General features: G+C 37.8%; 34 protein-coding genes. 2 read left to right on the top strand and 32 right to left on the bottom strand.

All coding sequences use genetic code 11. The annotated features are described in order from the left end of the window. From BLO53_RS16145 to BLO53_RS16165, 5 genes are all read right to left on the bottom strand, one after another. A partial coding sequence (locus BLO53_RS16145; protein ID WP_442857218.1) for an IS91 family transposase occupies positions 1–1,045 on the bottom strand: 1,045 nt, incomplete at its 3' end. Positions 1,046–1,164: 119 nt separating this feature from the next. Beyond that, the gene (locus tag BLO53_RS16150) at positions 1,165–1,617 is read right to left on the bottom strand and encodes a hypothetical protein (protein WP_092063936.1); all 453 of its coding nucleotides are present in this window, start codon (positions 1,615–1,617) and stop codon (positions 1,165–1,167) included. Then, positions 1,598–2,362 (bottom strand): sigma factor, encoded by a 765-nt coding sequence (locus BLO53_RS16155; RefSeq protein WP_035789078.1) that lies wholly within the window; start codon positions 2,360–2,362, stop codon positions 1,598–1,600. The genes BLO53_RS16150 and BLO53_RS16155 overlap by 20 nt, the downstream gene beginning before the upstream one ends. An 8-nt stretch (positions 2,363–2,370) precedes the next feature. After that, positions 2,371–3,243: a hypothetical protein gene (locus tag BLO53_RS16160; RefSeq protein WP_092063939.1), complete on the bottom strand. Its 873-nt coding sequence runs from the start codon at positions 3,241–3,243 to the stop codon at positions 2,371–2,373. Further along, positions 3,240–5,492 (bottom strand): transporter substrate-binding domain-containing protein, encoded by a 2,253-nt coding sequence (locus BLO53_RS16165; RefSeq protein WP_176757330.1) that lies wholly within the window; start codon positions 5,490–5,492, stop codon positions 3,240–3,242. Before BLO53_RS16165 ends, BLO53_RS16160 begins: the two co-directional genes overlap by 4 nt. A gap of 207 nt (positions 5,493–5,699) precedes the next feature. On the opposite strand from BLO53_RS16165, the gene BLO53_RS16170 reads away from it, so the two are divergent. Further along, the gene (locus BLO53_RS16170) at positions 5,700–9,950 is read left to right on the top strand and encodes a 2-hydroxyacyl-CoA dehydratase (protein ID WP_092063944.1); all 4,251 of its coding nucleotides are present in this window, start codon (positions 5,700–5,702) and stop codon (positions 9,948–9,950) included. 65 nt (positions 9,951–10,015) lie between these two features. Here the strand turns inward: BLO53_RS16170 and BLO53_RS16175 are convergent, their stop codons facing one another. The 23 genes from BLO53_RS16175 to BLO53_RS16285 form a co-directional block, all read right to left on the bottom strand. Continuing rightward, entirely contained in the window at positions 10,016–10,597 is a 582-nt protein-coding gene (locus tag BLO53_RS16175) for a DUF6033 family protein (protein ID WP_092063947.1), read from the bottom strand. Positions 10,598–10,821: 224 nt separating this feature from the next. After that, positions 10,822–11,454 carry a cytidylate kinase-like family protein gene (locus BLO53_RS16180; protein ID WP_026487815.1) on the bottom strand — a complete coding sequence of 211 codons (633 nt, stop codon included), beginning with the start codon at positions 11,452–11,454 and terminating at the stop codon, positions 10,822–10,824. A gap of 54 nt (positions 11,455–11,508) precedes the next feature. Continuing rightward, positions 11,509–12,438, bottom strand: a complete 930-nt coding sequence (locus BLO53_RS16185) for an RluA family pseudouridine synthase (protein WP_026487816.1) — start codon at positions 12,436–12,438, stop codon at positions 11,509–11,511. Beyond that, positions 12,438–12,977 carry a signal peptidase II gene (gene lspA / locus BLO53_RS16190; RefSeq protein ID WP_092063950.1) on the bottom strand — a complete coding sequence of 180 codons (540 nt, stop codon included), beginning with the start codon at positions 12,975–12,977 and terminating at the stop codon, positions 12,438–12,440. The genes BLO53_RS16185 and lspA overlap by 1 nt, the downstream gene beginning before the upstream one ends. A 15-nt stretch (positions 12,978–12,992) precedes the next feature. Then, complete coding sequence (gene aroB, locus BLO53_RS16195) at positions 12,993–14,096, bottom strand: 3-dehydroquinate synthase (RefSeq protein ID WP_092063953.1); 1,104 nt, start codon at positions 14,094–14,096, stop codon at positions 12,993–12,995. A gap of 94 nt (positions 14,097–14,190) precedes the next feature. Continuing rightward, a complete protein-coding gene (locus BLO53_RS16200) occupies positions 14,191–14,724 on the bottom strand; it encodes a cell division protein SepF (protein WP_092063955.1) in 534 nt (177 codons plus the stop codon). Positions 14,725–14,820: 96 nt separating this feature from the next. After that, positions 14,821–16,413, bottom strand: a complete 1,593-nt coding sequence (locus BLO53_RS16205) for an HlyD family efflux transporter periplasmic adaptor subunit (RefSeq protein ID WP_242875396.1) — start codon at positions 16,411–16,413, stop codon at positions 14,821–14,823. 89 nt (positions 16,414–16,502) lie between these two features. Further along, the gene (locus BLO53_RS16210; protein ID WP_026487820.1) at positions 16,503–16,922 is read right to left on the bottom strand and encodes a hypothetical protein; all 420 of its coding nucleotides are present in this window, start codon (positions 16,920–16,922) and stop codon (positions 16,503–16,505) included. A 71-nt stretch (positions 16,923–16,993) separates the two neighbouring features. Next, positions 16,994–17,959: a D-alanyl-D-alanine carboxypeptidase family protein gene (locus BLO53_RS16215; protein WP_242875397.1), complete on the bottom strand. Its 966-nt coding sequence runs from the start codon at positions 17,957–17,959 to the stop codon at positions 16,994–16,996. Beyond that, complete coding sequence (gene mgsA / locus BLO53_RS16220) at positions 17,943–18,338, bottom strand: methylglyoxal synthase (protein ID WP_026487822.1); 396 nt, start codon at positions 18,336–18,338, stop codon at positions 17,943–17,945. Before mgsA ends, BLO53_RS16215 begins: the two co-directional genes overlap by 17 nt. A 3-nt stretch (positions 18,339–18,341) precedes the next feature. Beyond that, positions 18,342–19,466 carry an FtsW/RodA/SpoVE family cell cycle protein gene (locus BLO53_RS16225; protein WP_092063961.1) on the bottom strand — a complete coding sequence of 375 codons (1,125 nt, stop codon included), beginning with the start codon at positions 19,464–19,466 and terminating at the stop codon, positions 18,342–18,344. A gap of 20 nt (positions 19,467–19,486) precedes the next feature. Then, positions 19,487–22,378 carry a penicillin-binding transpeptidase domain-containing protein gene (locus BLO53_RS16230; protein WP_242875398.1) on the bottom strand — a complete coding sequence of 964 codons (2,892 nt, stop codon included), beginning with the start codon at positions 22,376–22,378 and terminating at the stop codon, positions 19,487–19,489. Then, positions 22,341–22,865 carry a rod shape-determining protein MreD gene (mreD, locus tag BLO53_RS16235; protein ID WP_092063964.1) on the bottom strand — a complete coding sequence of 175 codons (525 nt, stop codon included), beginning with the start codon at positions 22,863–22,865 and terminating at the stop codon, positions 22,341–22,343. Before mreD ends, BLO53_RS16230 begins: the two co-directional genes overlap by 38 nt. 11 nt (positions 22,866–22,876) lie before the next feature. Further along, positions 22,877–23,746, bottom strand: coding sequence for a rod shape-determining protein MreC (gene mreC, locus BLO53_RS16240; protein WP_092063967.1), 870 nt, complete (start codon positions 23,744–23,746; stop codon positions 22,877–22,879). Beyond that, positions 23,746–24,750, bottom strand: coding sequence for a rod shape-determining protein (locus BLO53_RS16245; RefSeq protein ID WP_026487827.1), 1,005 nt, complete (start codon positions 24,748–24,750; stop codon positions 23,746–23,748). Before BLO53_RS16245 ends, mreC begins: the two co-directional genes overlap by 1 nt. A 10-nt stretch (positions 24,751–24,760) precedes the next feature. Next, positions 24,761–25,474, bottom strand: a complete 714-nt coding sequence (gene radC / locus BLO53_RS16250) for a RadC family protein (RefSeq protein WP_092063969.1) — start codon at positions 25,472–25,474, stop codon at positions 24,761–24,763. A gap of 70 nt (positions 25,475–25,544) precedes the next feature. Then, positions 25,545–26,840 carry a methionine gamma-lyase family protein gene (locus tag BLO53_RS16255; protein WP_092063972.1) on the bottom strand — a complete coding sequence of 432 codons (1,296 nt, stop codon included), beginning with the start codon at positions 26,838–26,840 and terminating at the stop codon, positions 25,545–25,547. Continuing rightward, positions 26,821–27,759: a tRNA (adenosine(37)-N6)-dimethylallyltransferase MiaA gene (miaA, locus tag BLO53_RS16260; RefSeq protein WP_092063975.1), complete on the bottom strand. Its 939-nt coding sequence runs from the start codon at positions 27,757–27,759 to the stop codon at positions 26,821–26,823. Before miaA ends, BLO53_RS16255 begins: the two co-directional genes overlap by 20 nt. 1 nt (position 27,760) lies before the next feature. Continuing rightward, the gene (gene mutL / locus BLO53_RS16265) at positions 27,761–29,725 is read right to left on the bottom strand and encodes a DNA mismatch repair endonuclease MutL (protein ID WP_092063978.1); all 1,965 of its coding nucleotides are present in this window, start codon (positions 29,723–29,725) and stop codon (positions 27,761–27,763) included. Then, positions 29,726–32,368, bottom strand: a complete 2,643-nt coding sequence (gene mutS / locus BLO53_RS16270; protein ID WP_092064005.1) for a DNA mismatch repair protein MutS — start codon at positions 32,366–32,368, stop codon at positions 29,726–29,728. It lies immediately after the preceding gene. A gap of 87 nt (positions 32,369–32,455) precedes the next feature. Next, positions 32,456–33,910 carry a tRNA (N6-isopentenyl adenosine(37)-C2)-methylthiotransferase MiaB gene (miaB, locus tag BLO53_RS16275; protein ID WP_092063981.1) on the bottom strand — a complete coding sequence of 485 codons (1,455 nt, stop codon included), beginning with the start codon at positions 33,908–33,910 and terminating at the stop codon, positions 32,456–32,458. Between the two features lie 33 nt (positions 33,911–33,943). Then, positions 33,944–35,188 (bottom strand): peptidase T, encoded by a 1,245-nt coding sequence (gene pepT, locus BLO53_RS16280; protein WP_092063983.1) that lies wholly within the window; start codon positions 35,186–35,188, stop codon positions 33,944–33,946. Further along, a complete protein-coding gene (locus BLO53_RS16285; protein ID WP_092063985.1) occupies positions 35,175–37,136 on the bottom strand; it encodes an alpha-amylase family glycosyl hydrolase in 1,962 nt (653 codons plus the stop codon). Before BLO53_RS16285 ends, pepT begins: the two co-directional genes overlap by 14 nt. A 120-nt stretch (positions 37,137–37,256) precedes the next feature. Here BLO53_RS16285 and BLO53_RS16290 point away from each other — a divergent pair, with 120 nt between their 5' ends. Further along, positions 37,257–37,622, top strand: coding sequence for a DUF1292 domain-containing protein (locus BLO53_RS16290; protein WP_092063987.1), 366 nt, complete (start codon positions 37,257–37,259; stop codon positions 37,620–37,622). Here BLO53_RS16290 and BLO53_RS16295 read toward each other — a convergent pair. The 4 genes from BLO53_RS16295 to BLO53_RS16310 all read right to left on the bottom strand — a co-directional run bounded on the left by BLO53_RS16295 (position 37,553) and on the right by BLO53_RS16310 (position 44,302). Next, the gene (locus tag BLO53_RS16295) at positions 37,553–39,463 is read right to left on the bottom strand and encodes an ATP-dependent helicase (protein ID WP_092063989.1); all 1,911 of its coding nucleotides are present in this window, start codon (positions 39,461–39,463) and stop codon (positions 37,553–37,555) included. The two genes, BLO53_RS16290 and BLO53_RS16295, sit on opposite strands and share 70 nt — an antisense overlap. Next, entirely contained in the window at positions 39,453–40,937 is a 1,485-nt protein-coding gene (gene gltX, locus BLO53_RS16300) for a glutamate--tRNA ligase (protein ID WP_092063992.1), read from the bottom strand. Before gltX ends, BLO53_RS16295 begins: the two co-directional genes overlap by 11 nt. Positions 40,938–41,045: 108 nt before the next feature. Next, complete coding sequence (locus BLO53_RS16305) at positions 41,046–41,483, bottom strand: dUTP diphosphatase (RefSeq protein WP_092063995.1); 438 nt, start codon at positions 41,481–41,483, stop codon at positions 41,046–41,048. A gap of 143 nt (positions 41,484–41,626) precedes the next feature. Beyond that, a complete protein-coding gene (locus BLO53_RS16310; protein WP_092063999.1) occupies positions 41,627–44,302 on the bottom strand; it encodes a heavy metal translocating P-type ATPase in 2,676 nt (891 codons plus the stop codon). Positions 44,303–44,507: the final 205 nt, after the last annotated feature.

Raw genomic sequence — 44,507 nt, forward strand, 5'->3', positions numbered from 1 at the left:
CATATCCAAATGCTGATAGTATACCTGAGCGCCATTTTAAGAATGACTGTAGAAATGGCTTTTTTGAAGGATGAACAAGACGATATAACTTTTTGTCAGATTCTCTGTGTCGACCATATACGCCGTAATAGCGTATCATCTTGAAGTCTTTTTCTGGGATGTGCTGTATGAGACGCTTGATGAATTCAATGGCTGGTATGGTCTCAGTTACAAGAACTTCATCTTCATGGCGATTGTAGTGGAAAATGATAGTATCCTTTTCTTTATCATAGGAATCTATTCTTGAAAGCCCTATTACAGGGCGACCAAGGTAACGGCCTATATACTTGGCTACAGTATTCTTATCAGCAAGTGTTGGCTTTGCATAGATGTAGAAGCCATCCTTCTGATTTTTGTAAGAGAGAGCTTTTTCTCTTTTGAACTGAGCTTTCTTTTGAGGATCAGTAATGCGCTTTTCTATAAGGCTTAGAAGAGCTGTTTGGAAAGCATGACGCATGTATTTGAAACTGAAGAAGTTGACCTTGCGCCAGAAACCAGTATCGCCAACTCCTCCTTCGGAGATGAGACAGTGTATATGAGGATTCCACTCAAGTGGTCTGCCAAATGTATGCAGCACAAGGATATAACCGGGAGTGAAGTTTTGGGATTTGTTCATCTTGTAAAACATTTGGTGAATCACACTACTTGCAGCGTCAAATAGGCAATTAAGAAGGTCTCTGTCTTCAAGAAAATAGTGGCGAAGTTCCTTAGAAATGGTGAACACACAGTGGCGATGCTGGCAGTTTATCAGTTTGAATGACATGGCCTGGGCACGTTTCTGGGAATATAAAGCGCCACAAGTAGGGCAGAATCTTGAATGACAGCGGAAAGGAACGAACTTGAGAGTACCACATTCAGCACAACCATACATGGCGCCACCATAAGACGGATCGCCACAATTGATCATTTTATCAATGTTTTCCATCTCGGTCTTTCTGGGATGGAGTGTATATTGAATTTCTTCATAGTGATCACGGAATAATTCCTGCAAAGCATTTCGTTTCATATGATTTATTATGAAGAATTTGAGGCAAAAAACAACCCCACCCCTCATGAGTGAGGGGCAGGGGAGTTGAGGTGCCGCAGGCACTTTTTTATTGTAAAAAAATGCATCTTCTATCTTCTTCAGACAGAAAATGCAAAAAGTGCAAGCTTTGAAACTATAAGCTCTCTTATTATGATTCCTTTAGAAAGTTTTTCTTCGGGACTCATCTTTGTAAGCTGCTCTACTGTGTAGACCTTTTCCTTAAAGCCCCTGGATTGGTCTACATTGTTTTTGTATTCAGAAACTCTTATCCTGCTCCTTAGCTGTTTGAATACTCTGTAATCAAAACTATCCTTGTTTAAGTAAAAGAAATGACTCTCTAAAGTAGTATCAAGATCAACATCATCCTTTAAATATTTAGAAATAATTGTCTTAAATTTAAAAGGAACCATCTCATTATTCAAAAGCTCGTTATAATTATAGCGTGCTCCAAAATAATATCTCTCTATATCCTGCATATAGTACTTAAAGTCATTTTCATTGACAATATTGTTCAATTCTTTTTGCTCCAGATCAGTTCTTTTTTTCTCCACTATCAAGGTCTTCGATATTATCTCCGCTAAATTTTATAGCGCTTCTGATTTTATCTTCATCCCATCCAGTCTCATCCATGAGTTCCTTGACAGTTACTTTCCTTCGGAGATCCTCAGCAAGTTCGCTTGCCTTGTCAGCTACTTCCTGAACAAGTTTTAAAACCTTCTGCTCTCCTGCATCTTCCGCAAGATTATTCTCAACTGCTGCTTCCATCGCATCAAGCATAAGCTTGTATAAAAAGCTTTCAACTTCCTCTGGCTCGCCAACTGCATCAAGCATAGTTACGCCTCTTGTCAGAGCAAAGTTACCTTCACCAATTAGATCTTCAAGATAAACTCCCTGCTCGGTGTACATTTTTGCCACATCTACTACCAAAGGGAGATAGCACTCAATAAGCTTTCTCTGAGCATCTTTATCTCCTGAAATTGCTGACATACTGATAGCTGTTTTCTCTCCATCTGTATATGCTGGAAGGTCCTTAAGGCTATCTAGATAGCTATTTAGATAATTATTTTCCTCATCAGTTAGATTAAATTCATCTGTATCTACAGCCTCACCAATGCCGATCTTGTGGCTTTTTAAATATTCAAAAACCATCTCCATCTGCTTGTCATCGAGCTCAAGCTCTGAAAAAGCTGATTCAACCTGTTCTTTTGATATTACATTTTTATTTTCTCTTGCAGTTCTTGTTACAAGCTTTAATATTTCTGCAAACTCTTTTTCTTTATTGTCAATGTTACCCATAACACTCCTTATTTAACATGCTGATGTGTAAATAGATGCTCCTGGCAATACTCATAATTACCATTACATTTAGAACAGAATCTAAATTCCAGATCAGGATTTGTAACTTCTGTTCTGCCACAAACAGCGCATTTATGCCTTGTCACACCCCTTGGCGTCATGCGAACATTCTTCTGAAATTCAGATCTTCTGTGCATCTCACCAGGTTTATATTTATTTAACTTACCAAGAGCAGCATAAAACAACAGCAAATTAATAAATTGTGATCCAATTGCAAAAAATACAGCGTAGTCACGTTGAATAAACGCTATAAAGCACTGATATGCAAGAAATGCTCCGTAAAAATATCCAAGGTACTTGACCTTGATTGGTATAAGAAACATAAGAAGTACCTGAACATTCGGATACAATATAGCAAAAGCCAGGAACACTATCTGCTGCAGGTAATAGCTACTAAAGGTAAAAGAAATAATTGGCATATATGTTTGTGTAAACTCTATGCCATACATACTTACATTAAGGAAATACGCCAAAAATGCACCTATTATCATAAGTAGTGCACCAGATATGATAAATAGGTTATATCTGAAGGTCCCAAGCGTTCTCTCCATATTAGATCCGACAAAATAGTAAAAAAGCAACGTGATAATGACCAGAATGCTAACCTTTGAAGGAGGAATTATAAGCCAGGTAACAAGTCTCCAAATCTGGCCTCTCAATATCATTTCAGGATTTAATGTAAGAAAACTAATAATATTAACCTGCGCTGGTGCAAGTTCAAGTACATATCCTATAGCATATAGAACTACCAGGTAAAGAGTTAGATTTGGAATTGCGTACTTTCCAAATTTTTTCTCCAGATTATTTATAAATTTGTTCATTTATTTACCTCTTTAATGTTTTTAAATTCGTCTCCAGACACAGCAACTATAGGAATTCTTGCTTTTTCCGAGTTTCCAAGGTTACGTATCTGTCTTGATGCCTCATATCCATCCACATTAGGTGTCTGAATGTCAATGATCAATAGATCGAAATACCCTGCAGGCGCAGCAACTATCTTATTGACTGCGTCAGTTCCATCGTTGGCCACTTGAACCTCAAATCCTGTCTTTTTAAGAAGAGCTGTAACATTATTCCTGACACTTGTAATAGAATCAACAATAAGAGTTCTATTGCCGCTAAAGTCATAGGCAGAAAGAATTTCTTCTATGTTTTCTGATGTAGCTTCCTTTATATCCAGGATAAACTGCCTGAACTTCAGGTTCTGATCATTGGAATTGTACTGTCCACTCTCTACACTACTAAAATCATGGACATCATCAATAAGCCACAACAGATGGCTGCTCAGGTCCTTGATCTTACCAAGATATTCATCCGTTCTGCCGCTTTTGTCTTTTCCTGCTATATTAGCATAATCAATGATACTGTCAACAGAGTTATGCATATCTTCTGATAATCTATTTAGGAAAAGAGTCTTTGAAATGTTGGCTTTTTCCATTTCGATACGGGCTTTTTCCTTCTCCTTTATTGCTTTTAAAGATTTATGACGATCTTTTTGTAAGAAGAACAAAATAACAGCCAGAATCAAAAGCGCAAATACAAATATTGCCCATATGTTATCAAAAAACATGTCAGCAAGAGTATATTTTGCAAGTCCTTCAGAATACTGATATGCAAGATTTATAGAAAATTCCTGCCCGGTAACACTCATTCCTCTGTTTAGAAGCTTTAAAAGTCCCTCATTACCAATTTTTACGCCAAAGCATCTGTCATCGGTGTATGGAAGCTGTCTGAAGGATAACTTTCTATATGTTCTGTTTTTAAGCAGTGTATTAGTTCTAAGACCATTTAATGTAGTGCATTTTACCTTGCCATCAATAACAGCATTCAAACAGTCATATGTAGAATCATAATAGGTTATTGTGGAATCAGGATAATGAGTTTTTACGAAGTAGTACTGCATTTTATTATTTTTGTTTATAGCAAAATCTGCATTTGAAGCGCTGATAAATTCATCACTATATATTAGATTTACTGCAGTGGAAGTAACTGCACTCGTCAAATACAAACCATCCTCTTCTGAATAAAAAAGTCCTCCACCAACTGGAAAGGCTACATCAATCTCGCCTTTAGAAAGAGCTTTTGTCAGATCGTCATAATCCTGATACCCTTGATAGCTCACTTTGACAGATTCAAGGCTTAAGTTTTTGAAAATTTCAGGTACAAGATCTTTTACGAAACCTGTTACATTGCCATCTTTATCAGTGTCACTATATGGAAGATAATTCTCAAGATAGCCTATCCTTAATTCAGTATTTTCAGCAATCCATTCTTTCTCAACTTCTGAGAACGCTCTGCTAGTCAGACTTGATGCATAATATTTATTTCGCAAAAGGCTGATATAATTCGGGTCTTCATAATACAGCTGTTCCTGAGCAGTATTTAACTCTTTCAACAATTTGGGATTATTCTTAGAAACACACAAGTAATAATCTGATGATCCAAAAGATGAAAGTATTTCAGCGTGAGTTCTGGAATTTGTACCATCTGTTTCAGTAGCCATTACATCTATATCTTTTTTATCAAAGGCAGCAAAAAGAGCATCATAACTAGTATAGGTAATGATGTTGGAGTTTATCTTTTTTTCTGAAAGAAAATCTATAAGTTTGTTCTTTATGGCACTATCAAGGACTCCGATTTTCTTGCCATTAAGAGAAGTAAGATGAGTTGAAATAGTATCATCATCCTCATGCTTGACAAGGCTATAGCTTTCTGTTCCCATTGGCCTGTCGGGATAAAGGAACATATCTTCTCTTTCCTCGAGGAATGCAAGGCCGGCTACCATGTCGACTTCACCATTAAGAAGCATATTATATATATCTACAAAATCCCCATAGATATATTCATATTTCCATCCAGTAAACTCAGATAACTTACGATAATATTCATAAGCATAGCCAGCTTTAATGCTGTCATCTGAAGCACCTTCTTCAAACACTTCATTTTCATAATATCCAACTTTTATTATCTTGGACTCTGCTGCAGCATAAGACCTGAATGGTATGCAAACAGAACTGAGAATGATTATCAGAAAAAATAGAAAGAATTCTCTAAAGATTTTCTTGAACATTACCATTTCACCCCTCAATATTTCATAAGATAATGATATCATAAAATGTCAAGAAATTTTCTATAAAGTTTTAGACACATCGTATTTTTTGTGCAATTTCAATCAATTGATTTTTCACAATCTGTGCATTATAATCATAGAGATTGTCTTTTATACATTTAATTAGAAGAAAGACTTACATTTAATAGACATGAGGTGATTTTTTCAATGATATCCAAGGATTACACATTAGGTATAGATATTGGTTCAACCACTGTTAAAATAGCCCTTTTAGATTCTGAGCACAATATAGTTTTTTCAGATTACAAGAGGCATTTTGCTAACATTCAGGAAACTCTTTCAGATCTTCTTGTAGAAGCTAGAGCTGTCAGCGGAAATGTTATTTTGCATCCTGTTATCACTGGTTCAGGTGGTCTTACTCTTGCCAAGCACCTGGAAGTTCCATTTGTGCAGGAAGTTATAGCTGTTTCTACTTCTCTTAAAGAACTTGCACCCAAGACAGACGTTGCTATTGAGCTGGGGGGTGAGGATGCCAAGATCATTTATTTTGAAGATGGTAATGTTGAACAACGAATGAATGGTATCTGTGCCGGTGGTACAGGTTCTTTTATTGACCAGATGGCCGCTCTTCTGCAGACAGACGCCTCTGGTCTTAATGAATATGCAAAAAATTACAAATCATTATATACAATTGCAGCAAGATGCGGCGTATTTGCTAAGTCTGATATTCAGCCACTTATCAACGAAGGTGCCACCAAGGAAGACCTGGCAGCTTCTATTTTCCAGGCTGTTGTAAACCAGACTATATCTGGCCTTGCTTGTGGTAAGCCAATAAGAGGACATGTCGCATTTCTAGGCGGTCCTCTTCACTTCCTGGATCAGCTGAAGGCTTCTTTTGTCCGTACTTTAAAACTCGATGAGGAACATACAATTGATACTGATAATTCTCATCTTTTTGCAGCTATAGGCTCAGCCCTCAATGCAAAAGAGGAAACATCCTATTCAATGGATGAAATGGTGGGCAAGCTTTCTCATAAGATAGTTATGGATGCTGAGGTTTCAAGACTTGATCCTCTGTTTCGAAATGAAGATGAGTATAAGGCTTTTAGAAACAGGCAGGATCAGTACAAGGTAAAGACAAGGAAACTTGACTCATATCAAGGCAAGGCATTCCTTGGTATTGATGCAGGTTCTACTACGACAAAGTGTGCCCTCATCAGTGAGGATGGAGATCTGCTCTACTCTTTTTATTCCAGTAACAATGGAAGCCCTCTTAAAACAGCTATTTCTTCTATTCAGGAAATTTACAAACTTATGCCTAAGGGTGTAGAAATTGCAAGATCTTGTTCTACTGGCTATGGTGAGGCGCTTCTTAAATCAGCTCTTTTATTAGACGACGGAGAAGTTGAAACTATCGCTCATTATAATGCGGCAGCTTTCTTTGATCCTGAGGTTGACTGCATTCTTGATATCGGTGGTCAGGATATGAAATGTATCCATATCAAGAATCAATCTGTAGATTCAGTTCAGCTAAACGAGGCATGTTCTTCAGGATGTGGTTCTTTTATAGAAACCTTTGCCAAATCGTTGGACTATAGCGTTCAGGATTTTGCTAAGGTTGCTCTTTATGCCAATTCTCCTGTTGATCTTGGAACAAGATGTACTGTATTTATGAATTCCAGGGTCAAGCAGGCTCAGAAGGAAGGCGCTGATGTCGCAGATATTTCCTCAGGTCTCGCATACTCAGTTATCAAGAACGCACTCTTTAAGGTTATAAAAGTTTCTGATGCTAAGGATCTTGGCGAGCATATCGTAGTTCAGGGTGGAACATTCTATAATGATGCTGTTCTTCGCGCTTTTGAGATAATTTCAGGGGCTGAAGCTATACGTCCTGATATCGCTGGTATCATGGGTGCATTTGGAGCAGCTCTTATTGCCAGGGACAGATATAACGAAACTACTGATTACAAAACAACTATGCTTTCTATCGATCAGATAAATGGTCTTGAGTATACTACCAGCATGACAACCTGCCAGGGCTGTACAAACCACTGTAGGCTCACTGTCAATAAGTTCACTGGCGGCCGTCAGCATATCTCAGGAAACCGTTGTGAAAGAGGAATTGGCAAGGTAAAAAATGCCGAGGGAATTCCTAACCTGTTTGATTATAAATATAAGAGAATATTTGGCTATGAGCCTCTTACAGCTGACAAGGCTACAAGAGGCACTGTAGGTATTCCAAGAGTTCTTAATTTCTACGAGAACTATCCTTTCTGGTTTACATTCTTTACTAAACTAGGCTATAGGGTTGTACTATCACCAAGATCAACTCATCAGATTTATGAGCTTGGTATTGAATCAATCCCTAGTGAATCAGAGTGCTATCCAGCCAAGATAAGCCATGGTCATATTGAATGGCTTATTAAACAGAAGGTTGATTTTATCTTCTACCCTGGGCTTTTCTATGAGCGTGAGGAAGTAGAAGGCGCAACTAACCATTATAACTGCCCTATCGTTACTTCTTACTCTGAGAACATAAAGAATAATGTTGAAGCTATTACTAATGGAAGTGTAAGACTTAGAAATCCATTTATGGCTTTCACTTCTCTTGAAACAGCTACAAGCGCTCTGGTTAAAGAGTTTAAAGAAATCCCTGCTGAGGAGATCGTAGCCGCAGCAAGCGAGGGATGGAAAGAAATGGCCAAGGCCAGAAAAGATGTTCAGGATAAGGGTGAAGAAACTCTTAAATGGATTGAAGAAAATGGCCGCCACGGTATTGTTCTTGCAGGGCGTCCTTACCATGTTGATCCTGAAATAAATCATGGAATTCCAGATATGATCTGTTCCTATGGTGTTGCAGTACTTACAGAGGACAGCATATCTCATCTTGGAACTCCTGAGAGACCACTCATAGTGTCTGACCAGTGGATGTATCATTCTAGATTATATGCTGCTGCAAGCTATGTTCGTACACGAGATGACCTGGATCTTATTCAGCTAAACTCCTTCGGATGCGGCCTTGATGCAGTAACAACAGATCAGGTCAATGATATTCTTTCAGGCTCGGATAAGATTTATACATGCCTAAAGATTGATGAAGTAAATAACCTTGGAAGCGCAAGAATACGAGTTCGTTCACTTCTTGCTGCTATTAGAGTCCGTAAACAAAAGAATAAAAAGAGAACTGTAAATGACTGCTCTAACCATAGAGTTTTATTTACTGAGGACATGCGAAAGAATTACACTCTTTTATGCCCACAGATGTCTCCTATTCATTTTGACATTTTAGAGCCTGCCTTTGCTGCCTGTGGTTACAATTTCGTAGTAATGCAAAATGACAACAGACATGCTATAGACATGGGACTTAAATATGTAAATAATGATGCCTGCTATCCTTCTCTTTGGGTTGTTGGACAGATAATGGACGAACTTCATTCTGGTAAATATGACCTTAACAGAACAGCTGTCATTATGTCTCAGACAGGAGGCGGATGCCGAGCTACTAACTATGTAGGATTTATTAGAAGAGCACTTAAAAAGGCAGGTATGGAGCAGATTCCAGTTGTTTCACTTAATCTCTCCAAGCTCGAATCAAATCCAGGATTTCATATCAACTTTGAGATGCTTCAGAGAGCAGCTTATGGCGCAGTATTTGGTGATATCTTTATGAGGTGCGTATATAGAATGCGTCCTTATGAAAAGGTAAAAGGCTCTGTTAATGCCTGTCATGAAAAATGGCTTCCTGTAGTCAAAGAGTTTGTTACAGCCAAACACATGAGCTTTTTCAAGTTCCAGAGATTATGCAGACAGATTATCGAAGACTTCGATAAGATAGAAATCACAGATGAAGTTAAGCCAAGAGTTGGTGTCGTTGGAGAGATTCTTGTTAAGTTTGCTCCAGCTGCTAATAATCATTTGGTGGATCTGTTGGAGGCTGAAGGAGCAGAGGCTGTAGTTCCTGATCTTATTGACTTTATGCTCTATTGCTTCTACAACCAGATCTATAAGGCTGAGGAACTTGGAACTTCAAAGAAGACTGCCACTCTTATGAAGGCTGCTATCTGGGCAATTGAGAAGCTTCGTGGCGGTGCCTCAAGAGCATTTGAAAAGAGTAAGCACTTTGATCCACCAACGAGTATTTACAAGCTTGTAGAATATGCAGAGCCTATTGTTTCAATAGGTAACCAGACTGGTGAAGGTTGGTTCCTGACTGGTGAAATGGTTGAGCTTATAATGGAGGGGGCAAATAATATTGTTTGTACACAGCCATTTGGATGTCTTCCAAACCACGTTGTAGGTAAGGGTGTTATAAAACAGATGCGTCATTTATATCCAGGATGTAACATTGTTGCCATTGACTATGATCCGGGTGCTTCTGAAGTTAACCAGCTCAATAGAATCAAGCTTATGCTTTCTACTGCTCAGCGCAAGGTTGATGAAAGCAAGAAAGCTATGTAATGTAAGATTATAATAAATGCCACGGTATTTTTTACCGTGGCATTTTTATAAGTATTCTTATTCTGTTAGTTTGCTGTTTTGTCAGATACTAAACTTTTAACCAATGCATCCATTGATGTATCTGCGTAGGATTTTCCATTTACTTCAGCAAAGAAATCAATTTTTCCGTCTTTACTCAAACGAATTCCATAGTTTGAAACGGAATCTTCTTCATTAGTATTTTCACTTATCTTTTTACTAAAATCGGTGATTGTATTCATTGCATCATCAATCTGTGATAAGAGCTTATCTTTTTCCTTCTTATCCTTTGGATCCTCTGACGATAATAGCTTAAGCTCATCTTCAGATAAAATAATGCTGTACTCAAGATCTCCGCCTATCTGTGATAGATCATCCTGCGGCCCAGCAACGAAGACATCAGCATTGTCGTATTTCTTTTGCAATAAATCTACAACTTTACCATACATCTCAACTTCAGGAGAAAACTCCACCTTGGCGCTATCACCAAACTTGGCGTCAAGTGAAGATACTTTCTTATCATCTGAAGCTTTTAAAGATGGACCTCTGATCTTGCTGGCAACGTTACCCTGTGGTTTATCTATACCACGTAGTAACGAATTAATGTTACCATTAACGTTATTAGCCATATGTTTCCTCCTTGAATTCTCATCGCAGAATCCATTCTACGAGCCCAAAACAAAATAAGAATAAAAACACCTATTATTCCTTATGGTTAATTTGAGCCTAACATTATGCTTTCGAAATAACAATAAAATATCTATTAAATAATTGTCATAGCGAAAAAAACTTCCAGATAACCAAGGTTATCTGGAAGCAAAATTTCAATATTATAATTATAAATCGAAATATGTTATTTCCTGTTCTGCTCAAAATCTTCAATATACTGACTGATAAATTTAACTGTACCTTCAATCCCCAGGATACTTGAATTAATAGAAAGATCGTAACTGTCTGCTCTTCCCCATTTTTTGGAAGAATAATAGTTGTAATAGCTCTGACGCTGCTTGTCTTTCTTGTTCATCATATCTCTTGCCTGTTCGTCAGACTTAACATCGGCAAAGCGTTCCTTGATACGCTTTATCTTGGATTCCTCATCAGCATGTATAAAAATATTAAGTACATTATCAAAATCTGAAAGAGCATAATCAGCGCATCTTCCTACAATTACACAAGGTCCTTCCTCAGCAATCTTTTTGATAGTATCAAATTGAGCAAGAAACACCTTATGACTAATTGGCATATCAACAAAACTGGATGCATTATAGCCAAAGGAATAAGTATCCATTACAAGATTATACAAAAACGAATTTGTAGGTCTCTCATCGTGATTCTGAATCATTTCCTCACAGAATCCGCTCTCCTTGGCTGCTCTGCTAAGAAGTTCCTTGTCATAGCACTTGATGCCATACTGCTTAGCAAGCATCTCGCCTATCTCTCTTCCACCAGAACCAAACTGTCTACCAATAGTAATAATAGTATTCATACTGTATCCCCCTATGTGTGTGAAACATAAAGCTGTCTTTTGTTTTATTCTACCCTATTTAAGCACATCTAGCAAATGATTAAAGTACTCTGGAAGAGGCGCATCGGTTTCTATATACTCTCTAGTAACAGGATGTATAAAACCTAGGGTCTTAGCGTGAAGGCACTGCCCTTGCGTCTTAAATTTAGAGTGTCTGCCACCAGCATAAACTTCATCTCCAAGCAGCGGATGACCTATATATGACATATGAACTCTGATCTGATGAGTTCGTCCAGTCTGCAATTTACATTCTATGTATGTAAAACCATCCTCCTCAAAACGCTTTAAAACTCTATAATGGGTCGATGCAAATTTGCCATTTGGAACAACAGCCATCTTCTTTCTGTCCTGAGGACTTCTGCCAATAGGTGCAGTAATATCTCCCTCATCGTCTTTGAGAATACCGTAGCATATAGCATGATAAACTCTGTTTATGGAATGTTCTTTTAGTTGATCAGCTATTACCTTGTGAGAGTTATCATTTTTACAAATAATGACAGAACCAGTTGTATCTTTGTCAATCCTATGTACGATTCCTGGCCTCATAACACCATTTATTCCAGAAAGATTGTCCTTGCAATGAAACATGATGGCGTTTACAAGAGTATCCTTGTAATGGCCAGCCGCTGGATGAACAACCATATCTTTGGGCTTATTTACGACAACCACATCATCGTCCTCGTAAATGATATCAAGCGGAATATCCTGAGGAAGGATTTCTGGAATCTCAACAGGAGGTATTTCCATTTTGATCTCATCACCATCAGAAACATGGAGCGAAGCCTTTACAGCTTTACCATTACAAAAAACTTTTTTGTCATCAATAAGCTTTTTAATATAGGTTCTGGATAAAGAATCAATTAACTCACTAATAAGCTTGTCAATCCTCATTCCATCATATTCATCTGTAACTGTAACTTCAAAAAAATCGCTTTTTTGTTCCATTATTTAAATTCCCTGAATTTCTTTTGCTGTCTAAAGCTTAAGAAATTAAAATCGCTCTCTTTATAATAAAACAAAAACAAGATGATAAACACAAAAGTGGCTACAGTAACATATATATCAGCCACATTAAAGATTGGGAAGTTAATTAATACAAAATAGATAAAATCAACAACATAGTCATTTTTGACCCTGTCAATCATATTACCTGCTGCTCCACTTGCTATAAATACAAGAAGAAAATGCATTATATTGTATTTCTTATCATCTGGAAGTCTGAATAATACATAAGCAATGATGAGAAGAATAAGTACAGCCACAAGAACGAAAAAGACTTTCTGATTCTGAAGCATACCAAAAGCAGCTCCAGAGTTCTTTAAAAAGTTAAGTTCTAAAACACCATTAATAATCTTAAAAGCAGGCTTATCTTGCAAATGGACAACAGCAAGATACTTGGTAAACTGATCAAGAAATACTAAAAAAATGATTAGACAAAAATCTACTGCAAGAAATATTTTCTTTTTCTTTGAAAGTGTATTCATGAAATTGGTTCCTTCTTAGTCGTTATTTTCTATATAAATGATTTCTTCAAGAGCTTTTCTCATGTCATCTTCTGTGATATCTGTAGATATAAATGCTTTACCAATACCCTTAAGAAGAACAAACTTTATCTTGTTGCTATCAGCTTTTTTATCATTTTTAGTAAGGTTTATAACAGTATCTACATCCAGATCCTCTACAGAAATGGGAAGATCAAAAGGAACAAACATATCCCTGATCTCATAATACTCTTCCATAGATATATATTCCTTTCTCCAGGATATAAAAGCTGCAGCTACGGCGCCAAGAGCAACACATTCACCATGGAACAAAGAAAAATCCTTGGCCTTTTCAATAGCATGGCCTAAGGTGTGCCCGAAATTAAGAAGTGCTCTTTCTCCCTTTTCTGTTGGGTCCTTTTCAACGACAGCTTTTTTGATCTCGCAGCTTCTCTTTATCATAGAAAGCAAAATCTCAGGATCCTTGTCTGATATTTCATACATGTTCTCTAAAAGCCAGGTATAGAATGAAGCATCCTTGATAAGTCCATGCTTCATAACTTCAGCAAAACCAGACGCAAACTGCCTTCCAGATAAGGAATTAAGAGTAGATATATTCGTATAAACAAGAGCTGGCATATGGAATGCACCAATCATATTCTTATAACCATTAAAGTCTACACCAGTCTTGCCGCCAATACTACTATCTGTTTGAGCTAGTAGCGTTGTCGGAACCTGTACAAAAGAAATACCCCTAAGATATGTAGCAGCTGTAAAGCCTACCATATCACCAACTACACCGCCACCAAGCGCTAATAACAAATCATGTCTGTCAAATTTATTTTTTATCAGAAATTCATATATCTTCTCTATTTCTTTTAGATTCTTGTTTTCTTCACCTGCAGGAATAACAAAACTGAAAATCTTGTCAAAGCTACCCTTTAAATTTTCATAAACTTCATCCAAATATAAGGACTTTACATTACTATCTGTTATAACTGCAATCTTTCTTCCTTCAAAACCAATTCTCTTAATCTCCTCAGATAGCCTGCTAAAAGATTCTTCAAAAACTATATTATAAAGAGGTTTGCCCTGGTAGTTTATTTCTAATGTATCGCTCATATCTTGTCTCCAAAGTTTTAGTTATAAATTTAAAAATAGAAAAAGCTGTTGACGAGTATCTGGCATGTCAACAGCCTTAATAATATCAAACTGATCAGTCTATCTGCTGAGGTCCATCGGAAATGCCAGAACCAAAAGCACCATTGATCATAGACTGGAAATCACCTGAAATATCAACAGAAGCTGGTGTAATAATAAAAATATACCTGGAAATCTTCTGAAGATTTCCGCTTATAGCGTAAGTTGAGCCAGAAGTAAAATCTATGATTCTCTGGGCAATGTCAACGTCAAGACCTTCAAGGTTAAGCACAACTGTACGATTAGCTAAGAGAGTATCAGTAATCTCTCTAGCATCCTCTACAGAAGTTGGCTTAATAACGCAGACTTCCATTCCTGCACCAGAAACGCTCTTCTTGCTACGGGCAGGTACTACCTTAGGAGATGCCTTTTTAATCTTCTCCTCAGAAATTTCTATGCTTGGATCATCTTTTCCAATTGGCGCGGAATTGTTGATTGATTCAATCTTGGATGTGGTATTATCATAACCCTCATCATAGTCATCATAATAACCGTTATCATCATCCCCATTAAGCTGAATTGCTTTTAAAAATTTATCCATTACGCTCATGCTATTATACTCCTCGCAACTATTTTCCCAACAAAACTAAATATCATTTTACGTAATATTACAGAATCTGTCAAATTTATGAGCCCGAAAATCAAGCTATTCCGAAGATGAAGATTCAGTAGAAGTTTCTTCTGTAGATCCTTGCGCAAAGTCATTTTCTGATGAGCTATCAGAAGTACTCTCTTGTAAGCTACCTTCATCTGATGAATCACCTAAAGAGCCCTCTTCTGCGCCTATATCACTGGAGTTATCGCTTGTTGGAACACTATTATCTGTACCACCAGAAGTCTTGCCAGCAGCACTTGCTCCATCTTCGTTTACAGCAGCTGCATCTAGCACAATATAATCATAAACACTAAGACCATACATGGTATTGGATCTTACAATAGAATATTCATCATTTTGATATAAGATACGAATCTGCCTGAAGTCTGCATATCCCTTGTTAATATTATAAACACCTACAAGAGTATCCTGTTTACCTACAGCAAATCTGTCATTAGAATCAGGCTTGATCAGTACATCTCCAGATCTAAGCGTAGACATATCAGCGTAGTATTCTGTATCATTCTCATTATAAAGAGATAAAGATACAAATTCAGTCGTTTCATTGCCTTGCTCGTCATATTTGTCACGCAGAACTCCTGTGGTGTTATCATTATTCTTTATAATATACTCCTTAGGAATCAGGAAGAAACTCTTATTTACAATAGATGAATTTGGAATCTTAAGCCCTGTCTCATCTTCAGTGATCAGCTCTACAGATAGAAGTCTGTCTCTGCAAAAAGTGATCATAGAATTGGAAAAACTAAGGACCAGAAAAGTATCTCCATTAGCATTAGTTACGCTTGATACCTTACCCCATGATTCATTTTGGTTTTTAAGAAATCGAACCTTGATATAGCCAAGATCCAAAAGTTCCTGAACCTTGTCAGGATTGCTTTCATGGATAACAATAGACCAGTCTTCACTGGTACAAAGCTTATATACTGGATCTCCAGCTTTTACAAGAGTGTTGTTTATAAGCTGATTTTTGGAATAATTATTAAGATCAAACATATCTACAGTAAGATCAGAAGGATTTTTATCCTCAAATCCATCTGTAGAATATACTACTATTCCTGTCCCTGTCGCATATTTATAATTTATGGCGGCCAATGCGGCACTATTAGAATTAAGCGAATTGATGTTGTTTAGTATTGAGTTATTGGAAAGCTTTTGTACAGTACCATCAAGACCTATCTTGAAGTCATATACAGTATAGAACTCCTCTTTGTCAAAAGAGGACATATAGTCAACAATCTGAGAACGCAGCTCAGATAGATCTTCATCACTTAAATTAACATCATCAGAACCCTGAGATTTAAGGAATTCTAGAAGCTGGCCAGACTCATCAACCGTATAAACAAGATTACCATAAGCCACACGAGCTCCCTCAGCCGCGAAATAGTTGACATAGCCAGCTGTATCACTCTCTACAATAGTCTCCTGCCTAAGTGCCACAGCATCATAAATATTATTGGTAGAAAGAGCCCCCTCTTTGACCTCATAACCGACAATATGATCCTTACGAAAATATGTGATAACACTGATAATAACGTAAATAAGTATAAAACCAAATATAACTACACCAATATTTATGTTATTAAGATTTCTAGGATATTTTGTGACTTTTCGTCCCTTTGCCAAATCCTATTTCCCCATTCCAAAAATACTTTTCAAAAGATAAGCCGCGGTATTCCGCGGCTTATCACAATACTCGCTATAACAGAAAATAATCAAAGTGAAATAACAATCTTTGATCTTACGGATTCTGGAACCTCTTCCTCATCCATTGAAAGGCTCAGAACAAAATCAATATTGAACTTCTCAGAGAGCTTTTCCAATTTGTCGATAGTTTCAGAAATATCCTCACCTTCAAGGCAAGCAATCTTTAAAAAACTATCAAAATACATCTGCTGGAGATCATGGTCTTGAGAAATAATACCACTGACGAAACCGATAAACTCATCGGCATTTGAGATCATAAAATCTGATACTACTATTAAACGGATCTTGTTGTTAAGCTCATACATGTGCTTAGTGTTCTTATCAAGAAAGGCAATACTTCCGAGTACGTTCTGCACCTCGGTATTTACCTTGTCCAATAAGCATTTGGTCTTTCCTTTACCCTTTTTCCCAACAATTAACTGAACCATCGGCATACCCTCCTGCAAGCAAGAATTTATTGATGTATTAATTATAGTTTATTGAATGTTAAAAGACAACCTTAATTAACGATTTCCTTTAACAATTCTGACATATCTGCGTACAAAGTACCGCTGTCTGTATCACGCATGATCACTGCGATGTAAGGATTACCGGCTGTATCTCTTGCAAGCAAAACAAGGCAATGGCCAGCTGCATTTGTAGTACCAGTTTTCCCTCCAATTACAGTGACCCCATTTGGAGCCTGCTGGTTGCCTGCCAGATAAGCATTTGTATTTTTTATATCTACATCCTTGGAAGCACCGGTAGAATCAAGATAAGATGTAGTATAGGTATTCATATTGATAGTCTCACTAAAAGTATCATACTGCATAGCTGCATTAAAAATCAGATACATATCATAAGCGGTAACGTAATGTTCATCACTAGTGAGTCCATGAGGATTTTCAAAGTGAGAATTTGTAGCACCAATAGCCCTAGCTTCCTGATTCATAAGTTCCACAAAATCATCTATAGAGCCAGCAATATTAGTAGCTATAAGATTGGCTACATCATTTGCTGAATAGATAAGCAGTATATGAAGCGCCTGATCTAGGGTCATTCTGTCGCCTTCCTTGAGCCCGATTTTCTGTGCGCCAGCTTCATTGACATAAACATCAGGTCCTGCAACTAGAACCTGCTCAAGGCTTCCGTATTTAAGAGCTACGTAGGCAGTCATAACCTTAGTAAGGCTTGCAGGCATTACTCTTTCATTAACGTTCTGAGCATAAAGAGTCTCTTTATTGGTAAGATCAAAAAGACCTGCACTAACTTTTTCTGTTATAGAAGAATCGGAATTATTGATGTCGGAATTAACGACACAAAGATCAGAAGCATAGGTAGGATATACAAGCCTTTCTTTGCTGTCTGATGAAAAAGAACTAACGGAATATTTGGCAGCTGTCGCGCCACCAAAACATCCCGTTAGACAAGATACAGTTATCAATAAAATGGCCACAAGTGAAAGGCCTTTATTTGTACATTTCACGCCACTCAAGGTCCCCTCTGTCAAGTGATTTGATCAAAAGCTCTGCTGATGCAAGATTTGTAGCAACAGGAATATTATGCATATCACAGAGAGTCATTACATTATTTACATCAGGCTCATGACTTTTAACAGTAAGTGGATCCCTAAGAAAAATAACGAGGTCAATTTCATTGTGCTCAATTGCTGCTCCAAGCTGCTGAGCACCACCTAAATGACCTGCAAGATATTTGTGAACAGTAAGATTTGTAACTTCCTCTATTAGCCTTCCAGTAGTTCCTGTAGCATAAAGGTCATTCTTACTAAGAATCCCTCTGTAAGCAATACAGAAATTCTGCATAAGCTTTTTCTTAGCATCGTGTGCTATAAGTGCGATATTCATGGGCTAAACCCTCCCCAAATTATACTTATTACTCTGTAATCTGACATTTAATACAAAACCGATACCCATATATGAACTAAGCAGAGACGTAAGTCCATAACTAACAAAGGGAAGCGGTATTCCTGTATTAGGAATTACACCAGTTGCAACACCAATATTGATAAATCCCTGAAACCCAATCCAGGCACCAACACCAGCGGCAATAATCTCTCCTGCCCTGTTTCTGGCTCTCATAGAGATCAAAAAGCATCTCGTAGAGATAAGAAGTATAAGAACGACAACGATGCAGGCTCCAATAAAGCCAAATTCCTCGCCGATTACAGTAAAAATAAAGTCTGTCGGTGATTCAGAAATGAAACCACCATTAAGAACAGAACTTATCTCATTAGTATTATAACCTTTTCCATAAAGCTGTCCTGAGCCAATAGCCATCATGGAATTCAGAGTCTGATAAGCCTCTGAATTGGCATAGTCTTCTGGATGAAGCCAAGCAAGAATACGACGCTGCTGATAATCATGCAAAAGACTACTCTCTCCCTGTACTGCATTATAGATAACAAATAAAACAGATGGAATCGAAACAGATAGAACTGCTATAACAATCTTCCAGCTGATACCAGCTACAAACATGATCGAGCTAAAGATCATCATGACCATAATACAGGTAGATAAGTCAGGCTGCATAGCTATCAAGCCAAGCGGCAATGCCAAAAGCACAAGACAAACGAGAACAAATCCGAAGGACTTTATTCTATCCTTATATTTCATAATAAACTGTGCATAAAATAAAATCAATAAAATTTTGGCGGCCTCAGAAGGCTGAAACTTAATACCCAAGAGACTTATCCATCTCTGTGCACCATTTGTACTACTACCAAGTGGTGATAGAACCAAAGAAAGTAAAACTGCATTTATCAGATAAAAAAGCAAATATAGTTTTATGATAAAAAGATAATCCAGCAATGAAATAAAGACCATCAAAATTACACCCAGTGCAAATCCCGCAATCTGCTTGTTGCGAGAAGAAGGATCCGCTGAATTAATAGCCATTATTCCAATTGTTGTAAGTGCCATAATCATGATCACAAGAAAAAAATCGTAATCTATGATTCTGTATTTTTTAATCATCAATAGCATTCCTCGCAAACTTAGTCAGCGTTAGTTGCGCCATCCTGAAGAGTCTGAGCTGTTCCGGAAATTATATCATCCGCATCTCTAAGATCAAAGTAATAAGCCAGTGCCTCTTTGGTAATCTGCGCTGCGTAGCTTGATGTGTAACCATTAGCTATTCTGGTGGCAACAGCAATTTCAGGCTTCTCATAAGGAGCATAGCAAACAAAAAGAGAATGGTTAGGCTTGCTCTTTGATTCCTGGGCTGTACCAGTTTTACCTGCAACAGCCACACCCAGATTTGAGTAATAAGCTTTGTCCTGTACTACCTGTCTCATTCCAAGATGTATGGCGTTCCAGTATGACTGAGGCATATCAATCACATTTCTTATTTCTGCTGAGTAATCCTGAAGCAAGTTGCCATTAGAGTCAGTAGTCTTATCTATCAGAGTAAGATTATAGCAAGTACCACTATTGGCAACAGTTGTAACATATCTGGCAAGTCCTACAGTTGTATAAGAGTTTGTACCCTGACCAATTGCAGAACGAACAGCATCGATATCAGATGCCTGAGGCTCAGATTCAGCAATTTCTATACCTGACTTGGCTGTAAGGCCATATAACTCAGCATATTTAGCAAGCTTTTCAAGACCTATATCAGGTTTATAATTGTTGTTCTCATCAAGTCCCAGTCTAAAACCAACTTCATAGAAGAAACAGTTACAGGAATTTCTGATGCCACCTGTAACATTTAGTCCCCCATGACCTCTTGGATAAATCCAGCATCTAGGCGGATTATCAAGCTTATCATAAATACCACCGCAGTAGATCACAGAATCTGTAGTAATGACTCCCTCCATAAGACCAGCAGTTGAAGAAACCATTTTAAAGGTAGATCCCGGAGCAGTCTTTTGCTGTGTGGCATAGTTGTATAAAGGATTTGAATTATCATTACGGAGTTTGGCATAATATTCGGCATCAACTCCATTGGCCATCATATTATTGTCATATCCAGGATATGACACAAGAGCAAGTACATCTCCCGTGTTAACATCTGTGATGACCATAGAACCAGTACAAGGATCAAGCGCAAGCTGAGCTGGAGTAATATCAAGATTGGAAATACGGTTGATCATAAATGTGTAGGCTGACTCTCCGCCCCTTTTCCAAAGTGATAATTCTTCCTCATCTATATTTATTACCTGTTGTTCCAGAAGTATCTCACATACCTGTGTTCCGGAAATATAACCATCAAGTAAAAGATATTTATATAGCCTTGTTTTGAATTCAGCATCATTTTCAAGTGAAGAAATGATGTAATCTGTTATCTGACCAAATATTTCCTCGGAATCAGCATATTGATTATCTATACTAAGCTTTGAAACATCAATCCAGTTCATGGCTATAGCATATTTAAGATATTCAGTTAGAGAAATGGTCTCATCTGTAGTCCAGGCTATGTAAGTTGAATCATCTCTGTCAACCTTGGATGAATCCAATATTCCGTCGCTATAAAGGAAAGAAGCAATATGACTCATATACCACTGATATTCTTTGGAAAGATGATCATAGCTTGTTTTTTTCTCAGTAAGCTCACTTCTAAGATCCGAAGTCACAGTAGTATATTTGCCAGTAAATGCATCATAAACGGCCTTCTCATTATCTCCAGCATCATCTTGAGAAAAGTGCTCTACATCTACTATATTGTTATCAAATACAGCATAATAAACATCATATATTGGAATAACAATATTACTGGAACTTGATGTCTCGGTAAAAGTATAGGTCTTTATATTCTGAATCTTTGAAACAAGAATACCAGCAAGCGACTGCTCGATAATGTTATAGCAAGCCTCTGTAAGATCCTTGTCAATTGTCAGATATACGTCATTGCCAGCAACAGAATCAACGTAGTTACTGGTTTCTATAACCTGTCCAGTATTATCAACATATACTGTTTCTGAGCCTTTTGTTCCCTGAAGAACACTTTCCATGGCTTGTTCTATGCCAGATTTTCCAACTGTATCATTTAAGCCATAATTACTATTCTCCTGCTGAAGAGCATAGAGTTCATCCTCAGAAACTTTACCTGTATAACCAAGAATCTGAGAAAAATATACAGAATCTACATATTTTCTAGCGGTACTTTCTTCAATAGATACGCCTGCCAGAGTATCAGCATTTTCCATGACATCAGCAACAGTCTGATCGCTTACATCAGAAGCAACTGTAGTATCAATGTATTTCTGATAACTATTTGTGCTCATGTTATATCTTACATTGAGAATCTTAAGTGCTCTGTCATTGGTATAACCTTTTCTAGGAACAAATGTAGACGAATCTCCTTCTACTTCGTTCTCACCAATACCAAAACTTTTGCACATATCATCAACAACTTCCTGTGCTGTCTTTGTCTTTTCCTCATATTTAAGGTCATTTATTGAGGTCCTGCCATAAATATCAGCTAAAAATCTTAAAAGACTGTTACCTTCAACAGTATATTCAAAGTCATTATTCGCATTAATTACAACCTTGAAGTCCTGATCTACAGAATCGCCATTATCCTCAATAATATCAATAAGTCTGTTCAAAGTTTCATTGATGGACTTATTCTTGCCTCTTCCTGACTTATAGACATCTTCGATAGTAACAGAATTTGCAAGCTCGTTATAAGCAAGAAGCTTACCATTTCTGTCATAAATATTACCTCTTGTAGCAGCAATGCTCTTTTCCTTCTTGATACGAAGTTTAAAAGTATCAAGATAGTATTCACCATTTACTATCTGCAATGAAAACAGCCTGTATATCATGATTGTTGCAAGACAAGTAAGAACAACGCAAACAATAACAGCCCTGGACGTTATGAACTTTATAACCGCATCCCTAATCTCACTAAACAAATTTCTTGGCGTTCCTTTCTTCTCTCTCATCAAGCCTGTTATTCATATGCAGGATAACAGGGTAAAAGAAAATAGCAATAAGTGCAGTGTACACCATTTCCGGAATGATATTACTCATCATATAGTAACCAATGTTAAACTTATTTCTGAACAAGAACATCAAAATATAACAGATAAATCCAAAAAGAAAATCTGCAATAGTTATAAAAACAATAGGAATAGCTATACTCTGTGAAAAGAATATCTCATGGAATTTTCCGACAATAAACCCAATGTACATGTATATAAGAGCAAAAAATCCAATATATGTTCCAAAAAAGATATCAATCAAAAGTCCACTAAAAAAACCAATTACAAGACCCGACCGGTCTCCTTTTATGAATCCAGTAGAAGCTACTACTATTATCATAAGATTTGGCGCAATATCGCCAAAGTCAAGGGCTCTAAAGACAGTAGTCTGTAAAATAAAGGAAACAAGCACCAAAATGAAATTGTAAATTACACGTCTGATATTCATTTATATTTCCCTTAATCACCGATATCTTTTTTTAGCTCCAAAAGTACAAGAACAACATTCATATGTTCAAAATCAACGGCAGGCGTTATAGTTCCGGATTTGGTAAGGTTATTGGAATCATCATCAATAGTTGAGATGTAGCCAATAAGGATGCCTGGAAGATATTTGTCACTGATATTTGAAGTTACAACCTTATCTCCTATGCTCACCTTATCAACATCATCAACCAGTTTGGAAAATCTGATAAATCCCTGCTTGTAAAGTTCAAGATCGCCGGAAACAATAAGATTATCAGAAGAAGCAAGCACCATACCACTGACGGAAGCATTATCTGCAATTATTGACTGAACTTTGGCCCAATCAGGACCAACATCAATGATCCTTCCTACCAAAGCTCCATTAGCCATAACGTTCATATCAATAGCAAGGCCGTCATCAGACCCCTTGTCAATGACAAAAGAGTGATACCAGTTGCCAGCATCCTTGGCTATTATTCTGGCTCCAACCTTCTCATACTGTTCATATGGACCATCTAACTGATACATATTTCTAAGCTCAGTAAGTTCGTACTTTTCCTGTTCAAGAGTAGTGTTCTGAATTGTGAGCTCATCAATTTCCTTCTTCAATCTTTCATTTTCTTCAAGAAGTTTTGTTATAGAGGAAAGCTTGTCAGAGGTTTCTCTCATATACGTTCCTACAGTTGTGATACCCTTTTGAAAAGGTACAACAAAAATGCCAGCAAAAGAATTAAGCGGGCCTGTAAAAAGATTAGTATTAAAAGTTATGACAATCGTGCCAATGCACAACAATGTTAAAATAAAGAGGAGATATTTACTTGGCAGAGTAAATTCTTCTCCTCTTCTCTTGATAATGGGACTCATTATTTATCCTCTTCAATTCCATATGCAAGAGCTTTATACTGGTCTTCTTTGATGATCTTTGCAAGTCCAAGAGCTCCTGAACCCACTGGATTCTCAGCAATATTTACATTTAGGCCGACACCATTACTAAGTCTCTGTGCAAGATGGCATACCTGTGAAGCGCCACCAGTAAGATAAAGACCATGCTTGAAAATATCAGCAGCAAGTTCTGGTGGAGTCTTCTCAAGAGCCGCCTTGATGTTATCAAGAATTGCATCAAAGTTCTCGATAAGTGCCTGATTAAGAAGTTCAGTAGGAATCTTACGCTCAACAGGAAGACCTGTTACAATATCTCTGCCATAAACAACAGCATCCTTGCCTTCCTTTTCAAGGTCCTTAAGAGAAATCTTTACAGCTTCTGAAGTCTTTTCGCCAATAAGAAGACCAAATTCCTTACGGATAACGTTTCTGATAGATTCATCAAACTTCTTGCCACCAACCTTAATAAGCTTACTAACAACAATTCCTCGAAGAGACAAGATAGAAATCTCAGTTGTGTCATATCCCACATTAACTACAAGAACACCCTGGGAATTCATAACATCTACATTCATGCCAAGTCCATCAGCAAGTGGCTTTTTAACCATCATGATCTTCTTGGCCTTGATACCAGCATCATTTATTAGGTCATGGAAGGCCCTTCTCTCAACTTCTGTAACATCCTTGGGAACAGCAATATATACTTCACAAGGTTTAACTGAGCCCTTCATCTGATCTGTCAAGAAGAGCTTGACCAAAGTCTCCATATGCTCAATATCAGCAATTACACCACTGTTAAGAGGATAAGAAATCTTGATCTTATCTGGTGCCTTTTCATACATCTCATATGCAGAATTACCATATGCAAAGACATTAGTCTTATTCTCAATGGCAATCATATTCTTCTCAACTGTTAATGAATCCTCGTCTCTGTTGTAGATCTTGATGTTACTAGTTCCAAGATCAATTCCAAAAATATTACCCAAAACGCCCTCCTTATAGCCATAAAAGTCCCTTTTCCATGAGACTGCAATATGACTTATCTCCAATAATAATATGGTCTCTTAAATGAATATCAAGCATATTCCCTGATTCTATGATCCTCTTAGTCACACCTACATCTGCCTTACTGGGAGTAGGATCACCCGTCGGATGATTGTGAAGAAGTATAAGATTAGCTGCCCCACATTTCAGGCTATGCATAAAAACATCTCTGGGAGAAAGACTTGCGGAATTAACTGTACCTATTGATAATAAGCATTCCTCTATAAGTCCCATTTTACTGTTAAGACATAAAAGAATAACCTTTTCCTGCTCCTCATGTCTCATCCTCTCCATGTAGTAATCCGCAACATTCTTGGAGTTACTACAATCAAGCTCTTCAAGGTTCTTGTGATAAGACATCCGCTTAGCAAGTTCAGCTATACATTTAAGCTTAACTCCCTTAATCTGACCTACTCCATGAATACTCATAAGTTCATCAAGAGATAAAGAAAAAAGTGCATTTAGCCCTCTCTCCTTACCTCGTCCCATGCTAATGATCTGATTCGCTATATCTACCGGAGAACTCATATTAGTCCCAGTTCTGATGATTATAGCCAATAGCTCAGCATCAGTAAGGCTCTCAGCCCCAAAGTTTAAAAATCTTTCGTAAGGAAGAGATTCCTGATAAACAGTATTCTCTGCAAGTAGTTTGTTGAATGATTTCATATTGTCTCCTTCTGATAACAACTCCAGACAATCAGAAAAAGACCACTTTGTATTTTACCACAAATAGTGATTAGTTTAAACTAGATTCTTTTATAAGCCCCGCATCCACAAGACTCTGGAGAGTCTTAAGGATTCCAAGCTTAGCGTGAGGCCATGTAAGCCCCCCCTGGAAAAATACAGAATATGGCGGCTTTATAGGTCCATCTGCTGAAAGCTCAATAGACGAACCGGAAACAAAAGCTCCCGCAGCCATGATAACCTGTGCATCATAGCCAGGCATATCCCAAGGTTCAGGTGCTACAAAAGAATCAACAGGCGCAGCTGCCTGAATTCCCTGGCAAAATGCTATTACTCCCTTAGGCTTTCCAAAAGTCACAGCCTGAATTATATCATGTCTGTCCTCCGTTGCATTAGGGCAAACATCAAATCCAAGTTTCTCATAAATATTAGCTGCAAAAATAGCTCCTTTAAGAGCAGATGCTGTAACAGTAGGAGCAAGGAAAAATCCCTGATAGAACTGAGGAAGAATTCCAAGTGAAGCACCTACCTCTTTTCCAAGTCCTGGAGAAGTTAATCTGAAAGCTGCATTTTCAACACACTCTTTTGTTCCAGCAATGTAACCGCCTATAGGTGCAAGTCCGCCGCCTGGATTCTTGATAAGTGAGCCCACAACCATATCAGCTCCCACATCTGAAGGCTCTTTTTCTTCTACAAATTCACCATAGCAGTTATCTACCATGCATTTAACATCTTTTTTGATGCCTTTGATAAAAGAAATCAGTTCCCCTATTCTGCTAACTGAAAGTGTAGGTCTTGTCTGATATCCCTTGGACCTTTGTATAGTAACAAGCTTAATATTATCATTTTCAAGAAGAGTCTTTTTAATATTGTCAAAGTCAAAAGAACCATCAGGCAAAAGATCAACCTGACTATAGCTAACACCATATTCAGCAAGAGAACCCTTGGATGGTCTTATGCCAATAACCTCCTCAAGAGTATCATAGGGCTTGCCAACTGGGGAAAATAGCATATCTCCAGGGCGAAGATTACTCATAAGGGCAAGTGCAAGGGCGTGTGTTCCGCAGGTAATCTGTGGTCTTACGAGCGCATCTTCTGTATGGAAAACGGACGCATAAACTGCTTCAAGCTTCTCACGACCTATATCATTATATCCATAGCCAGTGGTTCCAAGAAGACAAGCTTCGCTGACCTTGTTCTCCTGCATTGCCTTCAAAACCTTAAGCTGATTATATTCTGCATTTTCATCAATTTTCTTAAATCTTACTTCCAGGTCACTTAATATCTTTTCTCCAAAATCAACTACATTTTCTGAAATACCAAGTGCCTTATACATTTCCTTGTTCATAAATCCTTATCATCTCTTTCAAAATTAATTCATCATCGTGACCGAAATCTCTTTTATCAATCCAGATCACATCTTTCTCACCTTTAAACCAGGTGAGCTGCCTTTTTGCAAAATGCCTTGTATTTTGTTTTATAAGATATATTGCCCTGTCAAGATCATAGTCTCCATCAATATATCCAAACATTTCCCTATATCCAAGGCTCTTAGAAGCAGTAGAACTAAGTGGTATATTCATATGGATAAGCTTTTTGGTTTCCTCTAAAAGTCCTTCTTCCATCATCATATCCACTCTTTTGTCTATGCGTGAGTATAGCGTTTTTCTATCATCTGTCAAGACAAAATACTTAAAGTCATAAGGAGATGTTCTTTGACGTTGCTCCTTATTGTGCTCTGATATTGGTTTTCCGGTTTTGTGATAATATTCAAGAGCTCTGATAACTCTTTTTACATTATTTTCGTGGATACTTGTATAGGATTCAGGATCAATATCTTTCAGTTCTTCATGAAGAGCATGACTACCTTCATCTATTGCCCTTTTCTCAAGTTCTTTTCTAAAAGAGTCATCTTCGTCAGTCTCAGTAAAATCAATATCATATAATACAGCCTGAATATAAAAGCCTGTTCCACCTACTATAATGGGAATCTTTCCTCTTGATGATATGTCTTGTATTGCTTCTTTAACTAGCTTTTGGAACATGAAAACATTAAACTCCTCAGAGGGCTCCAAAAAATCTATAAGATGATGAGGCACACCTTCCATTTTGTCAGGAGTTATCTTATCAGTTCCGATGTTCATATACTTATAGACCTGCATAGAATCAGCGGAGATGATCTCTCCGCCTAATCTCTTTGCAAGTTCGATTGATAATTTAGTTTTTCCAACTGCTGTAGGGCCAGTTAAAACTATAAGCTTTTGCATATTATTCAACCACTCGTTTAAACTTTTTATCTATTTCATATTTGCTCATTGAAATGATTGTTGGTCTGCCATGAGGACAGTTATAGGGATTATCAAGTGTCAGAAGTTCATCCAAAAGAGCTTCCATCTCTTGCCTGGTCATCTTAGTATTTCCTTTTACAGAAGCCTTACAGGCCATACTTGCTATCTTGTAATTGATTACATCTGGCGTTCTGTCCATGCTTGTTTCATGAGAAAGCTCATCAAGAATCTGAATAAACATATCCTTCTCGTTATCACATCCAAAAAGGTCCATTGGAATAGCTCTCATGGCATATTCATGACCGCCAAAGTTCTCTATATTAAATCCAAGTTTTTCAAAATACTGTCTGTACTGTAAAAAGATTTCCTCTTCGGCAGAAGATAATGTCACAATTACTGGCGGATTGACCATCTGCGAGAGCATATCACCTGACTTGTATCTCTTTATCATGCGCTCATAGTTTACTTTTTCATGAGCAGCATGCTGATCTACCATGAACATCTTATCCTTAAAAGCAATGATCCAGTATGTACCAAAAATCTGTCCCAGAATTTCATATTCCTTGACATTTTCTTTTGATAATACCTTTTCTTCAAAAAGATCCAGCTGAACAGGCTTTTTCTCAATAACAATAGCCTCTGAACTTTTGATTATAGGAGACGGCTTTTCTTTCTTTTCTGCCTCTCTTCCGTCCAAGTCACCGAAAATCCTGGTCCATACCGCTGATTTATTGACATCTTCAATCTTTATAGGCTCTTCCTTAACTCCTGTAGCATATACAGGCGTTGACTTCTCAGAAATAATGTTCTCTTCAAAGCGAATTCTTTCAAAAGGCTGAGGAGCAACAGTTTTAACTGGAGTTTTTTCATCTTCTTTCTCAGAAATTTCTTCTTTTTGGGAAATCTTTTCTTCTTTTTCATCCTCTTTACTTGATAAAAGAGCATCAGGAATCATTTCCTGGGTACTAAGCACCCTTTCAACATTTGACCTTATTACCTCATAAATAACAGCCTGATTGTCAAATCTGACCTCTAACTTGGCTGGATGAACATTAACGTCTACCATAGAAGGGTCCATTCTAATGTGGAGAATGGCAAAGGGGAACTTGTGCATCATAAGATACTCTTTGTAACCTTCCTCCAAAGCCTTTGAAATTACTTTATCTTTAACATATCTGCCATTAACAAAGAAAACTTCAAAGTTCCTGTTAGATCTGTTAAGAGAAGGCTCTCCAAGGTAGCCCTCAATTGTTATTCCCTTTTCTTCTGCATTTATTGGTCTTACACTTACAGAAACATCTCTACCATAGATTCTGTATATAAGCTCCTTAAGGTCTCCATTTCCTGAAGTAGAGAATTTGTCGTCCTTATTATTTATGTAGTGAAAAGAAATAGTTGGATTATCAAGAGCAAGGTGCTCCATAACATCCCCTATATAGCTTCCTTCCGTCTGTGGTGTTTTTAAAAATTTCTTTCTGGCTGGAGTATTATAAAAAAGATTTCTTACAATAAATGTTGTCCCTTCTGGGGCACCGATTTCCTCAAAGGCAACTTCTTCTCCGCCATTTATAGAATACCTTGTTCCAGTCAGATCTTCTTTTGTTTTGGTTATCATATCAACTTGTGCAACAGAAGAAATACTAGAAAGAGCTTCACCTCTAAATCCCAAGGAGTGAATACTAAAAAGATCATCTATATTTTTGAGCTTACTTGTGGCATGACGCTTAAAAGCCTTTCTGATCTGACTTTTTTCTATACCACTTCCATTATCCGATACACGTATCATATCGATTCCACCGCCCTTAATCTCAACAGTAACTGCTGTGGCGCCTGAATCAATAGCATTTTCAACAAGTTCCTTGACTACGCTGGCAGGTCTTTCTACCACCTCTCCAGCAGCAATCTGATCAATAGTATTTTTATCAAGCTCATTTATGAAGGCCATTTAGTTTTTCCACCTGTTCTTTAAGTCACTTTGTAATTTGTAAAGCGTGTTTAAAGCATCCATTGGCGTCAGCGTAGTAATATCTATTTCCTGAAGCCTCTTTAAAACATCCTCATCAGTCACTGTATCAAACAGTGCCATCTGATTTGTATCAACATCATCGTAGTGCTTGACCTTAACTTTTTTATCGCTCTTATTGTCTCTGGCAATAGCCTGAACCTTTTCTGTAATATCATTTTCAGACAGCTCAGCCACAATCTCTTTTGCCCTGTCAATTACCATATCAGGAACTCCGGCAAGCTTAGCAACCTGTATACCATAGCTCTTATCTGCACCGCCCTTTACTATCTTTCGTAAAAAGACAATATCATCACCATTTTCCTTAACTGCAATGCAGTAGTTATTGACATTATCCATTTTGCCCTCAAGCTCAGTAAGCTCATGATAGTGAGTAGCAAACAAGGTCTTGGCTCCAATGATTTTTCTATTACTGATATGTTCTGTAACAGCCCATGCTATAGCAAGTCCATCATAGGTACTGGTTCCTCTTCCAATTTCATCAAGGATCAAAAGTGAATTCGGAGTAGCATTTCTTAAGATATTAGCAACTTCATTCATCTCAACCATAAATGTAGACTGACCACTACCAAGATCATCAGAAGCTCCAACTCTTGTAAATATCCTGTCAACAACACACATATCTGCTTTTGATGCAGGAACAAAGCTTCCTATCTGAGCCATCAAAACTATAAGTGCAGTTTGCCTCATATAGGTTGATTTACCTGCCATATTAGGGCCTGTGATAATAGAAATACAGTGCTTTTTATTATCAAGATATGTGTCATTTGAGATAAACATATCTGATGTATCAAGCATTTTCTCAACTACAGGATGTCTTCCGTCCTTGATATTTATTGCTCCCTTCTCGTTTATAGATGGCTTAACATAGTGATTCTTTTCAGCCACATAAGCAAGTGAAGCATAGACATCAAGTAGCGCAATTGCTTTGGCCGTAGTCTGGATTCTGTCAATCTCCAGTGAAATGGAATCCCTTATCTTACAGAACATCTCATACTCTAAGTTATTTAGTTTGTCCTGAGCATTTAGTATTGTATCTTCAAGTTCCTTAAGTTCAGGAGTAGTGTATCTCTCACAATTAGTAAGAGTCTGCTTTCTGATAAAATATTCCGGAACCTTATCCTTAAAGGAATTAGTAACTTCAAAGGAATAGCCAAATACATTACTATACTTAATCCTTAGGTTCTTGATCCCTGTCTTTTCTTTTTCACTGTCTTCCATTTCTGCAAGCCACTGTTTGCCATTAGTACCAGCCTCTCTGAAATGATCAATATCCTCATCAAAACCATCTTTGATGATCCCGCTTTCCTTTATAGCAAGAGGTGGTTCCTCAACAATAGCCTGATCTATCAGTTCATAAATATCACGCAGAGGATCAAGTTCCTCCTGCAGCCTAGAAAGCTCCTCATTGTCTGCAGTATCTAAAAGAGAAGTTTTTATGGCAGGTATCATCTTTATAGAGTTTCTAAATGCTAGAAGATCCCTTGGATTGGCGGTCTTATATACAATCTTGGACATTAGTCTCTCTAAATCGTAGATAGGACCAAGATACTCTCTGATTTCTTCTCTTGTTACTACATTCTTGACCAGGGCACCAACTGCGCTTTGTCTCTTTAATATTTCTTCTTTGTCGATAAGAGGCTGCTCTATAAAGCTCCTTAATGTTCTTGCTCCCATGGCAGTCTTGGTCTTATCAAGTACCCACAAAAGAGTTCCTCTCTTTTGCTTATCTCGCATAGTCTCAACCAGCTCAAGATTACGCCTTGTGGAACTATCAAGAAGCATATATTTGCTTGCAAGATAAGGATATACATGAGTGATATTTGAAATATCTGACTTCTGCATATCGATAAGATACTGAAGAAGAGCTCCTGCGGCAACAACTCCGTTAGGAAAGTCATCAAGTCCAAAGCCAATAAGGGATGAAACCTTAAAATGTCTCATGATAAGACGTTTACTACTGTCTTCATCAAAGTATCTTGCTTCAAGAGGATTAACAAAGGTCTGCAGTCTGTTTTTTAGTTCCTCAATATCTACTCCGCTAAAAGAAAATGCTTCATTACAGATAATCTCGGACGGCATGTATTTGCCAATTTCATCAAGAGCTTCTCTTAAGGTTGAAACCTCTGTAAGAAAATAATCTCCAGTTGTTACATCAGCTATGGAAATGCCAACATTATCAGGAGTATACAGGATACTCATTATGTAATTATTCTTGGTCTCCTCAAGGGACTGCATATTAAGATTAGTACCAGGAGTTACGATCCTTGTGACTTCTCTTTTTACGATACCCTTAGCAAGCTTGGAATCCTCAGTCTGCTCGCAGATTGCAACCTTATACCCTCTTGAAACCATCTTGGTAAGATAAGAATCTACAGCATGAAAAGGAACTCCGCACATGGGAGCTCTCTCTTCAAGGCCACAGGCCTTACCTGTAAGTGTTAATTCAAGTTCTTTGGATGCAACAATAGCATCATCAAAGAACAATTCATAAAAGTCTCCTAGCCTGTAAAAGAGAATACAGTCCTTATTCTCTTTTTTGGTCTGCAGATAATGCTGCATCATAGGTGATACTTTTTCAGTATCTACTGTGTTATACGAAGCTGTGCTTAAGCTCTCCACAACAAAATTTCCCCTTAATACAAAATATATTTATACTCTTTCCCCTGTAAAGTAAAAGCCATGACATTCAGAAAGCTTCACCTTAACAATTTCCCCTATAAGTGACTCATCACCAGGAAAATGAACAAGTGTATTATTGCTCATCCTGCCTGTTACTAAAGATGCATCCTGATCATTGACGCTTTCAACAAGTACATCAGCACTCATTCCAGTCATTTTTTCAGATTGTACTCTCGCTGTTTCCTGAACAACTTTAAGAAGCCTGTCAAAGTTTTCCTTTACTTCTTTTTCTGGAACCTGATCAGCAAAGCCGGCAGCAGGAGTTCCTGTTCTCTTTGAATAAATAAAGGTAAAAGCATTGTCAAACTGTGCTTTCTTAACGACATCTATGGTTTCATCAACATCTGCAGGTGTCTCTCCAGGGAAACCAACGATAATATCTGTAGTAATAGCTACATCAGGAAGCTTGTTTCTGATCTTATCTACAAGTTCAAGATACTGATCCTTAGTATATTTTCTGTTCATCCTGCGAAGGATTTCTGTACTTCCGGACTGAAGAGGCAGATGGATATGCCTTGCAATCTTAGGGTTTCTTGCGATAACATCCAATAGTTCATCGGAAAAATCCTTGGGATGAGGAGTCATAAAGCGAACTCTCTCTAGCCCCTCTACCTTGCATACTTCCTCCAAAAGCTGAGGGAATGTGATCTTGTTTGGATCATTATCTGCAAAGTCATTACTATAGGAGTTAACATTTTGTCCAAGGAGCATGACCTCTTTAACTCCATCAGCCACAAGCTTCTCACATTCTCTAATAATATCTTTTGGAGATCTTGAGCGCTCTCTTCCTCGTACATAAGGCACAATACAGTAGGTGCAAAAATTATTACAGCCAAACATGATATTAACGCCTGACTTAAATGGATATTTACGAAGAACAGGCAGGTCTTCTACAATCTTGTCCGTTTCCTTCCAGATATCAATTATCATTCTGTCTGATTCAAGACATGTACATAAAAGTTCAGCAAACTTATATATGTTGTGTGTTCCAAAAATAAGATCAACAAATCTATAACTCTTTTGTATCTTCTCAACAGCTGACTGTTCCTGCATCATACAGCCACATATAGCAATCTTCATATGAGGATTTTTCTTTTTGTGATTGCTGCATGCGCCAAGTCTTCCAAGGACTCTCTGATCTGCATTATCACGGACTGTACAAGTATTATAGATGACAAAATCCGCCTTTTCAGATTCAGTCTCCTCATAGCCAACAAGCTTTAGGATAGCGAGAAGCTTTTCTGAATCTCTGGCATTCATCTGACATCCAAAGGTAACAACACAGGCTGTGGGCTTTCTTCCTAGTTCCTTTTCAAGGTCAGACACATAAACCTTGGCCTTTTCAATAAACTCAAGCTGCTTAAGGCTCTCGTTATCTGACACTTCTGATCTATTACTATTTAAAATATTTATTTCTTTACTCATTTACTAACTCTTTCTAAATCAAACAATAACTAATTAATAATCCTTGCCATAGGCATCTACTATTCCAAGAAGAATATCAACAACCTTTTTCATCTCCTGGATTGAAGCATACTCATATTTGCCATGATAGTTGTAACCACCAGTGCAAAGATTTGGACAAGGAAGTCCCTTATATGAAAGTGCAGCTCCATCCGTGCCACCACGTATAGGAGAATCAATAGGTGTGATTCCAAGACTAGTCATAACCTTCTTGGCATTATCAACAAGGTGCATATGAGGACGTATCTTATCAATCATGTTGTAATACTGATCATGGATTTCTACTTCAACAGTTCCGGCGCCATACTTCTTGTTTAGAAACTCTCCGGCAGCAGCAAAAAGAGCTTTCTTTTCCTCAAAGAGCTTCTCATCATGGTCTCTTATGATATAGGAAGCGGTAGCCTTCTCACATCCACCATTTACCTCTGTTAAATGGAAAAACCCTTCTCTCTTTTCTGTGTACATAGGATTCTGGAACACAGGAAGAAGTGAATGAAATTCATAGCAGATAAGTGCCGCATTCACCATCTTATTCTTGGCATCACCAGGGTGAACGCTTCTGCCGTTAACAGTTATGTTACCCTCAGCAGCGTTAAAATTCTCATATTCAAGCTCTCCAAGCTTGCCACCGTCAACAGTATAGGCATATTTAGCTCCAAACCTCTTGATATCAAAGAATGCTGTGCCTGCTCCAATCTCTTCGTCAGGTGTAAAGGCAATTTTGATATCACCATGTTTAATAGATGAATCTGTCAAAAGAGTTTCAGCCATTGTCATGATTTCTGAAACTCCTGCCTTGTCATCTGCACCAAGAAGAGTTGTTCCATCTGTTACGATAAGGTCTTCTCCGACATGATTTAAAAGCTCAGGAAAATCCTTTGGAGATAGGATAACTTTGCCATCTGCAGAAAGAACAATATCATCTCCCTTATAACTCTCTACTATTCTTGGCTTAACATCCTTGCCACTTACTTCATCAGATGTATCCATATGTGATACAAAACCGATAGCAGGTCTTTCCTTACCATCGTCAATATTGGATGGAATGCTGGCATATACATAGCAGTGGTCCTTGTCATAGTAAACATCAGATGCTCCAATAGCTGTCAGTTCATCCGCAAGTAGCTTGGCAAGGTCATGCTGCTTCATTGTAGATGGAGATGTGCCTGTAGTATCATCCGACTGAGTATCAATTTTTACATATCTTAAAAACTTTTCTATTACGTCAATTTTTCCCATTTTTCTTTCTCCTGACTTCCTTTTTCTTTTTGTATTCAGGATCCTTAACACTTTTGTAGATCCTGACGCTTCTCTCTGAAAGCAAATCTTTATCAGGGCTCTCAATAACCTTAAAACTATCATTAGAACTCTCTGTATCAGATAAAAGACTCCACTTTAGCCCGTCTGGAAGCTTAGGCAGAGCAAATTCAGTCATATTCCAGTGCATATTGAAGCAGATATAGATAAAAGGCTTCTCATCATCATCTTTGTCATATTGCCCGCAATATAACATACCAAGGACATGACTATAGCCAGAAAGATCTGGCCTCCAGGCTTCCTTGCCATGACATGAAAGATCCGGATATCCGCAAGAAATATAGTCCATAAGTTTAAACGGTCTGCGGTTGTGTAAGAACTTGTGAGAAAATCTTAAGCCCACAAGGAATTTAACATATTCATATATCTCTTTATTCTTGTCAAGAGCCTTCCAATCTACCCAGCCAGTCTCATTGTCCTGACAATAAGGGTTATTATTGCCTCCCTGAGAATTGCCAAACTCATCACCGCTAAATATCATAGGTGTTCCCTGAGCCATGAACAGCATGGTGAGAATATTCTTTATCTGCTTGTTTCTAAGTGCAAGAATACTGTGTTTTCTGGTCCTACCTTCTATTCCGCAGTTCCAGCTAAGGTTATTGTCTGAACCGTCTTTATTATTTTCTCCATTTTCTTCATTATGCTTGTGTTCATAGGCCACAAGATCGGCTAATCTAAAGCCCTCATAATCACAGATATAATTAATATTTCCCTGGCTCTCATCATTTAAGGTTTCTGCCTTAAAGAAATCGGAAACTGTATTGTCATCGCTCTTTAAAAAGCGTCTGGACGCATATAAAAATGAGTTATTATAGGTAGCAAGCTTTCTCTCTTTTGGAATGATATTTCCATAAATATCTCTTGTATCAAACCAGTCATACCAGATCTTAACATCTGTAAAAAGCGGATCCTTCACTATATGCCTGACAGGGATCCGTCCGCCCTTAAGATGAAATCCATCAATATGATAGGAGCATCTCCAGTATCTAAGAGCATCTATAATAAGCGACTCATTTTCATTGTCCTGGAAGAAGAACTGCATAATAACTTCAATTCCATTTTCATGGAGAGTCTTTACAAAGGTCTTAAATTCAGTTTCAGCCATTTCTGGTTTTTCACAATAGGCAGTTCTTGGAGCAAAATAGTAACCTCTCTTATAGCCCCAATAGTTAAGCCTCTTTGTGATATCTTTCCCATCAACTAAAGAACCATCTCTGGAATAAACTATCTTTTCAAGGCTACTGGCACTCTTTAAAGGATTTTCAACCTCATTCATCTCATAGGCCGGCATTAGCTCAAGAGTTGTAACGCCCAGTTCTTTAAGATATGGGATCTTTTCAAGGATGCCGCTAAAAGTTCCTCGCTTAGAAAGAGTAACACCGCTGCCAGAGCTCTTAGTAAATCCGCGAACATGCAAAAGATAAACAAAGCTATCTTCGTAAGGAATATTAGGGGCTACGTCTCCACCCCAATCAAAACAAGAAACATCATAATCTGAGCGGGATTTATTGGTCAGAAAAGCTCTGATCTCATTGTCAGGAACATCCTTGCCAAAGCTCTCAAGGCCTATCACATGCCTTGCATAAGCGTCGCAAAAATATGAATCCCCCTGAAAATAGTTGTAGGATCTGTAACTGTCTATATTATCAATACCCTTTATCCTTGCAGAATAAATAGCACCCTTTTTAAGAGTTGAGGGTAAAGTTATAGATAAAGGCTCAAGGCCATCCTGTATAGACTCGGGATACAGAGTAATACCGCATTTTACATCTTCTGAAAATACTGTTCTTACAACAAGACTCTTATCATAGTCAATATAACAGCCAAGAGGATATGGCTTTTCATTACAAATTTCGAATTTTCCCCGCATGATACACTTCCTTATTTTTCACAATAGCCGTCTTATTTTATCACATATTTGCTTTATATGCACACAATCTATGCTATAATCTAGGTGTAATTAGTAAAACACATATAAAGGAGCCTATTTATGGAATTTTCAAAAGTAGCTACTGAAATGAACACCAGAATAGAAAATGGCGAGCAGGATACCGTAGAAATCGAGCTAGATCACGGCGAGGTTGTCAATTGCGCTATTATGATTGTTCTGACAGTTAACAATAAAGATTACATTGTTCTCCTGCCACTTGATAAAAATGGTCAGAATAATGATGGTAATGTCTGGTTCTACGAATTCATCTGGGATGGTTCTAATGACAAGGAGCCCGAGCTTGGATACATCAGTGATGATGCTGAATATGAGGCTGTATCTGAAGCCTTTGACCTCTATCTTGATGACGTTGAGTTTGATGAACTTGTAGAGCTTCCAGAGGAAGGACTTGACGGAGAAGAATGATCCTTCTCCCATAGATATCTTATGGGCCTTAGAAATCTTGACGGCAACATAGGATTTTCTGTTGTTCCTGTAATATATGACATTATGAGCGCCTGTTTTGCCCTGGTCATCCCGACATAGAGCATGCGGCGCTCTTCTTCTATCTGTGATAAGGTCACGCTACTCCTACTAGGAATTATTCCCTCATTAAGTCCAGGAAGCCAAACATAGTCATATTCAAGACCCTTAGAGCCATGCATCGTTAAAAGAGATACGCATTTTCCATTTCTTTTTGCTGTAGGATTTTTGAGAAACTGAAAACTTTTCTCACGTATATCGGATAACTCTTTTAAAAGAGATTTATTATCCTCAAATTTTGTTGAAAGCTCTGACAGTTCATTTAAAGCATCGATTTCTCCAGGATAAAGCTTATCTACTCCTATTTCATTTCTAAGGAACCTAATAGTAAGTGTAGGCCTCATGTGTCCTAACATATTAAGCTGCCTAAATAGTTTATCTATTTCCCTTAGCTTTTCTGAATTCCCCCGATAATAGTTTCTAAGAAGTGCCTCATTTACAATGCTCTGCGTTACAGCGCTCCTACTAATGTACCTTTTAGGACTGTTCATGATCTTGAAAAAGAACTCCCTCTTTTTGCCCTCATACACAAACCTTAAATAATTTTCGCAGAGTCTTACAGCTTTTGAGTCCGCAAAACTTTTTGCCTTTGTATCAAGATTTGTTGGAATACCTGCCATTTTGCAGGTATTTGCAAGAAACATTGCCTCAGAGTTTGTCCTGAAGATAAAAGCAATTCTGTCAAGTTCATGCATATGCTCAGATAAAAAAGTTATGATTGCCTTATTCTGCTGAGCCTTATCAATATATCTCCTTGGATAAACATAGCCTTCCCCATTTGAATCATCTGCAACAAGTTCTTTTTTAAACCTGATTGTATTATCTGCAATCAGCTTGTTAGATGCTGATAATATCTTTTTACCGCAACGGTAATTTATATTTAGATTTATGATCCTAGGGCTTTTACCATCAAACTCAGTCTCAAACTTTTGCATGATAGAAGGATCCGACCCTCTAAAGCCATAAATTGACTGATCATCGTCTCCTACAACAAAGAGATTATTAGTTTTGCATAGGAGTCTTATGACCTTATACTGCATCATATTTATATCCTGATACTCATCAATCAGAACATATCTAAAGCGTTCACTAAAACTCTCAAGTATGCCTTGGTTTTCGCATAAAAGCTTGTAACATTCAATTATCATGTCATCAAAATCCAGTAGTCCAAATTCCCTAAGAGCTTTGTTATACTCCTCAAATATCACATTAAAATACCTGCCAAGAGGAACATTCTCGTGCTTATCCTCCTTGGAAAAACCTACATTCTTTACTCTGGATATTTCTGACAGTATATCTCCTATCAAATCTAAAGAATCAATAAAATCCTGCCTGTTACTTCCGGCATTATTAGATAATCTTAAGATAATATCCTTAACAATCTTGTACTTATCAATCTCACTTATGATCTGTAATCTGTTTGATGGATTCGACGATCGAATGATCTGGTAAAAAACAGAATGAAATGTGCCAAAACACACCTCAGGATAATTAGAATCAGTGATCTTTAAAAATCTGTGCTGCATCTCAAGGGCGGCAGCTTTCGTAAATGTAATGACTAAAACCTGCGAAGGATCTACTGAACACTCCTCTACAAGATGTCTTAGTCTATGGACAATAACAAAGGTTTTGCCGCTCCCTGGCCCTGCAAGAACCATTGCAGGGCCATCCTCGTGAAGAATTGCCTCCATCTGAGCGGCATTACCATTTATATTATTTTTCAAGAAGTGCTATGCTCTTCTTCATACGGGCGATTGTCTCGTCCTTGCCGATAACTTCCATGAGTTCAGTAGCTCCACATGGTGTCATCTCCTTACCACAAACTGCAATTCTAACTGGCCAGAGAACATAACCGTTCTTGTACTCGTGAGACTTGATATAGTCTGAAAGAAGTGCAAAAAGAGAATCATTGGTGTAGTCATCATGTGCCTCGAGAAGAGGTAAAACCTCCTTAAGAACAGCAAGTGATGTCTCTTCATTGGTCTTCATCTTCTTGTGTGTATAGATTCCTGTATCATACTCAGGCATCTCATTAAAGAAATCAACCATACTCTCAATATCAGGGAATATTTCAATTCTTGTCTTTACCATTGATGCAATCTGATGCATCTTCTTGTCATCTGACTTAAGAGCTTCATTTGTAATAGCTTTATCAAGGTAAGGCTTTGCCATTTCAAAGAACTTGTCATCATCCATGGCCTTAAGGTACTCACCATTCATCCACTTAAGCTTTGTATAATCAAACACTGCTGGAGACTTATTGATACGTGTATAGTCAAACTTCTTGATAAGGTCTTCAAGACTCATGATCTCGTTGTTATCCTCTGGAGACCAGCCAAGAAGAGCTACAAAGTTAACTACAGCTTCTGCAACAAAGCCCTGCTCGATAAGATCCTCAAATGATGAATGACCAGATCTCTTAGAGAGTTTATGATGCTCCTCATCTGTAATAAGTGGGCAGTGGATATACTTAGGAACTTCCCATCCAAAAGCATCGTAAAGTCTGTTGTACTTAGGTGATGATGAAATGTACTCGTTACCACGAACAACATGTGTGATACCCATAAGGTGATCATCAACAACGTTTGCAAAGTTATATGTTGGATATCCGTCAGACTTAATAAGGATCATGTCATCAAGTTCCTTATTCTCGACAGTTACATCTCCGTATAGCTCATCATGGAAAGTAGTTGTTCCCTCTGTAGGATTGTTCTGTCTGATAACAAAAGGCTTACCCTCAGCAAGGTTTTTCTCAACTTCCTCTTTTGAAAGGTGGAGGCAGTGCTTGTCATATACACTGATCTGCTTCTTACCGCCGTTTCCGTCATCTATCTCCTGAACAAGAGTAGCAAGTCTCTCCTCATCACAGAAGCAGTAATAAGCCTCGCCCTTGTCGACAAGTTCCTTGGCATACTGCATATAAATGCCGGCTTTCTGTCTCTCACTCTGAACATAAGGTCCAACAGGGCCTCCGATATCAGGACCTTCATCATGTACAAGACCTGTATCCTTAAGTGTCTGATAAATGATCTCAGTAGCACCTTCTACAAAGCGCTCCTGGTCTGTATCCTCAATTCTCAGAATATAATCTCCACCCTCATGCTTTGAAATAAGATAAGCATAAAGAGCTGTTCTTAAGTTACCTACATGCATACGTCCTGTTGGACTAGGTGCATATCTTGTACGAATTTTCATGATGTTCTCCTTGTTTTATTATTCTTGTAAGCTCCAAAATTGAAGCATAAAAACTTTTTTTGTCACAATGTTCTGTTATAGCACAATAAGAAATCTGTGTCAAAAGAACTCTTAATTTTTGCCAGTTGATCCAAAGCCGCCACGATCTGCGCCTTCAAGGTGATCTTTTTCATCAAATACAATAGTTGGCTGATTTTCCATAATGCGGAACTGGCAAATGCGGTCGTTAAAAGAAATATGAGTATCGCGCATTGCAATTACAGGCATAAACCACTGATCATTATCTCCGCAGTAGGAATGATCTATGATGCCCATTGAATTAGCCTGTATCACTCCAAAATTTTTGAAAGTTGAACTACGTGGAACAACATGGGCTTCATAGCCTTCAGGAATTTCCATTGCAATACCAAGAGGAATAAGCTTAAACTCTCCCTGCTTGAGATCAACATCTTCTGCACTTCTAAGGTCGATCCAATCTGATTTTCCATCTATATATTCAAGCTTTTGAAGCTTGTCGTTAAAATATTTGATCTTTATTGTTTTCTCCATGACTCTCCTCTTTTCTTTTTTCATCTTTACCCAGAAATTAGAATATCATTATTATTGAATAGATACAATATAAATGGGCTGTTACCTGGAATGATAACAGCCCTCAAGTTTCTCATCTGATGCGCAGATTATGTAGTCAAATATCAGTCGATTCCAAGAACTTTGTAATCCTGATCTTCTACTGCCTGACGAAGCTTGTCATCAGATACATCTGATGTAAGTGTTATGACAGCTGTTCCATTTTCATGATTAACTTCTGCAAGAGTGATTCCCTCTATTGTTTCAAGAGCTTTCTTAACTCTTGCCTCGCAGTGTCCACACATCATTCCCTCGATTCGCATTGTCTTTGTCATTGTTTTTTCCTCCGTTTTTATATCTAAATTTAGATTTGATTCATTGTTTAATTGTGATTTATCATCAATATTTATTTTAGCACTATTTGTGCCAGTACTTAATACATTAGTGTTAACAGGTTTATTTATAACCTTATCCTTAGAAGAGTCCTTTATATTAAAAAGATTTAGTCTAAGGGCGTTAGTTACTACAAAAAAGCTGGATAAGCTCATAGCTGCTGCGCCGATCATAGGGCTTAAGGATAAGCCAAAAGCGTGATAATAAGCTCCTGCAGCAAGTGGAATTCCAAGCACATTGTAAAAGAAAGCCCAGAAGAGATTTTCGTGAATGTTCTTAAGGGTCTGCCTTGAAAGTCTGATTGCTCCTGCAGCATCAAGGAGTGAATCTTTCATAAGAACTACATCAGCGGCATCTATTGCAACGTCAGTTCCTGCTCCGATTGCAATTCCTATATCTGCTGTAGTAAGAGCAGGCGCGTCATTAATACCATCACCAACCATAGCTACCATTCCTTTTTTAGACAACTCTTTTACCACCATAGCCTTGCCTTCTGGTTTTACTCCGGCAACTATCTCGTCTACGCCTGCCTTTTTGCCGATTGCCCTGGCAGTCATTTCATTGTCCCCCGTTAGCATGACCACGTGGATTCCGAGATTTTTAAGTTCTGAAATCGCACTTGCTGAGTCCTCTTTAATAGTGTCAGCAACAGCAATAAGTCCCAATAGAGAATTTGACTTTGAGAAAAATAAAGGTGTCTTTCCTTCTTGTGATAGTTCCTTTGCTCTTAGCTCTATTTCAGGAGAAACTATTGCCTTTTCTTTTATAAATTCAAGATTGCCGCCCCTTACCAAATGTCCATTGTAGTAGCCTTCAAGGCCATTTCCCGGATAAGCCTTAAAATCCTTTACTTCATCTTCTATATCAAAAATATTTTCATCAGTATATTTGACAACAGCCTTGGCAAGTGGATGCTCACTCTTTTTTTCAAGAGCTGCAGCTGTTTCCAAAAGCTCATCCTCAGAAAGTCTTCCAATTGAGTAACCGCTTGACGAAAAGTGTTCTGCAGTATAAACATCAGTCACAACAGGTTCACCCTTTGTGATAGTTCCTGTCTTATCAAGAGCTATTATCTTGGTCTTTCCTGCATTTTCAAGAGCTGAAGCGGTCTTAAACATTATGCCGTTTTTGGCAGCCATTCCATTTCCAACCATGATGGCAACTGGAGTAGCAAGGCCAAGGGCACATGGACAGCTTATTACAAGAACTGCAATCGCTCTTGATAAAGAAAACGGGAAGCTTGCTCCCACAAGTAGCCATATTATAAAGGTCAAAAGAGCTATTCCTATAACCACAGGAACAAAAACACCGCTTACTCTGTCTGCCACCTTGGCTATCGGAGCCTTTGTTGATGCAGCATCACTTACCATCTGTATTATCTTAGAAAGAGATGTATCTTTTCCAACTCTGAGTGCTCTGCACTTAATAAAGCCATCCTGATTTATCGTAGCAGATGAAACAATGTCACCAACAGCTTTATCTACTGGAATACTCTCACCTGTTAGAGCCGATTCATCAACAGCGCTGTTTCCTTCAATGATAACACCATCAACCGGAATTGACTCACCAGGCCTTACAACAAATATATCGTCAAGCTTGATATTTTCAATTGGAACAGTTATCTCTTTTCCTGCAGCATCTAATATAACCGCTTCCTTGGGAGAAAGCTTTATAAGACTCTTTAAGGCATCTGTTGTTCTTCCTTTGCTCCTTGCTTCTAACATCTTGCCAACTGTAATAAGTGTAAGGATCATAGCAGCTGACTCGAAATAAAGATTATCCATATAGCCCATAACTGCATCAGCATCGCCCTTAACCTGAGCATCCGTCATCAAAAACAAAGCCACAAGGCTGTATAAAAATGACGCACCGCTTCCAAGTGCAACCAGGGAATCCATATTAGGCGCTCTATGTATCAGAGAAGAAAAGCCGCTTACAAAAAACTTCTTGTTGATAAACATGATTATTATGGCCAGAAGCATCTGTACAAGCCCCATAGCCACATGATTTCCGTCAAAGAAGCCTGGAAGCGGAAATCCAAACATCATATGCCCCATTGAAAAATACATCAGGACAATCAAAAAGCCAATAGAATAAATAAGTCTTTTCTTTAATACAGGAGTTTCATGATCCTTAAGAGCCTCTTCCTCTGCAGCATATAAATTGCCACTATCAGCGTCTGTTTCACTTGATGAAACTTTAGATTCTCCATTCATGGAGCTTGCTCCATAGCCTGCCTTCTCGACTGCATCTATAATCTGACTACTATTTGCGTTACCCTTAACTAACATCGTGTTAGTAAGAAGATTAACACTACAGCTATCAACTCCCTCCAGGCCACTTACGGCCTTTTCAACCCTGGCCTGACATGCAGCGCAGCTCATGCCTGTTACTATATATTTATCCATAATTTTTTCCTTTTCCAGCAAAAAGATTTTGTACAATCCTTTATTATAATAATATTTTTCCATAAAAAATTCAAATCAGAATAAATATCATGTTATTATGTAATAAAAGTAGTCTATTTACAGTTCTAGTGTCTTGTCTAATTGATATTTAATTAAATTAAGGCTATTAATTGCTGGGCTTTTCCATTATAATTAAAAGAAAACG

Origin of the sequence: Butyrivibrio sp. INlla14, assembly GCF_900102515.1 — a bacterium.
GTDB lineage: Bacteria > Bacillota > Clostridia > Lachnospirales > Lachnospiraceae > Butyrivibrio.

Excerpts from the sequence above, each read along its gene's own strand:
- BLO53_RS16185 (WP_026487816.1), bottom strand. The coding sequence starts at position 12,438 with ATGGAACAAAAAAGCGATTTTTTTGAAGTTACAGTTACAGATGAATAT.
- BLO53_RS16225 (WP_092063961.1), bottom strand. The coding sequence starts at position 19,466 with ATGATTAAAAAATACAGAATCATAGATTACGATTTTTTTCTTGTGATC.
- miaB (WP_092063981.1), bottom strand. The coding sequence starts at position 33,910 with ATGAGTAAAGAAATAAATATTTTAAATAGTAATAGATCAGAAGTGTCA.
- miaA (WP_092063975.1), bottom strand. The coding sequence starts at position 27,759 with ATGCAAAAGCTTATAGTTTTAACTGGCCCTACAGCAGTTGGAAAAACT.
- mreD (WP_092063964.1), bottom strand. The coding sequence starts at position 22,865 with ATGAATATCAGACGTGTAATTTACAATTTCATTTTGGTGCTTGTTTCC.
- BLO53_RS16200 (WP_092063955.1), bottom strand. The coding sequence starts at position 14,724 with ATGAGCGTAATGGATAAATTTTTAAAAGCAATTCAGCTTAATGGGGAT.
- pepT (WP_092063983.1), bottom strand. The coding sequence starts at position 35,188 with ATGGGAAAAATTGACGTAATAGAAAAGTTTTTAAGATATGTAAAAATT.
- BLO53_RS16155 (WP_035789078.1), bottom strand. The coding sequence starts at position 2,362 with ATGGGTAACATTGACAATAAAGAAAAAGAGTTTGCAGAAATATTAAAG.
- BLO53_RS16160 (WP_092063939.1), bottom strand. The coding sequence starts at position 3,243 with ATGAACAAATTTATAAATAATCTGGAGAAAAAATTTGGAAAGTACGCA.
- BLO53_RS16255 (WP_092063972.1), bottom strand. The coding sequence starts at position 26,840 with ATGAACAAGGAAATGTATAAGGCACTTGGTATTTCAGAAAATGTAGTT.
- radC (WP_092063969.1), bottom strand. The coding sequence starts at position 25,474 with ATGAAATCATTCAACAAACTACTTGCAGAGAATACTGTTTATCAGGAA.
- mutS (WP_092064005.1), bottom strand. The coding sequence starts at position 32,368 with ATGATGCAGCATTATCTGCAGACCAAAAAAGAGAATAAGGACTGTATT.
- BLO53_RS16230 (WP_242875398.1), bottom strand. The coding sequence starts at position 22,378 with ATGAGAGAGAAGAAAGGAACGCCAAGAAATTTGTTTAGTGAGATTAGG.
- mgsA (WP_026487822.1), bottom strand. The coding sequence starts at position 18,338 with ATGAATATCGCACTTATAGCACACGATGCTAAGAAAAAGCTTATGCAG.
- aroB (WP_092063953.1), bottom strand. The coding sequence starts at position 14,096 with ATGAGCGATACATTAGAAATAAACTACCAGGGCAAACCTCTTTATAAT.
- BLO53_RS16210 (WP_026487820.1), bottom strand. The coding sequence starts at position 16,922 with ATGGTTCAGTTAATTGTTGGGAAAAAGGGTAAAGGAAAGACCAAATGC.
- BLO53_RS16310 (WP_092063999.1), bottom strand. The coding sequence starts at position 44,302 with ATGGATAAATATATAGTAACAGGCATGAGCTGCGCTGCATGTCAGGCC.
- BLO53_RS16305 (WP_092063995.1), bottom strand. The coding sequence starts at position 41,483 with ATGGAGAAAACAATAAAGATCAAATATTTTAACGACAAGCTTCAAAAG.
- lspA (WP_092063950.1), bottom strand. The coding sequence starts at position 12,977 with ATGAATACACTTTCAAAGAAAAAGAAAATATTTCTTGCAGTAGATTTT.
- BLO53_RS16290 (WP_092063987.1), top strand. The coding sequence starts at position 37,257 with ATGGAATTTTCAAAAGTAGCTACTGAAATGAACACCAGAATAGAAAAT.
- BLO53_RS16165 (WP_176757330.1), bottom strand. The coding sequence starts at position 5,492 with ATGTTCAAGAAAATCTTTAGAGAATTCTTTCTATTTTTTCTGATAATC.
- mreC (WP_092063967.1), bottom strand. The coding sequence starts at position 23,746 with ATGAGTCCCATTATCAAGAGAAGAGGAGAAGAATTTACTCTGCCAAGT.
- BLO53_RS16175 (WP_092063947.1), bottom strand. The coding sequence starts at position 10,597 with ATGGCTAATAACGTTAATGGTAACATTAATTCGTTACTACGTGGTATA.
- BLO53_RS16180 (WP_026487815.1), bottom strand. The coding sequence starts at position 11,454 with ATGAATACTATTATTACTATTGGTAGACAGTTTGGTTCTGGTGGAAGA.
- BLO53_RS16285 (WP_092063985.1), bottom strand. The coding sequence starts at position 37,136 with ATGCGGGGAAAATTCGAAATTTGTAATGAAAAGCCATATCCTCTTGGC.
- BLO53_RS16170 (WP_092063944.1), top strand. The coding sequence starts at position 5,700 with ATGATATCCAAGGATTACACATTAGGTATAGATATTGGTTCAACCACT.
- mutL (WP_092063978.1), bottom strand. The coding sequence starts at position 29,725 with ATGGCCTTCATAAATGAGCTTGATAAAAATACTATTGATCAGATTGCT.